The sequence below is a fragment of the Trichloromonas sp. genome (assembly GCF_034006665.1).
GTDB lineage: Bacteria > Desulfobacterota > Desulfuromonadia > Desulfuromonadales > Trichloromonadaceae > Trichloromonas.
Genome location: NZ_JAVESI010000013.1, coordinates 1 through 57,671, shown reverse-complemented (window position 1 = coordinate 57,671; position 57,671 = coordinate 1). Strand labels below are relative to the sequence as shown.

Genomic DNA, 57,671 nt, shown 5'->3' with positions numbered 1-57,671 from the left:
GGTCTTTTTCGGCCACGCTACCGACCTTGCCGCTCAAAGTGACCACGCCGTCCTTGGTCTCGACCTTGGTCTGAAATCCGCTGGTCGAGCGATGATAAAGCAGGGACGTCTTGACCAGCGCGGTGATCGATGCGTCATCGATCTTGTCGCCGGCCGTGCGGCCCTCTTTCTCGGGTTTGGCCACGGTCATCTCATTGTTAACGGTTTTGACCCCTTCGACATCCGCGGCGTATTTCGCGGTCAATTCCTTCTGCGCCTGATTGTTCGCTTCGCCGCGTAGGGTCACGATGCCGTCTTTGACGTCGACCTCGGTCTGAAGCCCACTCACGCTGCTATGGTACAGCAGGGAGGTTTTCACTTTCGTCAGGAGCCATGCATCCGACTTCTCGGTGGGAAGATCTCCTTGGACCTTCAGCTCGTTATCCACACTCTTGACCCCGGGCAGGCTCGCCAGGGTCTCGCCGGCCAAGGTTCGGTGAGAGTCCTCGGTGACCATGCCCGTCATCGTGACGGCGCCATCCTTCGCCTTGATCTTGATGTCATCGTCTTTCAGGTAGGTCTTGAAGACATAAGATTCCTTGGCGGAGGCTTCGATGCGCTCGTCCGTATCGGACGCCTGTACGGGAAGACCGAAGGCCAATAACGCCACGGCGGCCATCCATAGAGATATGCTGCTTTTTGCTTTCATTCGCGGTTCTCCTTGTTCGCTGTTTTCTTCATCATTTGCTCCGAAGGCCACATGCTTCCGGTGCCTGGTCAGGACGTATCGTTGCCACCGCAACCGGTTCGCGGTGAACGACACGCCGTCTTTATTACTCACCCAAAACCTTTTTCACCTCGCCGACTTTCCCCTGAACCTTGCCGGCGATTTTCTCGGCCGTGCCTTCGGCCTCCAGCTTGGGATTATCGGTGAGCTTCCCGGCCACTTCCTTGACCTTGCCTTTCATCTCGTGCAATGCACCTTCCGCCTTGTCCCTGTTGCCCGATTTCATGATGTCCTCCCATCGGTGATCGTGGTTGACTTCGCTCCAGCCAAAGGGTTTGAATCTGACTCTCCCTACCTCGTTGTATTCCATGAGTTCAAACCTTTACGCGCTCAATATTTTCGTTCCATGATGCGTCCATCCTCATCCGAAATGATGACCTCGACCCGCCGGTTACACTGCCGGCCTTCGGCCGTTTCGTTGCCGGCAACGGGGTACTCGACACCATAACCGCGGGTCATGAGCCGGCGGGGATCGATCCCTTGGGCCGCGAGGACATTCCGTACCGCTTCGGCGCGGCGCTCGGAGAGGCGCTGATTGTATTCCACGGACCCGGTACTGTCGGTAAAGCCTTCGATCAATACATTACGCGTCGGGTATTCAGCCAAAAACGCGGCGAGTTTGTCGATGGTGTAACGCGCGCCCGAGCGGAGTTCGCTTTTGTTGGTGTCGAAGAGAACGTCCCCCAGGGTTATCACCAGACCCCGTTCCGATTGGGTAGCCTGCAACTCGGCAATCTGGGCTTGCAGTTTCTTCATTTGGGCTTCGGCCGCCAGCGCCTCGGCTTTGGCCTTTTCCGCTTCGGCGGTCATCGCTCCGGCTTGCAGACGGGCGGCTTCAGCCCGCTCACCGGCAATCACGGCTTCCCTTTTTTGCGCTTCAGCCAATCGCACCGCCTGATCCGCCTCCAGGGTCCGGGCCTTCAGGAGAACCGTGCTCCGTTCCGCGCTGGCCGCATCCACCGCCTGCTCCGCCAATTTCACGTTGGCGGCTTCCCGGGCGATGGCGCTACGTTGCTTAGCCAGATAGGCGAAGTGTTCCACTTCCGGAGCCTCGGCTCCCTCTTTCAGCGATTTTTCCGCCTTTTCCAGATCGACTTTCGCTTTTTGCAGTTCGAGTGGGGCATTCTTTTGCACATCGGGGTCGGCCTGGGCCGCGGCAAAGGCCGATCGGGCTTGTTCAAGCATGGCATTTTCCCGGACAGCCGGGCTGCAACCAAACAACAGCCCGCCAACAACGGACACCCCAAGCAGAAGCATCAAGGGCAACGAAAATATCTTCATGGTGTTCTCCTTTACGAAAAATAACGGCAATGACTTAGGGATTGGTCTTGCGTTTCATCTCTTCCCGCAAGACGTTGATGCTTTCCTTCAATTCTTCCACAACCTTTTGCGCCTTGGCGGACCGCGCCTTGGCCTCCGCCAGATTGGCATCGACCATGGCCTCGTCGGCGAGTCGTTTGGCCTTGAGGTTTTCTTCCTTGTCCATGGCGACTTTGGCCTGGCTCAGTTTGTCCCGCGCCGCTTTAAGTTCCACCGGGGCGAACTCCACGGCCCCCGAACTTTCCGCTTGGGCAATCGATTGGGTAGCCAGGGTGACCTGCTTCGCCGGGGCAGGCGTCTGAACGGCACAGCCGGACAGAGCAACCATGAACAACGTGACCAGACACGCATTCAGCATCATCCAGATTTTCATACTCATTTCCTTTTCTCCGGTTTTAATTGCGTTTGGATTTTTCCACAGGATGTGTCTTCCGCGACATAAGCTACCGTTCGTGTAGCCTGTTCAATCGCAATGAACGTGCCGCCGGGAAGTTGCGGATTTCAGAAGTGCAACGTGCTGATTATAAAGGGGAAGGAGGAACGAGAGCGGAAGGGGTGCGGGGAAAGCCGTCAGCGACAGCCGCCATACTTGGCATAACCGTCGGATATGGCGGGAGGTGTTGCGAGGCGATGTTTTTTTGCGTCTTAGGTGAGCCTCTTGCAAAAGTGTTGGCCTGGCGACAACAAGCTTCCGCCAAGGGTTGATTCCACCTTATTTTTGTAAAAGCAACCAACAGAGAGCGTCCTGCGAAGCCATTTTCCCCGACTTCGAGCGGACTGCTCCCTTATTGACCCTTTTCTTGGTCTTTGGCAATCAGCAACCAGTGACTTTGAGTAACTGATCGGCAAACAGGGCAATGATGCCGAACATCAGATGCATCATCACCTTGTCGGCTCCGCGAACCTGAACACAGCGGCCACCGAATTCGTCCTTGAAACGGCCATTGCACCGCTCGGCTACCGTCCGTTCATTGTAACGAACCGCTTCATGCGGGGCCATCGGAACGATCTCGTGGCCGCGAGGGTTTCGATCGATAATCGGAACATGCCCAAGCTCTCTGCTCTGTTCCCAGATCTGAGCTGCGTCGTAGGCTGCATCCATCAAGTCGTAACAGGAGGTGACCTTGCTGCTGGTCAGTTTCATCAACGGAATCGCCACTTGGCTGTCATGCACCGAAGCGGACGTCAATACCGCACTTAAGGGGAGGCCACAGTCGCTTACATCCAAATGCAGCTTGAATCCGTTCCAGGTCTCCGTATACCCCTTGGCGTTTTTCTTGACGCCACGATCGCAGACCTTGGGCAGTTTGGCGATGGCCTCCTGCGCCGTTTGGGTGCGTTGAACATCAAGCCGCTTCGGCTCGGCAGGCGGCCGGTTCTCTCCTTTTGTCGGCCGTCCCTTTTTCTTGGCAACCTTGGGAGCCTTGATCTTCTTCGTGGGTTTCTCCCGTCCGGTGATGGCCGTCGAGTCCCGGCTGACGTGGCCAATCAGTTCCGTGCTGAGATGTTCCCTCACCAAAGCATCGTGAATCACGGTCCCCAAGCTGGCCTTAGCATATTCGGCAAAGGCCCGGGAAAAGGTCGCTTCCGAAGGAACATCCTGTCTCTTGCTGAACCCGCAGATCATCCGCAGATTCGGGGTGCTCAGCAGGGCGTGGCGCAAAGAACTGGTGTGCTGATAGCGCAGAGCGGACTTAGCAATAAACGCTCTGGCAAGAGCTTCCCGCTCTTTCAACCGCCGTCCTAGCCATTGTCGCTTGGCACTGACCGGCACATACTTTTCAATTTGGACCAGCTCAAGGATCTTGACCAAATGCTTCTCCGGTTCTGTCATTGGACCGGGCAAGCATTCATCAAGATAAGGGAACAAACTTTGCTGTACTGTTCCCATCAACCATGATATTTTTTCCTTGAGCTTCATGGGCATCTCCTGATTATTATTTGGCGTCGTAACCTAATAATATCAGACTGTTGCCCCTGAAGCTCAACTTTTTTGTCGTCTAGTTATCTGTATTCAAAAAACTGCATAAGCTTTTGCAAGAGGCTCAGGTGGTTGCCATGGATATGTAAAGGGGCTTTCTGTGTCTGATCGACTCCCACGCGCCTTCAACGGGCATCTGTGTCCTCCGCGGACGTCGAAGGCGTTAAGAGATTCTCCCCGGGGGTCCAAGACCCGCGCGCCTGTTCCTTGATTTCTCCGGCTTCGCTTTGCAGTCCGGCTTCCGCCTTGGTCGCGACGGTTTCGGGCTCGGCGGTCGGTTTCGTCAAGGGCGGTTCCACAGCCCCTTCGCTTTCTATCATGTATACCGGCACCCCCTGCGGGAAGATGAGTTCGCGGGCCTCGTCCGGCAGCGAAATTCCCGCATCCTGGAAGGCCCGCTTAACCAGCCGAATGACGGACGATTTCACTTTCACCCAACTGTGTCGTCCGCCATCGAGCCAGAAATAAACCCGTAAGTTTACCGTGGACGGCCCAAGGTTTTCCACGAGCACCAGGGGTTCGGGCTCCTGCAAAATGGCCGGATGTTCAGCGAGCACCTTCAAAGCGACTTCCTGGGCAAAAGGGATGGCATCGTCGTAGCCGATCCCCACGATGAAATCATCGCGGCGATTGGGATTGCTGGTGAAGTTGCGAATCGTGCTTTTGAAGATGGTCGAATTGGGGACTTGCACTTGATTGCCGTCGAGTGTCATCAGAACCGTCGTGCGCGAGGTCAGTCGCTGAACGTACCCCGTGACGTTTGCCACTTCGACCAGATCGCCCTCACGAAACGGTTGCTGCAGGCTCAGAAAGAGACTGGCGAGAAAATTCTCGGTGATGTCGCGGAAGGCGATGCCCAGCACCAAACCAATCAGTCCTGTGCCGCCCACCACCGTCAGCGCAAGTTGCGTGAGCCCGGCGATGCGGAGCACCAGGTAGAGGCCGGCAAGCATGACGAGCATTCCACCAGCCCGAGCCAGTACTTCGCGCAAAAGCTGGCTGAGGGCTTGAGCCTGAAGCCAGCGACGCAGCAGGCGCACCGTCAACTTGGCGAAGATCCATGAAAGGACGCTGACCACCACCGCGACAACCATCAGGGGCAGCAATCGAACGAAGTTGCGTGCTAGATCATTCAGTACCTGAAAGGTTGGATCGAAATCCCAAACCGTGGTGGGGGCCACCTCGATTTGATTGACGACGGCAACCACGCCCTCCGTATTCCTCGCCAAATCTCCGGCCCATTTCTTCGATTCATCATTTTCCGTCGTTCCTTTCAGGAAAACGATGCCTTCCTGGACACTGACCTCGGGCTCGCCAAACCAACTTGTCGTTTGAAGAATATCCGCGATTCGTTGCCTGATCTCGTCATCCTTGGCGACGGGTTGGACTTCGACCTTACCGGGGGACTCAGGTTTGCCGTCAGGTGCTTTCGCAGCCACCGGGGAATCGTCGATACCAGCCAGCGGTTGGGCCGCGACGAAGGTGAACGTAAAGACGGCGCAGCACAGCAACGTGGCGCAGAGGAGTCGGGTCGGGCGCGACCAGCCAAGGCCCCAGGTTCGAACCACATTACCCCGATGCCGAGGAGTTGCGCCGCAGTAGGTGTCGTCCATCAGTGCTCACTCCTTAAGAAGTAGACCATTCCGGTACCCCCTGCCCTGTTTACGATAAATCGCCTTCCCTGGTTTCCTCGCCGATCCGGAACTGCCCGGCATGAGAGGTCAGAACATCTTAGCCACGAAAGCGTGTTTATTTTTCAAATTTACCAGAGGTGTCGTAAAAACACATTCGACTTGAACCAGATTTCTTGGCTTTATCCATAGCCCGAGCCGCAGCTTCCAGCTGAAAGATCCCCCTTTGCGAGCAGCCTTAGCCCAAAACCACCTCGACCTGATGGTCCCGGCGGTCATCCACCAGCGGAATCGCCGCGCCCTCGATGACCACCTCATCCAGGGTGATACGCTGCCCTGTCGCCGCCGGTTCACCGACGTTCCTGATGGTGAGATGGTAAATCGTCTCACGATAACGGTAGCGGACTTTGTACGCCGGCCAATAGGCCGGGATACAGGGGGCGATACGCAACTGGTCCACCTCCAACTGCAGTCCGAGCAGGGTCTCCACGGTCAGCCGGTACATCCAGCCCGCCGCCCCGGTGTACCAGGTCCAGCCGCCCCGGCCGGTGTGAGGAGAAACCGCGTAAATGTCGGCGCACATGACGTAGGGCTCGACCTGGTAGCGCTCGATTCCCTGCGGCTCGCTGCCGTGATTGACGGGGTTGAGCATGGCGTACAATTCCCAGGCGCGTTCCCGCTCACCCAGCAGGGCAAAGGCCATCGTCGCCCAGATCGCGGCATGGGTGTATTGCCCGCCGTTTTCGCGCACGCCGGGCACATAGCCCTTGATATAGCCCGGTTCAAGATCGGACTGATCGAAGGGGGGCGTGAGCAGTTGAATGAGCTGCGCATCCCGTCGCACCAAGTGCTGGTCAAGGGCAGCCATCGCCTGACGGGTGTGGTCGGGGTCGCCGCCCTGGGAAATGACCGACCAGCTCTGGCTGATCGAATCGATCCGGCATTCGTCGTTGACGGCGGAACCGAGCGGGGTGCCGTCATCGAACCAGGCCCGCCGATACCAGGCGCCATCCCAGGCATGCGCCTCGATGTTGCTGCGCAGCCGCGCCGCCTGCTCGGTGCAGAGGCCGGCAAAAGCGGCGTCATCGTGTCCCCGCGCGAGATTGGCAAAGAGTTGCAGGTTTTCGTAGAGGAACCACGCCAACCAAACGCTCTCCCCCTTGCCCTCGCGGCCGACCAGATTCATACCGTCATTCCAGTCGCCGCAGCCCATCAGCGGTAATTGATGCTCGCCAAAGCGTAAGCCGTGGTTGATGGAGCGCACGCAATGTTCGTAGAGGCCGGCCGTTTCACTCGAACGTTGCGGCTGGTCGTAGTAGGCCTCCTCCTCCGGACCCAGCAGACGCCCTTCGAGAAACGGGACCGCTTCGTCGAGGACGCCGGTATCGCCGGTCGCCAGCACATAGCGGCAGGTGGCATAGGGGAGCCACAGATAGTCGTCCGAAAAATGGGTGCGCACCCCTTGTCCGCCCGGCGGATGCCACCAGTGCTGCACGTCACCCTGCGGGAACTGTCGCTAAGCGCAGCGGAGCAACTGCTCGCGGGCCAGCCAGGGGGTGGTATGGAGCAGCGCCATGGTGTCCTGCAACTGATCGCGAAACCCGTAGGCGCCGCCGGACTGGTAATAGCCGCTGCGCGCCCAGAGCCGACAAGAGATGGTCTGATAAACCAGCCAGCCGTTGGCAAGCACATCCAGCGCCGGGTCGGGCGTCTCGACCTGCACCGCGCCCAGAGTGTGGTTCCAGTGGTCCCACACCGCCTCCAGGGCCAGCCGGGCGCCAGCTGTGCCGCCGAATTGCTCGATCAGATGCTGCGCCTGTTCGTCCTGACCGGTCGCGCCAAAGATGAACACGATTTCGCGCTCTTGCCCTTCGGCCAGTTCGATCCGGGTTTGCACCGCGGCACAGGGATCAAGGCCCGCGCCGGTCCGGTTCGACAAGCGCTTGCGGCCCATCGCCGCCGGACTGGTCAGCGAACCGTTGCGGCCGATAAATTCGCAGCGGTTGCCGCTCACCCTGCGCTCCGGCTCGCTGACCTGCACAAAAACGACCCGGTTGGCGCACTCGCGGCCATAGGCGTTGCGGGCCAGCAGCGCCCCGCTGTGCGGATCCGTTTCGGTCACGATGTGCATCAGATTGGCGTGTCGCCATTCACCGAGCACCAGCTCCCAATATCCGGTCAACGACAGGCTTCGCGGGCGCCGCGACTGGTTGTGCAGTTTGATGACCACAAACTTCACCGGCGCATCCATGGCGACGTAGGTGAACAGTTCCGAGGCGATGCCGGCCTCGAAATGTTCGAAGGCGCTGTAGCCGAAGCCGTGCCGGCAGACATAGCCGCTTCGTCCACGGGCGGGGAGGGGCGTCGGCGACCAGAAGGCCCCCGTATCTTCGTCGCGAATATAGAGGGCTTCGCCGCTGCTGTCGCTTAAAGGGTCGTTGTGCCAGGTGCTCAGCCGGAACTCGTGGGCATTGTCCACCCAGGTGTAGGCGCTGCCGCTCTCGCTGACCACGGTGCCGATATGCGGGCTGGCGATGACATTGGCCCAAGGCGCCGGGGTGCTCTGACCCGGTTCGAGGGTGACGACGTATTCGCGCCCATCGGGGGTGAAGCCCCCGAGGCCGTTGCAGAAAATACGCTCTCGCGGCAACAGGGGCTGGACCTGCTCCGGCGCCGACTGCTGCACGGGCTCCAGACGGTCCGACAACCGCTCCGGCGCGATCCGGCGTTCCACCGGACCGACCAGGGTTGTGGCAATGTCTTTGTACACCACCCGGGCGACCGTCTGCAGCAACACCCGCTCATCCTCGGAAAGCTCTTCGGCGCGCCGCACGAAGACCCCGCCCGACTGGTTCAGCATCTGCGCTTCGGGACCCGCGTTGATCAACCCCATGATCTGGTCTTGCAACTCCGCCCGATAGCCTGAAAAATCTTCGTTGACGATCATCAGGTCGGCAGCCAGGCCCTTCATCCGCCAATAGGCGTGGGCTTGCAGCACCTGCTTGACCAAGTCGATCCGGCTCAGGTCGCCGATATTGAGCAGGACGATCGGCAGGTCGCCGGAGATGGCAAAACGCCACAACCCCGACTGGCCCAGCTGATTGCGGGCAATGACGCTCGGCGCGGCGCGGCGCAGGGCATTGCTGAAGACGACCGAAGTCGCCAGGCGTCCATAGAGTTGGGCCTCGGCTTCGGTGATCCCTAGGTGGCGCAGCACCTCCTGACTTTGGAACCAGGCCATTTCAAAGGCGCGCTCAACGAAGTGCCGATCACAATATTTCTCCAGCAACGCCAAGGCGCCATCACGGGTGTCCGCGACCCCGGAGATGATCTGCACGACCGCTGTTTCGTCCGGTGACAGGGTCAGGGTGCGACGGATCGCCACAATCGGATCGAGCACCGGACCCGCCGTATTCGATAGCCGCGAACGGCGATCACGGCGGTCGACGGCCAGCGGGTTGGCCACGGTTCGTCCGCGGCCGATGAATTTGGCACGATCCGTCTCGTAAGAGGGCTCGTCACTCACCGCACCCGGCGCGGCCAGCAGGTGAAACATCCATGGCACCTGCTCTCCCGGCGTGCGGACGCGGCGCGTACAGAGGATCGCCTGCCGTTCGGGCAAAATTTCGGTTTGCACGAACAGATTGCTGAAGCTGCGATGGGCCAAATCGGCATTGAGCGGGGCCAACACCACCTCGGCGTAACTGGTCAGCTCGATATCGCGGGGCCGGGACGACTGGTTGGTGAGGGTGACCCGGCGGATTTCCACATCGTCCTCGGGGGAGACGCTGATCTCGGTGTGGGCATCGATCCCCTGGTCGCGCCGCCGATATTCGGCCCGCCCCTGGACGAAGATCGCCTCATAGTGCTCGGCCTTGCGCCGGGTCGGTTGATAGGCGCTGGACCAATAGCGCCCCGAGGCGCAGTCACGCAGGTAAATAAAGGAGCCCCAGCCATCACAAGTGGCATCCTCACGCCAACGGGTGACGGCCAGGTCGCGCCAGCGACTGTAGCCACCGCCGGCATGGGTCGCCATGACGTGGTAGCTGCCGTTGGATAAAAGATGAATTTCCGGGGCCGGAGTATTCAGGTCGGTAAAGACGCGCATGATCCCGCCGGCCTCTTCGACCGGATGCGCGGCGGCGCTCACTTCGGCCGCGTGGGGATAGACCGTCGCCACCTTCTTCGGCACCCGTTCCTGCAGCAACAACTCGGTCGCCTTTAACATGGGATCGGACATGAAGCGGCGCTGCATCGGCTGACCCAGCAGGACATGGGCAAAGGCCAGCAGGCTCATCCCCTGATGATGGGCCATGAAGGCGCGCACAATGACGTGCTGTTTGCCACGCGGCACCCGCGACGGGGTGTAATCGATCGCCTCAAAAAACCCAAAGCTGCCCTGGAACCCCTGGCTGGCCAGCGTTTGCAGGTTGCGACAAGCGGCTTGCGGCAAGACCGTCAGCGCCAGGGCACTGGCATAAGGAGCAATGACCAAATCCTCGCCCAGCCCGCGCTTGAAACCGAGCCCGGGCACGCCAAAGGCCCGATATTGATAAATCTGGTGCATATCGGTGAGGTTATAGCACGATTCGGAAATGCCCCAGGGGACGGCCCGTTGCCGGCCGTATTCGATCTGGCGCGACACGGCGGCTTTGCAGGTCTGCTCCAGCAAGGTATTGGGGTAACTCGGCATGATCAGCTGGGGCATGAGGTACTCGAACATCGAACCGCTCCAGGAAATCAGACTGACGTCGCCACCATGACTGGTCAGCAGACGACCGAGGGAAAACCAATGTTTCTGGGGAACCTGCCCCTCGGCGATGAGGAGAAAACTGGCCAGGCGCGCTTCGGAGGCCAGCAGATCGTAACAGGCCGGATCGCGGCGGCGCTCCCCGACGTCGTAACCGATGCAGAGCAGGCCCCGGGAGGTGTTGTAAAGAAAGTCGAATTCCATCGCCGCCAGTTTCCCGCAACGCCGCACCAGATCGTCGATGGTTTTGAGCCTCTTGACTGCGGCCGGCGACCGCGTACCCGTGCCGGCCGGGCCGCCGGTCGCCAGTTCCGAGAGCTTCGGGATGGCGGCAAAGGTCCGCGACTCAGGCAGCAACGAACGCAGCTCGTCGCGCAGGGCGAGGGCTTGCCGGTCGAAGGCCCGCGCCCAGAAGGTGAGTTCGCCATCGATATCCACATCCGCCGGCAACCAAGTCGGCAGCTCCCTCCCCAGGCGGTGAATCTCATCCAGTAAACGCTCGGCGGCGGCCAGTGTCTGGAGCGGCCCGTTAAAGGTGCCGGTGGAAAGTTTGTTTTGGAGCACGCGGATCTTTTCCGCCAGGTCCGGGACGGGCACCGCGGGCAGATGCTCAGCAAGCACCTCCAGGGTGTCCCTCAAACCCGCAAAGGCCTGGCTGGAGAGGACCGGCTGGTCTTTTAATTCGGCCAGTCCCGCCTGCAGGGTGAGCAGGCTGCCGGCGAGATTGCCGCTGTCCACCGAAGAGATGTATTGCGGGCGCAACGGCTCGAGGGTGCGCGTGTCGTACCAGTTGTAAAAATGGCCGCGATAGCGCTCCAGCTTTTCCATGGTCGCCAGGGTGTTTTCCGTCAAGCGCAGGCATTCTCCAGCGGTGATGAAGCCAAAATCGCAAGCGGTCAGGTTGGCCAGCAGCGCCATACCGATGTTGGTGGGCGAAGTCCGCCGGGCGATGATCGGTGCCGGATATTCCTGGACATTGTCGGGGGGCAGCCAGTTGTCCTCGGGACCGACGAAGTCCGCGAAATAGCGCCATGTTCGCCGCGCCGAGGCGCGCAGGAAGGTCCGCTCCGCCGCCGTCAGATCGGGCGCCGGCGCCGGCAGCGGTCGGCTGATCCACCAGCCGACCAGGGGTGAGACCAGCCACAGCAACAACAGCGGCGCAGCGAAGAGCCCTTGCGCCGGGGGCAGCAGCCAGGCCAGCGCCGTCCCCAGCAGCACCGCCAGGAACGGACCGATCCACATTTCCAGAGCAAAATCGGCCGCCGTGCGGCGCCCGTTGCGGCGGGCATAGGACGGCAGTTGCCAGAGCAGCAAACCGCGACGGGTAAAGAGCATCCGCAGCGCCGAACGACGGATTGCATCCAGAGCGATCAGCGCATCGTAGGGGAGCAGGATCAAGGTCAGCAAAGCCAGCAGCAGCGGACGTCCTGCCGATCTGCCGGTCAGATTCAGATGCAGCAGCCAGGCACGGTCCTGGGGCTTGCGGAGCAGTTCGATGCCGGTGGAGAGCAGGGTCGGCAAGCAGACCACCGTCACCACCAGCAGGGACCAGAACCACGTCGGCCCCGGACCCAGTAGCCAGCCCGCGGCCAGCAACGCCAGCAGCGACGGCGGCACCAGGCTGCGGCGCAGGTTGTCGAACAACTTCCACACGGACAGGGCGCTTAAGGGGTTGGGTTGCCGCCGCCCCTTCCCGCCATTGGGTCCGCTCGGTCCGGGGACGCGCGGCAGCAGCCAGCCGGCCAGTTGCCAGTCGCCGCGGATCCAGCGGTGGCGCCGACTGGCCTCCATGGCGTAACTGGCGGGATGCTCTTCAATCAGGTCGACATCGGTCACCAGCGCCGACCGTGCATAGCCGCCTTCCAGCAGGTCGTGACTGAGAATGAGATTCTCCGGAAAACGCCCATCGACGGCCTGCCGAAAGGCGTCCACATCGTAGATGCCCTTGCCGATGAATGACCCCTCGCCGAAAATATCCTGATAGACATCCGACACCTCGCGGGTGTAGGGATCGATGCCCGCCTCGCCCACGAACAGCTTGGTGAACCGCGACTGGCCGGCACTGGTCAGGCTGATCGAAGCACGCGGCTGCAGAATCGCATAGCCTTCGACAATGCGTCCTTTACCGTCTTCATAAATCGGTCGATTGAGGGGATGGGCCAGGTTACCGACCAGGGTGCGGGCCGCATCGCGCGGCAGCTGGGTGTCGGTATCGAGGGTGATGACGTAGCGGATCGACGCGAGAATGGAGGGATCGCCGACGATCTCCGAGAAGGCATCAAGCGCCTCGCCCCGTAGCCGGGCATTGAACTGTTCCAGCTTGCCGCGCTTGCGTTCATAGCCCATCCACACCCGTTCCACCGCATTCCACCGTCGCGGCCGGTGGAACAGGTAGAAGATGCCCGGGCGATCTTCCTGGTAGGTCGCATTGAGCGCCTCAACCGCGCCCCGTGCGTAAGCGAGCAAAGCCTCGTCTTCCGGCAGCGTTTGCGCCGAGGCATCGTGAAAATCGGTCAACAGGGCAAAAAACAGATTGGCATCGCGATTACCGAGATAGCGGATCTCTAGGGCCTCGAGCAGATCGTCGACGTCCTGCAAACGGGCCAACAGGGTGGGCACGATTACCATGGTGCGATGGTTGTCCGGGATCCCTTCTGAAAAATCGAGACGTGGTAATGCGCGCGGCGGCAGGGCGAGGGTCACCAGCAGATTTACCAGCGCGCTGGCCAGGGCCGAAACCCCGATGAGAAGGGGCAGCGCCAGCAGCCAGATCCGCCAGTCCCCCGGATCGAATCCAACCACGGCGAACGCCCCTGCGGTCGACAGCAGACTGAGCATCAAAATGGGGCCGAGATAGAGGAGGAGACGCCGCTGCCGACTGGCTCGGCCGATCCGGCATTTCCACGACAACCGGCAGCCGATGGTGCGCTCCAGAAGCGGCCGTCCCAGATCGATGAGGTAGTAGCCGACATGGGCGGTGCGGTCGCTGCTGCCCGACTGCTGGGCGACCGTCCGCGCCAAGTCGATAGCGGCCCGGGTCACCTCCAGCTCACTACAGGTACTGCCTCGCGCCAGGTCTTCGATGGCATGCCGGTAGCGATCCCGGGTGGCGAAATCCTGGGCGGCGTACAACCCCGACGGATCGTCAGCCAATGCCTGTTCGACGACACTGAGCGACTCGACGAACTCCCGCCAATCCATGGCATCGATGAAACGCAGGCTGCTGATGCTGTTGGCGATCGAGATCTGGTTGGCGGCGGCGGTGCGGCTGGCGACCGCCGACAACTGGGTGGCCGTCACCCCCTGTTCGAGCAGTTTCTGCTCGACCCAGGTTTGAACGAAGGCCATCGCCGGCCCCTGGGCCTGGAGCCGGGAGTAAAATTCCTCAACGAAGGGCGCGGTCAGCGGCACGTCGGCATTGGCAAACTCGGCCAGCAACTGGATCAACTGCTTCGGGTTTCGCTCGGCCGCCGCGAGCATGCGATCGGCCCAGGCGACGGCAGCGTCGAGATCCTCCCGCCGATGGGCAATCCGCAGCCCGACACGGCTCAGATTTTCCAACAACGCCAGTTGCAGCATGATCGGAAAAGCCCACAATTCCCCGAGCTTTAACGGCATGGCCTGCTGGTAAGCAACAAGGAACTGGGTGGTGTTGTCGTTATCGATTCGGCCATCCGTGTGCGAGATCAACTGCAAGGCGATGTCGTAGATACGCGGGAACCCGGCGGACGGATCATCCGCCAAGCACGGCAACTTCCGGCTGTAACCCCGGGGCAGATGTCGACGCGCCAGCCCGATCTGTTGTTCGATAAGATAAAAGTTGTCGAGCAACCAGGCTTCCGCCGGCACGATTCGATGCCCCGGGGTGGCGGCGGTCACAATATCATACGCCGCCATCAGAACACGGGCATTGTCGGCCAGACGCGGCAGCAAACGGTCCGGTCCCGGGGACGGAGCGAGGTGATGCCGGCTCGCCAGCGTCAGGCCATGCCGTTTGAGTTGCTCAAGGCTGAACAGCTCCGTTCGCAGCAACTCCGTTTCCCGGTCAGGCCGTAGCACCTGGTGGGCGCGGATCGCAAATCTCGATATTTTCGTAGCGATAACATTCTCCTCGGTTTGATCCCGCGGTCGATAACGCACCCGACCGGCGGGGGCTTGCCACAGGCGACGTTTCCGAACGGTTCGATCTCCCCGTTCAGCACCTCCAGGTCGAACGACCCGGCTACTTTTCGAACAAGGCTTTTTGGGCCAGCAAATCCAGGTCAGCGTCAGTAATCGTCGGCAGAAAGCGTTTTCGATACAACTCGTCGTGAACGATATTCACAATGGCAACAAGAGGGGTCGCGACCAGCACCCCCAGCACACCGAAGGCGGCCACACACAACAGCATGGAAAAGATCACCGCCAGGGGATGCATTTTCATAGGGACTAAAGAAATTACTATTACGGTAGAAGGTAACAAAAATGGAAAAGATCACCGCCAGGGGATGCATTTTCATGCCGCGCGCCATGATGAACGGGGTGATCACGTTGTTCTCCAACGCCTGGACCGCGATATAGGCGAGCAAGACCCACAACGGGGTCATTCCCCCTTTTCCAAGAGCAAACAGGATCGCGGGGATGGCGCTGAGAATCGGCCCCAGAAATGGAACCGATTCCAGCAGCCCCGCGATCAGCCCGAGAACCAGCGCATCCATGAATCCAAAAATCGGCCACATGAGCAGGAAAACCAGCAGGCCGATCGTCAGCATCCCCAGCAGCGTCGTCCCGACCCACCTGGGCACAAATTTCCCAATGCGTTGCACGATGATCAGGGTCTGCTCGTGGTGGCGCTCGGGCACCAGAGAGAAAATGCCCCGAAATATCGGCCGCGGATTCATCAGGGTAAAGGTCGCGCCGAAGAAGACCGTCACCAAGACAATCAGTATCTGAGTCGTGTTGAACGCCACCGCCGTGAAGCGGCCGACCACGCCCCGGAACATTTCGCTCAAACCGGAACGAAGCGATCCCGTCTCTTTGGCTGGGGACGGAGCCGCTTCCGCGATTTGCCGGGAAATTTCGATCTGGCCTTGCTCCGTTGCGGTCCGGGAAATTTCAGTGGTGACTTCGGCCTGGAGTTTTTCCTCGGAAAGCACCGCCTGCTGTTCCATTTTAATCAGGGGTTTTTGGAAACGTTCCCAGTAAGCGGGCAACTGTTCCGAGAGCTTGACGACCGATGCCTGCATCGGCCCGAAGCAAGCCCAGCCGGTCAAGCCAATGACCACAACCAACGCTCCCACGATCAGTCCCGTCGCGCTTTTTCGCCCACCATGCAACGTCCGCATCCGCGATATGGCCGGATTCACGGCCAGAGAAATCAGCATAACCAGCAGAAACGACAACAGAATGGGAGACAGCAGCGGAAACGACTTGATGATGGCGAACAACGCCGCCCCCAGGATCACATAGAAAGTGATTGAGCGTGGTTTCACCTCTGGCTTAGGGTCATTCGGCATGATGTTTTTCCCGTTGTGATCTTGGCACCTGGAGTCCCGCTAAAAAAGGGAGGAGAAAGACGCTCGATGAAATTCAGCAGTCCATTTCTCCTCCCTGACGTCCTGGGTGCTACCGATTTCCTGCTCCGGCGGAGAAACAACCGGGTCGTCATGGCGAACCCCTGTGATCGCCCTGCTGCTTCGCCTTAACGGAAGAACGCCAACGCCACGTCGGAGAGCGCATTGACGACAGGTTCCGCAATGCGACTGGTACGCGAGCGATGATGAGAACTGGCGCCGAGGAGAAGGCCGAGGCCGACGCCGATGCCTAAGGCGATAAAAATAGTCTTGCCCTGATTTTCATGACTATAACTCTTGGCCTTCTCATAGCTTTCACTGACCTTCCGGGCCGTTTTGTCATAGGCGTCGCCGACCGCCCGCTCCGCTTGCTCGTAAGCCTCGGCGCCTTGTTCCAGGAGTTTTTCGGTGGCGGTGCCGTCTCGGTAATTATCGGTATCCATGGTATCTCCTCCTGAAGAATCTGGGGTTTGGGTGATGTTCTACATATTCGTTTCCGGGTCGCTATTGGCATCCCGAAAGGAAGCGGGTCGCGGACCGACGTCACCGCGGGCTACGCGGTCGAGGGGACATTCGTCCCTGATCCAGTCGGCGGCGGCCTTGGTGGCGATACCCAGCAGGGTCATCCGGATCAGGCCGGGCCCGGCGGCCGCGGAAGGCGGGCCCCCAAGTGAGCCGCGAACTTCCTCGGCAAGGGAACCCAGGATTCGCTCCATGGGCGTGGTGCGTATGGCGAAGACCTTCGAGGCCAAATAGCCCAGGCCGGCGGCAGCGCCCAGCGCCCAGTAGGGAGAGTCCTTCACCTGGGCACGCCAATCGAGTTTCTCTTTGATGCGCTCGCCGATTTGCTCGACGGTCTGGGAAAGGTTCTCCTCTTCCCTGGCGATATCCCGGCGAATATCTTCGCTGCAGCGCTCGCGTTCAGCCATTTGTTCCTCTCCTTTTTAAGTATTCCCCTCGGCTCTAGGCCTTACGAATCGATTTTTTCAATTGCCCGTAACCGATCAAGGCAATGACGACACCGACGAAACTAACCGCCACTCCCGTGACCAGCGCCGCGATGGCGGGGGGCATGTAAACCGTGAGCTGGATAATCGATGCGGCGCACAGCGACACTAATCCGGCAACCCCGAAAACCGCTCCGGTCGCGACGAGCAAGATTCCACCGAGAGCCGCCCTGCCCTTTTCGCGGATTTGCTGGAGAACCAGATCGATTTCGTTGTGCACCACCGCCGCCGAGCTTTTGGCCAGCCGACCCAATAATTCGGGGAGGGACTCGGGTGGCGTGGCCGGGTCTTGATTGGCACCTGTGTTGGTCATCGGGAAACCGCTCCTTACCGGCGTCGCCAAAGAGCGCCGATAATCAGGCCGACAGCCCCTGCGATCAAGAGGCTGCGCTCCGGGCTCTGCCTGACGTATTCCCGGACCTTGGCGTCCGCCTGCTTATAATCGAATTGCCGGACGTACTCGGCGGATTGATCCAGCCACTCGGAGGCCTCTTTTCCGTAGTGAGCCGCGCCCGATCGCGCATCCTGCTCCGCCGCTTTTTCGCCCAGCGCCTCGGCGACTTGATGAATCCTGTCGGCCACGGTCGATTTGACCTCGTCAAAGCCGCTGGCCTTCCCACGTTCTTGGCCATACGGCGCGGATTCTTCAGTCCTATCGCCTTCCCCGTCGTTTATTCCCATGATTTACCTCATACAGCGTTGCTTTAATCGGCGCTCGTCACACCCCGAACCCGAAACGTCCCTGGTTCGAGCCGGATCTAGCGATCATCGTCAACAGCCCGGGCCGGTGGCGATATGAGTTACCTCGGCGGTGATTTACCTGGACCACCCTTAGTCCGTCGGGTCATCTTTCCAGTATTTCTCGCGCTGGTAATGGGCATGAAGACTGGCCTCATAGTCCCGGGTCAGCAGCGCCCCCTCCAGGTATTCCGGCGCCTGTTTGATCGCCTCGCGGGCCAGATTGACGAAGACTTTCGACTCCAGCCAACTGATGCGCTCAATCCATTTGGGTGAGATCAAGGCCTTTTTCCCCGGCCACCAGTTTCGCGTATCGATAATGAGATAACGAATCACCCAGGTCTCGTCATCGATAAGAAAATCCGCGACATGGCCGAGTTCGCCGTCTGTCGCCTGAAGATGACTGCCGGTCACATCTTGGGAACTGCGCAAATAGGGATCCCAGGTCTTCTCTTCCGCCGTGGCTTGTTTGAGTTTTTCCGGGTCATGCACAATGAACGGGTAGGTCCCCCACACATCCGGGCCGCCCCAATACATCGGCCAGCCATAAAATCCGTAGTAGGCATCTTCAAATTGCCGCGAGACGGGCTTGTCGCTTTCCAGGGCCGGGCTGTCCTCGATCTGCCGTTTAGTCAGATTGATTTCGATGTTTTGCTTTTCCGTATTCACGGCCATCAGCGCATAAGGTGAAATCAGCACCTGCCGACCCATAAGCCAGGTTCCCGTGTCGGCGACCAAGTAGCGAATCGTCCAGTGCTGGTCGTCAAAGTAGAATTCCTTGACCTTGCCGATTTCTCCGTCGCGGCTGTTCAAGGTGTACCCCTTGAGGGTTTGGGCTTTATAAAGCATAATCGTCTCCTGTGTGGTGGTAGCGAAGCGGGCAAGCTAAATAACGGCTTTTTTCGCCCGGCGTTTGAGTAGCCAGAGGCCGATAATGCCGGTCGTGAGGAGCACAAGCGTAGCCGGCTCGGGGACCGGTACGCCAGCGAAGACATATTCATCGGCGGAACTGGCGGCCAAATTGTCCAGCTGAAGGATTTCGCTCGGGTCACCGTCAAGCGCTTTATCCGCTTTTGTCGGCTTGCCGGTAAAGATGATGCGGCTGTCTACGGCGTTATGCATCCTGCCGACGATGACATCCATGGCGGGAAGCTGCATATCGCCGGTGGTGATGCCATGGCTGTCGTACTGGGTCACCCGTGTCGAGCCGGTTGCTGTCGACGACAGACCGTCGCTGAAGAGACTCAGGAACTCATAGGTTGGGATATCGACAGCCTCGGGGTCATCGTTTTCCCGGGTTTTGTCGATCAACAGAAAATGGCTGTCGCGCAAGATCGTTTCGCGAGCGCTGCCGGCCCGCGCCGGTCCTCCCTGCGGGGCGGCAAAATGGTCGACGTACAGGGAGGCGAAGGCTCCGCAAGGGAGCAGGACCAACATCAGGCAGAGAGCGAAAATTTTTGGGACCCGGCGGACATTCATGGTCAGGGGACTCCTGTTGGTGGTTTTTTTCGCGGCACTTCGGCAGATGACAGGGGGCCTCTTTTTCCGTTCGCTTCACATCTTCATTTCGATCGGTAGTAACTGCTGCCGGCGAATACGGTGATTCAATGTTTTGTCGCGGCTGCATTTCTACAAATCGCCTTCAGGAAAATCCAACGCCGGTTTCACGAAACACACGATTAACCGTACGCTTATGGCTATAGGAACAGATATCGCAACGAACGTGCCACCAGTAGCTACAAGGGCAAGGCTTTGATTATAAAGGGGCAAACTCGGATGGGGGTGGGACGAGGAAAGGAAAAACCGTCAGCGGCGGCCGTCATACTTGGCATTACCGTCGGATATGGCGGGCCGGAGTGAAGGGGGATTTTGATGGTTTAACGGCGGATGCCGTATTTACGCATTCGGGCGCGCAGCGTGCTGGGGTTGAGTCCGAGCAGGAGCGCCGCACCTTTTGGCCCCTCAATGCGCCAGCCCGTCTTCTGGAGCATCTGGACAATGTGATCGCGTTCCAGATCGCCGAGGGGTTTGAGCTCCTGTTCCTCCTCGGGTTTCCGGAAAGCATCAAACCGGTCCAGAACCTGAAGGACCGATCCCTGGCTGGTGATGACCGCCCGCTCGATGACGTTTTCCAGTTCGCGCACGTTACCGGGCCAGTGGTACTCTTGGAGCGCGCCCATGGTTTCGTTTGATACGGTTTCGATCTTCCTGCCAATTTTCTTGTTGTATTTGGCGACGAAGTAACGGATGAGCAGCGGGATGTCGTCCTTACGCTGCCGCAGGGGCGGTATGGTGATGGGAAAGACGCTCAGCCGGTAGAAGAGGTCTTCCCGGAAGCGGCCGGCGCGGATTTCTTCCTCCAGATCGCGGTTGCTGGCGGCGATGATCCGGACATCGACCTTGACGGTACGGGGGCTGCCCAGACGTTCGAATTCGCCGTCCTGAATGACCCGCAGCAGCTTGCACTGCAACTCCAGCGGCATTTCGCCGATTTCGTCGAGGAAGATGGTGCCGCCGTCGGCCAGTTCAAAGCGCCCCATCTGCCGGGCATGGGCGCCGGTGAACGCCCCTTTTTCCCGCCCGAAGAGCTCGCTTTCGATGAGGTTCGCCGGCAGCGCCGTGCAGTTGACCGTAATCATCGGCCGGTCCTTGCGCGCGCTGCGGCGGTGGATGGCGCGGGCGACCAGGCCCTTGCCGGTGCCGGTCTCGCCCAGCAACAACACGGTCGCATCCTGCGGCGCCACCTGCTCAACCCGGAAAAAGACATAGGAGATGGCATTGCTTTGCCCGATGATCTCGGTGAAGTCGTATTCCCGCACAACCTCCTGCTGCAACTCGATGTTCTCTTCCAGGAGCCGGTCCGACAACTGCTTGATTTCCGCGAAGGCCCCCTGAAGGGACGCTTCCGTGCGCTTGTGTTCGTCGATCTCCTTGGTGAGCAGCACATTGGATCGGGTCAGTTCCGTCGTCCGTTCCTGGACTGTGGATTCCATCTCGTCGTGGGCATGGCGCAACGTCGTTTCCAATCGGGCCTGAACCGTGCCGTCAACGATCGAGGTTAAAATGTAAACGCCCTGGTCATCCGGCGTCGCCACCGCGACGCTCTGCAACTGCCCATGAATCAGCGTGCCGTCTTTTCCGGTGAAGCTGATTTCGCATTTCTGAATTCCCTGCCGTTGCAAAACTTTTTCGAGGTGCCGGGAAAAAAGCGCCCTTTCATCCGCATCGTCGATAAACGTACTGAAGGCTTGATCGACCAGACGCCGGCGCTCGACCCCCAGCAGTTGCGCGCCGGTCAGGTTGACCTCGCGGATCAGCCCGCCCGCGTCGAAAGTGAAGTAGCCGATGGGAGCGAAATCATAGAGTTCGGCGTACTTGGCGAGCGCAACCTCAAGTTCCTCGCGGGCGCGGCGCAGTTCGGCATTCTGCATCTCCAGTTCAAGCTGGTGAACCTCCAGCTCATGCAGCAGCCGGTGGGTTTCCGCCTCGGTCCGCGGCGCATGCCGTTCATCCAGCTTCGTCCGAACCTGCTCTTCCGCCTGCCGGCGCACCTCATTTCCCGGCGTCAACCGATTGTTGTCCATATCGATGCCCATGCTCACCTCTCTTATGCCCCGGATCGAGGAGAAAAACCGGGATCGTCGTCGGCCCGATTAACCGTCGGGTTGAAGCAGTTTCTTCAGTCGTGCATTCTCCCCGCGCAATTCCGCCTCCAGGGTCTTGGCCGCGGTAATGTCGGCAAAGGTAATCACCACCCCGCCGATCACGTCCTCCATGGTGCGATAGGGCATGATCCGCACCGAGAACCAACGCCCGTTGGTGGCGGCGATCTGCTTTTCCGAAAAGACCAGGGTTCGCAGCACCTCGCGGGTCTCTTCGATCATTTCCGGATAGAGCAGGTCGCTGGCGATGTCGGAAAGCGGCCGCCCCACATCGCCCGGAAGCAGCTTGAAGAGTTTGTTGGCGCCGGGGGTGAAGCGCCGCACATGGAGGTCGTTGTCCAAAAAGATGGTGACGATCTCCGTGCTGTTGAGCAGGTTGCGCATATCGTTGTTGATGCGCGCCAGCTCGTCCATTTTGGACTGCTGCTCGGCGTTCACCGTTTGCAGTTCTTCGTTCAGCGACTGCATCTCTTCCCGGGAGGTGGTCAACTCTTCGTTGGTAGACTGTAGCTCTTCGTTGGTCGACTGCAACTCCTCGTTGGTCGATTTGAGTTCTTCCTGCGAGGATTGCATCTCCTCACGCAGCGTCTCCATTTCCTCGCGGGCCTGCCGCAGCTCCTGCTCCAGTTCGAGCACTTTGGCACTGCCCGAAGCCGCGCTTCGGGAGCGGCCGGGCGCTTTCTTTTCGTCGGGGGTCGGCGCCTCGCTGAAGACGATCATCGCCATACCCCGCAGCGCCTCCGGCTCTTCGATCGCCTGGACGGTGAGATCAACGGTCTGCGTCACACCGCCCTCGCCGACCTTGAGCCCTTTGACGGTGATCGCCTCTTTCTGCCGAAGCGCCTTCTGGAAGGCGATCCCCAAATCGAAGCGGAGCCCCTCGCGGGCCATGGCGAAAATATTCCAGTTGGCCTTGCCGGCCGCCGGCTCCAGGTATTTGCCGGTTCGCCCGCTGATGTAGAGGATGTCCCCCTGGTGGTTGACCAGTATGGCGGGCGGGGCAAAGTGCTGCAACAGCACCTGATCCGCGAGGGACTGGAGATTGGCTGTGGATTTCAAAATCGTCGACTCCTTGGGCATTTCCGGCGGGACGGGAACAAACGAAGCGGGAAACGCGACCGGTTCGGCCGCAAGCACCGACTCGCGCCGCCGGAAGAGCCGCGACTTGAGGCCCAGCGCCGCGAACAGATCGGCATGGGCGCTGACCGTCTCCGCGCTCCCCAGAAAGAGAATTCCGCCGGGATTCAGGCTGTAGTGAAAAAGCGGCAGCAGCTTCTTCTGCAGTTCAGGGGTCAGATAGATCAACAGGTTGCGGCAGATGAGGATATCCAGCTTGGTGAAGGGCGGGTCCATGATGACGTTCTGGGTGGCGAAAGTCACCATCTCCCGAATCTCCTTGCCGATCCGGTAGCCGTTATCCTCATGGATAAAAAACCGCTCCAGCCTTTCGGCGGAGACATCGGCGGCGATGTTGGCCGGATAAAAGCCCTGGCGGGCTTTGTCGATGGCGTCCCGGTCAAGGTCGGTGGCGAAGATTTGCAAGGTAAAACCGGCCTTGGGCTGGACCCGGGCCAAGGCCTCCTTGAAGACCATGGCCAGCGAATAGGCCTCCTCCCCGCTCGAACAGCCGGTCGACCAGGCCCGAAGTACCCGGCCGGTGGGGTGGCCCGCCAAAAGGGCCGGTATCGCTTCTTCCCGAAGCTGCTCCCAGGCCGCCGGGTCGCGGAAAAAGCTGGTCACACCGATCAGCAGTTCCTTGAAGAGGAGTTCCACCTCCTGCGGATTTTCCTGCAGGTAGCGGACATAGGCGGCGATCCGGTCGAGCTGGTGGATACCCATGCGCCGCTCGATACGGCGATAGAGGGTGTTCTTCTTGTACATCGAGAAGTCGTGGCCGGTCTTGGCGCGCAACAGGATGACGACCTTCTCCAGGGCGCTCCGGTCCTTCTCCTTCAGGGGATGCTCGGACTTGACGATGGTCCGGGCATGGCGCAGGTAGCCGATGATCTTCCCGGGCAACTCCTCCGCCGGGGCGACCAGATCGGCCAGGCCGGCGTCGATGGCGCTGCGCGGCATACTGTCGAATCGGGCCGAGGACGGCTCCTGAACCAGCGCCACGCCCGCCTTTTCCTTGATCGCCCGCAGCCCCATGGTGCCGTCCGAACCCATGCCGGAAAGGATGACCCCGATGCTCTGCTCCCGCCGGTCCTCGGCCAGGGAGCGGAGAAAGAAATCGATGGGCAGCCGCAGGCCGCGGGGCGCCGTCGGCTCGAACAGATGCAGCGCGCCGTGGAGAATGGACATATCTTTGTTGGGGGGGATCACATAGACGCAGTTCGGCTTCACCTTCATCCGGTCCCGCACCTGGAAAACTTCCATGCCGGTGGCACGCTGAAGGAGTTCGGCCATGATCCCCTTGTGGGTCGGATCAAGATGCTGGACGACGACAAAGGCCATGCCGCTGTCTTCCGGCACATGCCGCAGAAACTGCTCCAGCGCCTCCAGCCCGCCGGCGGAGGCGCCAAGACCGGCGATGGGAAAGAGCGCGCTTTCCGATCGCTCCGGCGGCACGGCGGCAGCTTCCTGATCGTCGACGCTGGGTGCCGGTGGCGGTGTTTTTTTCATAGATTCGATAACCCATGTCTCAAAGGGACGATCGCGGCCTGCGATTCACGACGCAAGCATCACCCTTACACTATATCAGCTGTGTGCGATTAGGAAGTTGCATACGCGAGGTGGTTAAATTAATGAATCCAGAGACGCCACTCGACTGTGGCGTCCGGCGAGACGGGCGGCGGTTTGGTACCAAAATAACTCATCGAAAATTGACACCCCATCCTCGCACAGCCCCCGATACAGGCTTAGTCGGTGTAGCCGCGATCAAATACCACATAGATGACCTTGGGAGCGCGAGGGTTCTGGCCAGATTGATTCCGCGCTCCCGGTCCGCGGTCAAATCGACAAAGGCGGGCAAATTGCCGTCGGCGTCGAGTCCGACATGAAGCTTCGCCGCGCCCTTGGTTTTCTGGTACTTGGCCCAGGGAAACAGAGATAGGGTCAGGTCGAGCAGGGCGGCATCCAGCAGATAGATCTTCACTTTCAGCTTGAATTTCTTGTTCCGTGGCGCCAGGGATTGGCAGCGCCCCAGCAAGCGTTGAAACAGCTCCCCATAGGGCGTATGGGACTGATTCTCGTTGAAACGCACCAGAGTTGCCCGGCTGAACGCTTTGATGCCCAGGCGGTAGAGCTTTTGACCTTGAACGGCGAGGCTGTCCACCTCATCCCGCAGACTGCAACGGCCGGACAGCTGCGCTGTCAGCATGGCGACGAACTGAGTCCAGCGGGTAAACGAACGAAACTTCTGGGCGGTCACCCCGATCACATAAGCAAGAGATCCTGAGTAACAAATCCAGGTTGAAGTCATTTGTCGAGTAGGAGAATCACCGGGGCATGGGCAGCAAAGGCACTGTCAAGGCACAATTTCGGCACAGTGGACAGCTGGCCGGTTTTAAAGCGGAGGGAACGAGTTGAGAGCACAGGGAGGAACAAAGGAAGAGATTGTTATAAACTAGCGAAAATAAATAAAAAAAGGCCCAGTCAAACGACAGGGCCTTCGTTGTTTTTTTGGAGCGGGAAACGAGATTCGAACTCGCGACTTCAACCTTGGCAAGGTTGCACTCTACCACTGAGTTATTCCCGCTCATGCCGCTCGCCTTGTTCCTGCAGCGAGCGGCTGTATTAATAGCAAAAGGGTTTTTTCAAGTCAACAGGTAATTATCAAAAAAATCTCCGGCGACATCACGGGGCTACAGGGACGCACTGCGGCTCTGGCGGAAATATTCAAAATATTTTTTGACCTTTTGGACATAGTTGCGGGTTTCCTCGTAGGGCGGAATCCCCTGGTAACGTAATACGGCGTTCGGGCCGGCATTATAGGCGGCCAGGGCGAGATCGGTATTCCCGTTGAACTGATCGAGCATCAGGCGCAGGTAGCGACTCCCGCCGCGGATATTTTCCTCGGGATTAAAGGGATTGAGCACATTCATGTCGCTGGCGGTTTCGGGTATCAACTGCATGAGTCCTTGGGCACCTTTACTGGAAAGGGCGTTGGAATTGTAGTTGCTCTCCACCTTGATGACTGCGTGAACCAGCGCCTCATCGAGGTTATAGGCCGAGGCGTATTGCTTGACCAACCCATCATAGTGTTTGGTGAGATTGGTGAGATTAACGGACGCCCCGGGGGATTTAGGAGGGTGGGAGCGTTTCGATTTCATGAACAACCGATAACGGCCATGGGTCGGGCAATCGGTAAAATGGGTAACGCCGTTGGCGTCGATATAACGATAAATGTCGCCATACCCCGGGGGCGGAACCACCAGGAAGACGACGAACAGAACCCAAACGGCAAATGCGCTGACGGCAAAATGTTTCATAGCTTCCTCGATTTTTCGCGGCGAGTTCGCAATATATCGAATATTTTTCCGTATTTCAACCTACTTGGCGCACCGGCAAAGAACTTGACAAGGGCAAGGCGCAAGCCGATAATAACGCATTTTTAATGGGCGTCAGGCACCGCCCTCCCTTTTCAGACGGCGGTTCGGTCATAAACCAGCCTCCCCTCCCTTGCCGACTTGCAATTGTCGGTCCATTCTTCGCCCAACGAGGCCTATCATGAAAATTATTTCCGATTTTCTGGTCATCGGCAGCGGCATCGCCGGTCTTTCCTACGCTCTTAAAGTCGCCACCCAGGGCAAGGTCGCCATCGTCACCAAGCGAGAAATCTCCGAAACCGCCACCAGCCTGGCCCAAGGAGGGATCGCGTCGGTCTTTTCGCAGGAAGATTCCTTCGAAAATCATGTGCGCGACACCTTGGTCGCCGGCGCCTTCCTGCCCAAGGAAGAGATCGTGCGCATGGTCGTCGAAAATGGGCCCCAGGCCATCCACGACCTGATCGACTGGGGCGTGCAGTTTACCCGCAAGGCCGACGACAGCTACGACCTGCACCGCGAAGGAGGACACAGCCACCGTCGTATCCTCCACGCCCAGGACATCACCGGCCGAGAAGTCGAACGGGCACTGGTCGAAGCGGTGCGCAAGCATCCCAACATCAGCATCTACGAAAACCACATCGCCGTCGACCTGATCACCGCGGCCAAGGTCGCCCATCGCCGCATCCGCCCGGACAAATGCCTAGGCGCCTACGTACTTAATATCGCCAGCAAGGAAATCCTGACATTCGGCGCGAAAATCACCATTCTTGCCACCGGCGGTGCCGGCAAGGTCTATCTTTACACCTGCAATCCCGACGTCTCCACCGGCGACGGCGTGGCCATGGCCTACCGCGCCGGCGCGACCATCGCCAACATGGAATTCATGCAGTTCCACCCGACCACCCTCTTCCACCCCCACGCCAAATCCTTCCTCATTTCCGAAGCGGTACGGGGCGAAGGGGCGATTCTCAAGCGGCGGGACGGCACGGCCTTCATGGAAAAGTACCACGAACTCAGGGATCTCGCCCCCCGTGACATCGTCGCCCGCGCCATCGACCATGAAATGAAAACCTACGGTGATGACTGCGTCTTTCTGGATATCACCCACAAGGGGGCGGAGTTCATCAAGGGACATTTCCCGAATATCTACGAAACCTGCCTTTCCTTCGGCATCGACATGACCAAGGAACCGATTCCGGTGGTGCCGGCGGCCCACTACCTGTGCGGCGGGGTGCGGGTCGACGAATGGGGGGAATCGGACATTGAAAATCTTTTCGTTATCGGCGAATCGTCCTGCACCGGCCTCCACGGTGCCAACCGCCTGGCCAGCAACAGCCTGCTCGAAGGAGTGGTCTACGGCAAGCGTGCCGCGCAACGCTCCCTGGAACGTCTGGCGAGCCTGCCCAACACCTACCCGGCCATCGATCCCTGGGATTACGGCACCGCCACCAACAGCGACGAAGAGGTGGTGGTCGCCCACAACTGGCACGAAATCCGCCTCTGCATGTGGAACTACGTCGGCATCGTGCGCTCCAACAAACGCCTGACACGGGCGCTGCGTCGCGTCCAGATGATTCAGGAGGAAATCGCCGACTACTACTGGGATTTCCTCATCACCTCGGATCTCATCGAGCTGCGCAACATCGCCACGGTGGCCGAGCTCATCGTCCGCTGCGCCCTGGAGCGGCAGGAGAGCCGCGGGCTGCACTATACCATTGATTATCCCGAAACGGATGATATCCACTGGAAGCGCGATACCCTGATTCAGAAACAGTTCTGATCACCCCACCAGGAGCCGACCCTTGACCATTGATGAAATTCGCGTTCGCATCGACGAACTGGATCGCCTGCTGCTGAAGATCTTCAACGAGCGGGCGGAGCTGGCCCTCCGGATCGGTGAAATCAAAAAAGAACGGGGGCTTCCCGTTTACGACCCGGCCCGGGAGAAGCGCATTTTCGAGGCCATGCAGGCGGCCAATCCCGGCCCTCTGGATAACGGCGCCATCGTCCGTATGTTCGAGCGGGTCATCGACGAATCCCGGCGGTTGGAACGTCTCCGCACGAAAGGTCTGTAAAGATGTTTATTGTCATGAAAAAAAATGTCACCGAAAACGAGCTGCAGCAGGTCAAGGAGTATCTTATCGAGCGGGATTTCGATTTCCATCAGTCGACCGGCGCCAACCGGGTCATCCTCGGCGTTATCGGCGATACCAGCCGCGTGCCCATTGATGAACTGCGAACTCAGCCCGGTGTCCAGCAGGTCTTCAAGATTTCCGAGGAAGAATGACTCTTCCCCAGCGGGAGCGGCGACGCTCCCGTTTTTTTTCAGGGATGTTCCGGTCCGCGCAGTTCCTCTTCCAGCTGTTTCCGCAACGCCTCGATCCGCTTGCGGTTGACGCCGAAATCACTGTAACCGAGGCGGGCGGCGGAACGCAGATGCACCGCCTTTTCCGCCTCGTCAAAGCGCAATTCAAGATCATCGACAAAGTGAAAGATCCGCGAACGGAAGGTGGCCCAGAGATAATTGTCCGCCACCCGCTCCACCCGTCCCCCCAGGTTCTCCACCGCCCGCCGAGCTACTTTCTGAATCCGGGGCCAGTTTTCCGTCGTTACCGCAACCGGCTGAACCAGGTGGGCTGGGTCCGTCATTTCGCTGCACACACAATTGGGCTTTGGCGAGCAGGGACGCAAGCGGCCCTCCCTGAGACCCGGTCCATCGGCGGAACCGGAAGCGCAGGCGGTAAGACCCAGAAATCCACCCAGGGTCAGCAATCGTTTCAACCCGTCCAGAGCTCTTTTGCCCATATCCTTCCCACCCCTTTCCCGTTCGTGAAGAACGAAAGAATTCCTTTATTTATCCAAGGGTTTCCATAAAGCCTTTGCCATTTTACCGACTAAATGGCATATTGCGTGATTTGAAATAAAAATTTCTGGATATCTAGCCGCCGGAACCGGACAAGGAAGCAGAGATTTTCGGCGCGGCGACCACTTCGTCCGGCACGAGGAGTTTTGCTTGAATCAGACGAAACCAGGCTCGAAACCAGCACTGGGCCTCTTCCATCCCGCCCCGCGGCAGTTCGCGACCCCCGTGGCCGCCCTGCTGCAAACCAATATACCTCTCTTTATCGATGACCAGGGTTGCCTGCAAGCGGGGGCCGTCGACACGGCCGACCTTTCGTCCGGCCTCCCTTTTGTCGGCATGACTCCCTCCTGCCCTCCCGAAACTCTCGGGGACGCGGATTTTTGCCGCGACCACGGACTGCGTTACGCCTACGTCGGCGGCTCGATGGCCAAGGGCATCAGTTCCGTCACCATGGCCCAGGCCTTTGGCGAAGCAGGGATGCTCGGTTTTTTCGGTGCCGCCGGTCTGCCTCTCGACGAGGTGGAAAAGGCCATCGCTCAACTTCAGGGCGGTGCGAAAACTTATCCCTTCGGGATGAATCTGATTCATAGCCCCAACGAACCCGATCTGGAAGCGGCGCTGGTGGAACTGTACCTTGGGCGTGGTGTACGCCTGATCGAGGCCTCGGCCTTTCTCGATCTGACCCTGCCGGCGGTGCATTTCCGCGTCCACGGCATCCACCGCGATTCCAACGGCCGGATCGTCACTCCCAACCGGATCATCGCCAAGCTTTCCCGGGAAGAACTCGCCGCCAAGTTCCTCGCCCCGCCGCCGGAGCGTTTACTGCGGGAACTGGTCGCTGGCGACCGGATCACTGCCGAGCAGGCGGAACTGGCGAGCCAAATTCCCATGGCCCAGGATATCACCGTCGAAGCCGATTCGGGCGGGCATACGGATAACCGCCCGGCGATCTCCCTCTTCCCCTCCATCGTCGCGTTGCGGGACAAGCTTCAGGCCCGCTACCGCTACGATCACCCCCCGCGTCTCGGCCTCGGCGGCGGTATCGCCACCCCGTCCTCGGCCTTGGCCGCCTTCGCCATGGGTGCCGCCTATCTGGTCACCGGCACCGTCAATCAGGCCTGCGTCGAATCGGGCACCTGCGACGAAGTTCGCAAAATGCTCGCCGAGACGCGTCAGGCCGATATCACCATGGCGCCCTCGGCGGATATGTTCGAGATGGGCGTACATGTGCAGGTGCTCAAGCGCGGCACCATGTTTTCCATGCGCGCCACCCGTCTCCTTGAGCTTTACCGGCAGTGCGACAGTATCGACGCGATTCCCGCCGCCGAAAGGCAAAAGCTCGAAACCACGCTCTTTCGCGCTCCCCTGGAAACAATCTGGGAAGAGACCCGGACCTATTTTGCCAAACGTGATCCCCGCCAGGTGGAACGGGCGCGACAAGAGCCCAAACACAAGATGGCCCTGATCTTCCGCTGGTATCTAGGACAGTCGCCGGTCTGGGCGAACCGGGGAGAAAGCTCACGGAAGATCGATTACCAGATCTGGTGCGGCCCGGCCATGGGCGCCTTCAACGAATGGACCGCCGGCACCTTTCTTGAAGACCCCACCCAGCGCCGGGTGGTGCCCGTCGCTCTCAACCTGCTGCTCGGCGCTGCCTATCTCTGGCGCGCCAGGCAACTGACCCTCCAGGGTTACCCCCTCGCCGCCGCCGATTGCGCCTATGCACCCCTGGAAGCCGAGAACCTCAAGGAGTATCTCCGTTGAAAACCGATTGCGCCGAACAGAATATCCATACCGCCCCCTTCCCCCCCCTGGCCATTGTCGGACTCAGTTGCCTCTTCCCCAAGGCCGATAGCGTCGAAGCCTACTGGTCCAACATCAAGAACGGGGTGGATGCCATCCGCGAGGTACCGGAAAGCCATTGGCGGGCGGCGGATTACTTCGACCCGAACCCCAAAGCGCCGGACAAGGTCTACGCCAAACTCGGCGGTTTTCTCGATCCTGTTCCCTTCAATCCCATGGAATACGGCATTCTGCCCAACGCCCTGGAAGCCATCGACACCTCGCAACTGCTCGGCTTAGTGGCCGTCGGCCAGGCCCTGAAGGATGCCGGTTACGGGCCGGAGCGGGAATTCGATCGGGAAAAGGTCAGCGTCATCCTCGGCGTCACCGGTGCCCTGGAGCTGGTCATTCCCCTGGGTGCCCGTCTCGGCTATCCCATCTGGCGCTCGGCCATGAAGGAAGCGGGAATCGACGATGCCGCCATCGAGGATGCGGTACAGCGCATCGGCGACGCCTACGTCCCTTGGCAAGAGAACTCCTTCCCCGGTCTGCTCGGCAACGTCGTCGCCGGCCGCATCAGCAAACATTATAACCTTGGCGGCACCAACTGCGTCTGCGACGCCGCCTGCGGCAGCTCCCTTTCCGCCCTCAACCTGGCGGCCCTGGAACTGGCCACCGGCCAGTCGGACATGGTCGTTACCGGCGGCATCGACACCTTCACCGACATCTTCATGTACACCTGTTTCAGCAAAACCCCGGCCCTCTCCCCCAGCGGCCACGCCCGCCCCTTCGATGCCGAAAGCGACGGCACCACCCTCGGCGAGGGGCTCGGCATCCTGGTTCTGAAGCGCCTGACCGATGCCGAGCGGGACGGCGACAAGATCTACGCGGTGGTCAAGGGAATCGGCACCTCCAGCGACGGCAAAGGAAGCGCCATTTATGAACCGAGCCCCGGAGGCCAGCAGAAAGCCCTGCGCCGAGCCTATGAAAATGCTGACGTCGAACCGGCCAGCATCGGCCTGATTGAGGCCCACGGCACCGGCACCAGAGTTGGCGACGCCATCGAAATCAAGGCCCTGCGCGAGGTTTTCGGCGAAGCGGAAGAGCCGACCTGCGCCCTCGGCTCGGTGAAGTCGCAGATCGGCCACACCAAGGCCGCCGCCGGTTCGGCGGGGCTGATCAAGGCGGCGCTGGCCCTGCATCACAAGGTGCTGCCGCCGACGATCAAGGTCAACAAGCCGCAGGAGGCCTTGACCGCGGGGAAAACCCCCTTCTATATCAACAGCGAAACCCGCCCTTGGCTCCCCGCCGCCGGCCATCCCCGGCGTGCAGCGGTGAGCGCTCTCGGCTTCGGCGGCAGCAACTTCCACTGCGTTCTCGAAGAGTACCGTCCCGAAAAAGCAGGCATCGACTGGTCCGACGATATCCAGATTGCCGCCTTTTACGCCGCCGACATCCAGGGACTGGAGCAGGCGATGAAAGCATTCCCCACCAACGCTTCCTGGTCCGCTCTGGCCCGCGCCGCCCGAAAGAGCCGCCGAGCTTTCGATCCCCGGCAAAAGTGTCGATTGGCCCTGATCTTCGTCCGTGCGGGAACCGACCCGGCCGAGCAGATGGACAAAGCATTGGCACAACTGGAAAAGAACCGCGCCAGGACGAGTTGGACGACACCAGACGGCACCTGTTTTGCCTCCGGGGATGGTGAGGCGCCGCCGGCGATTCTCTTCCCCGGCCAAGGGGCCCAGTATCCGGGGATGCTCAAAGATCTGGCCCTGCGTTTTCCCGCCTTTTTCCAACAGCTCGAAGAAGCCGATCAGCTTTTCCCTGCCGAAACGGGACGGCTTTCCGACCTGATCTACCCCCGTCCGGCATTTTCTGACGGCGAACGCCAAGACCAGAATGAGCGCCTGCGCGCCACCGAGGTCGCACAACCGGCTCTGGGCACAGTCAGCCTCGGCGCCTGGAGTGTCCTCGCCGACTTTGGCCTGACGGCCGGAGCTTTTGCCGGGCACAGCTACGGCGAACTTGCCGCTCTTTGCGCTGCCGGGGTCTTTGCCCCCGTCGACCTGCACCGCCTGTCGCGCCTGCGCGGCGAACTGATGGCCGGCGGCGGTGGCGATAAAGGCTCCATGCTGGCGGTCTCGGCGCCCTTGGCGGAAATTGAGAAAGCACTTGAAGAAGAGAAGCTAACCCTGGTTCTGGCCAACAGAAATACTCCCGGGCAAGGGGTTCTTTCCGGCCCCGCCGACGAGATCAGCCGCGCCGCCGAATGCCTCGGGCGGCGGGGCTTGCGCTGCACGGCTCTGAATGTCGCCGCCGCCTTTCACAGCGAACTGGTCGCCGAGGCCGCCGGTCCCTTCGGTGAGAAATTGAAAGAGGTAGTCTTCCGCTCCCCCCAGGCGCCGGTCTATGCCAACACCAGCGGCACCCCCTATCCCGCCGATGCCGACGCCGCCCGCTCCCTGCTTGCGAACCAGCTGGCGAAACCGGTGGAATTCGTGCAAGAAATCGAAGCCATGTACGCCGCCGGCATCCGCGTCTTTCTCGAAGTCGGTCCCGGCGCCCGTCTGACCGGCATGGTCAAAACCATTCTCGGCGAACGCCCTCATCAGGCCCTAGCCATTGATGCCGCCAACGGCAAGCGCTCGGCCCTGCTCGATCTTGCCCGCGCTCTGGCGCAACTGGCGGTACTCGGCCAGGAACTGCGTCTCGGCCTTTGGGACGACCGCGCCGACGAACCGGAAACCGAAACCGGCAAAAAGCCCGGATTGACCGTCGCCATCAGCGGCGCCAACCATTTCAAACGGCCGCCGAAGCGTCCCGCCGTCAAACGCCCCGCGCCTGTCGCGCCGCCCGCATCCGCACCATCCATCGCGCCTGCGACCGCTACCGTGCCGACCCCGGTCACCCCCGCCGCACCGGTATCCGGGCAACCCTCGAACGAGGCTCTGCGCGAAGCCCTGAACCTCACCCAACAAAGTTTGCAAGCACTGCAGAATCTGCAGGAGCAGACCGCCCGCCTGCACCAGCAGTTTCTCACTGGCCAGGAGCAGGCCGTGCAGTCTTTTCTGAGCCTGGTCGATCAGCAGCGGCGCATCTTCAGCACCAGCCCGACGCCTGCGGTCACTCCCACGCCGACGCCGATACCCCCGGCACCGGCACCGACGGCGCAAGCCTCGGTGTCCCCGGTTCCGGCACCGTCCCCCTGTCCGCTATCGGTCACCACGGCGAGCACCGCGCCGGCGCCCAGCACTGCCGTCGTCACCGCGCCGCCCGCCGTCGGTCTCGATGTGAACCGAGTCGCCGAGGTGCTGCTTGCGGTAATCGCCGAGAAGACCGGCTATCCCCGGGAAATGCTGGAGCTGGACATGGCCCTCGACGCCGATCTCGGCATCGATTCCATCAAACGCGTCGAAATCCTCTCCGCTCTGCAAGAACAGCTCCCCGAAGCACCGCCGGTGCGCCCCGACGAGCTTGGCGCCTTGCAGACCCTGGGACAGATTGTCGCCCGTCTCGCTGTCACCGCGCCTGTCGTGGCGGCCACGGCCGTCGTCACCGCGCCGCCCTCCGTCAGTCTCGATGCGAACCGGGTCGCTGAGGTCCTGCTTGCGGTGATCGCCGAGAAGACCGGCTATCCCCGGGAAATGCTGGAGCTGGACATGGCCCTCGACGCCGATCTCGGCATCGATTCCATCAAACGCGTCGAAATCCTCTCCGCTCTGCAAGAACAGCTCCCCGAAGCACCGCCGGTGCGCCCCGACGAGCTTGGCGCCTTGCAGACCCTGGGACAGATTGTCGCCCGTCTCGCCGTTGCCGCGCCTGTCGTGGCGGCCACGGTCGCCGTCGCCGCGCCGCCCGCTGTCGGTCTCGATGCGAACCGGGTCGCTGAAATCCTGCTTGCGGTGATCGCCGAGAAGACCGGCTATCCCCGGGAGATGCTGGAACTGGACATGGCCCTCGACGCCGATCTCGGCATCGATTCCATCAAACGCGTCGAAATCCTCTCCGCTCTCCAGGAACAGCTCCCCGAAGCACCGCCGGTGCGCCCCGACGAGCTTGGCTTCTTGCAGACCCTGGGACAGATTGTTACCCGTCTCGCCGTTGCCGCGCCTGTTGTGGCGGCCACTGCCACCGTCGCCGCGCCGCCCGCCGTCGGGCTCGATGCGAACCGGGTCGCCGAGGTGTTGCTCGCCGTCATCGCCGAGAAGACCGGCTATCCCCGGGAAATGCTGGAGCTGGACATGGCCCTCGACGCCGATCTCGGCATCGATTCCATCAAACGCGTCGAAATCCTCTCCGCTCTGCAAGAACAGCTCCCCGAAGCACCGCCGGTGCGCCCCGACGAGCTTGGCGCCTTGCAAACCCTGGGACAGATTGTCGCCCGTCTCGCTGTCACCGCGCCTGTCGTGGCAGCCACGGCCGCCGTCGCCGCGCCGCCCGCTGTCGGTCTCGATGCGAACCGGGTCGCTGAGGTGCTTCTCGCCGTCATCGCCGAGAAGACCGGCTATCCCCGGGAAATGCTGGAGCTGGACATGGCCCTCGACGCCGATCTCGGCATCGATTCCATCAAACGCGTCGAAATCCTCTCCGCTCTGCAGGAGCAGCTCCCCGAAGCACCGCCGATCAAACCGGAGCACCTCGGTACGCTGCAAACAGTGGCGCAGATCGTCGACTTCCTCGCCAGCGTCTCCGGCGCCCCGGCCGGAGCCCCCGTTGGCATGGAAGCCCCGGCGGCGGGTGGGTCCGTCGAACGGAAGCTGCTCAAGGTCGTGCCCCTCAATCCCAAGGCAGAGCGTCCGCGCCTCAAGCTCGCCGACGGCGAACTGGAACTGTGGATCGGCGACGACGGTTCTCCCCTGGCCCGAAATCTCGCGGATTACTTTGCCGGGCAGGGACAACGTACCCGACTCATTTCCCCCGAGGAACTCGATTTTCTTCCGGCGCCGTCGGAGCTGGCGGGGCTGATCCTGCTCGCACCCGCCGCCGGTTGTAAAGACCGCGACTTGGCGTGCGCCTTCCGCCTCATGCAGATTGCCGGAACCGGGCTGAACCGTGTCGCCGAACGCGGGGACGCGATTCTGGTAACGGTTTCCCGGCTGAACGGCAGCTTCGGGCTCCTGCCCGGCGCCATGCCCACCGACCCCCTTTCCGGCGGTCTGGCCGGCTTGAGCAAAACCGCCGCCCACGAATGGCCGAAGGTCCATTGCAAGGCCATCGACCTGGCCGATGACTGGAACTCGCCGGAGGAACTGGCCGCCGCCCTGAGTGAGGAAATCCTCCGCGACGGGCCGCTGGAAGTCGGTCTCGCCGCAACCGGCCTGCATACCCTGAAACTGACCACCACGCCTCTTTCCGGAGAAACCGGCGAATTGCCCCTCTCCCCCGGCGACCTGGTGGTCGTCAGCGGCGGTGCCCGAGGAGTGACCGCCGAGGTGGCCATCGCCCTGGCCCGCGCCGCCCGGCCTACCCTGCTTCTTCTCGGCCGCACACCGGCGCCGGAAGCGGAACCGGAATGGCTGCGGGAACTGCGGGAAGAGACGGAAATCAAGCAGGCCCTGCTCAAGCATGCGAAGTCCCCCATGAAACCGATGGATCTGGAAACGCGCTACCAGAGTCTGCTTCACAGCCGGGAAATCCGCACCAACCTGCGCCGTATTGAAGAAGCGGGAGGCCGGGTTCTCTACCGCGCCGTCGATCTGCGTGACGAGCGGGCGCTGGCCGAGGTCGTGGGCAAGGTGCGGGCCGAGCACGGAGCGGTACGGGGGCTGATTCATGGCGCCGGGGTTCTCGCCGACCGGCGCATCGCCGACAAGACCCTGGAGCAGTTCGAACAGGTCTACGCCACCAAGGTCGCCGGACTCCGCGCTCTTCTTGCCGCCGTCGGCGACGACGAACCGCGCTTTCTGGTGTTCTTCTCCTCGTCCACTGGACGCTTCGGCCGTACCGGCCAGGTCGACTACGCCGTCGCCAACGAGGTGCTCAACAAGATCGCCCAGCAGCAGGCGCAGCTGCACCCCCACTGCCGGGTACTTTCCCTCAATTGGGGACCCTGGGACGGCGGCATGGTGACGCCGGGGCTGAAAAAACTCTTCGCCCAGGAAGGGGTCGAAGTCATCGGCCTGCAAGCGGGCGCCGACTACCTGCTCAGGGAACTGGCGACGCCGCCGGGCGGCCCGGTGGAACTGGTCATCCTCGGTTCCCGGGAAGCCGCCGTGCCCGAGGCGCCGCCGGCCCCGCCGGAAAATATCCACATCTCCAAAGCCTTTGATCTCGATTTGAGCGTGGCCCAGTATCCTTTCCTCCTGTCTCACGTCATGGATAAAAAGGCGGTACTGCCCATGGCAATGATGGTCGAATGGCTGGCCCAGGGAGCGATTCACAACAACCCCGGCCTGCGCTTTCACGGTTTCAACGACCTGCGGGTCATGAAGGGGGTGACCCTCGGCCCCGAGGATCTGCGCTCCCTGCAGGTACTCACCGGCAAAGCCTTCAAGAGCGACGGGTTCCACGTGGTGCCGGTGGAGCTTTCCGGACGCGTCGATTCCGGACGACCCCAAGTCCATGCCCGCGCCAGGGTGGTGCTGGCCAACCGCCTGCCCGATGCCCGACCGGCGTCCGCACCACCGGAACTGGAATCCTACTCCCGACCGATCGGGGAAATCTACCGGCCGGAGCGCCTCTTCCACGGCGCCGACTTCCAGGGGCTAAGCGCTATTCTCGGCTGCTCGGAAGCGGGCATCAGCGCCCGAGCCAAAAGCGCCCCCGCCCCCAGCAGCTGGATCGCCCAGCCCCTGCGCAGCTCTTGGCTCACCGATCCTTTGGTTCTCGACTGCGCCTTCCAGCTGATGATCCTCTGGAGTTTCGAGCGCTACGCCGCCGGTTCCCTGCCGGTCTTCGCCGGCCGTTACCGCCAGTACGTTGAGCGCTTCCCCGAGGCGGGCTGTGAAATCCGCATACAGGTCAGCCGCCAGAGCCCGAGCGGGGCGGCGGCCGACATGGAATTCGTCGACCCCGCCGACGGCCGGCTCATCGCCCGCATCGAGGATTATGAGTGCGTCATCGACGCCTCGCTGAACCAGAGCTTCCAGCGGAACAAACTGCAGGGAGCCGCCTGAGCATGAAACACGGAAAATCGGTGGCGATCGTCGGCCTCGGCGGGATCTTTCCCGACGCCCCGACCCTCGAAGCCTTCTGGAACAATATCGCCCAGGGAGTCAACAGCTCTCGCCGCCCGCCGAAAGGGCGCTGGCTACTGGAACCGGAGGAGGTTCACGACCCCCGTATCGGCACCCCGGACAAGGTCGCCTCGGTCAAGGGCTGCTACATCGCCGACGAGCTCGGCGAGCTTCCCCCCGAGCTCGCCATCGATCCCGCCTTCGCCGCCGGACTCGACCCCCTCTTTCACCTGCTGTTGCGCGCCGGGCATCGCGCCTTCACCGGCGCCGCGACCGCCAACCTCGACCGCTCCCGGGTCGGGGTTATTATCGGCAACCTCGCCCTGCCCAGCGAATCGGCCTCGGCCCTGGCCCGCGACTGGCTCGGCCGCACCTTTGAGGAGCGGCTGCTCGGGGAGAGTCGCGTCGGCCCGCCCGCCGTCGCCGCCGTCAATCACCGGGTCGCCGGGCTTCCGGCCGGACTGCTGGCCCGCGCTCTTGGTCTCGGCGGCCCCAGCTTCACCCTCGACGCCGCCTGCGCTTCCTCTCTCTACGCCATTTACCTGGCAATGGAAGAACTTCTCTCCGGCCGCGCCGACGCCATGCTCGGCGGCGGGCTCTCCCGTCCCGATTCTCTCTACACCCAGATGGGCTTTTCCCAGTTGCGCGCCGTCTCCCCCACCGGCACCTGCTCCCCCTTCGATGCCCGGGGGGACGGTCTCGTCGTCGGCGAAGGCTGCGGTATCTTTCTGCTCAAGCGCACTGAGGATGCCCTGCGCGACGGCGACCGCATCCTCGGGGTGATCCGGGGCATCGGCCTTTCCAACGATCTCGGCGGCAGCCTCCTCGCCCCCGCCTCGGAAGGTCAGCTGCGGGCAATGCGGGCCGCTTACCAGCAGGCGGGCTGGAATCCGAGCGATGTCGATCTGATCGAGTGCCACGCCACCGGTACTCCGGTCGGGGATGCGGTGGAGTTCACAAGCCTGCGCACCCTCTGGGGGGAGAGCGGCTGGCAGCGCGGGCAGTGCGTGCTCGGCTCGGTAAAATCCAACATCGGCCATCTGCTCACCGCCGCCGGCGCCGCCGCCCTGAGCAAGATCCTCCTTGCCTTGCAGGCGGAAACTCTTCCGCCGACGGCCAATTTCCGCTCCCCAGCCAAGGGAATCGATCTCGACCGGAGCCCCTTCCGCATTCTCGCCGAAGGCCAACCTTGGCGCCCACGCAAACCGGGCACCCCACGCCGGGCGGCGGTGAGCGCTTTCGGCTTCGGGGGCATCAACGCCCATCTGCTGATCGAGGAATGGCTGCCGCCCCAGCCGAGCAAGAGCCGGGTGGCCTTCCCTCCTTCCTTTCAGCGCGCCTCCCAGCCCATCGCCATTGTCGGGATGGGGACTCATTTCGGTCCCTGGGAGGATCTCGTGGCCTTCCAGCGCCGCGCCTTCGGTGCCGACGATACCCTGGCAACCCCACCGAGCCGCTGGTGGGGGACGGAAGAGAGCCGCTGGCTGGAGAAAAGCGGGATCGACGCCGCGGCCCTGCGCGGCCATTTTGTGCCGAGCGTGGCGGCGGCACCCGGGGAGTTTCGCATCCCCCCCCGGGAACTGGAGGAGATGCTGCCCCGTCAGCTGCTCATGCTGCAAGTGGCCGACCAAGCCCTGCGCGACGCCCAACTCAAGGGGGAAGATCTGCTCTTCACCGGGGTCTTCATCGGCGCCGGCCTCGATCTCAATGCCAGCGGTTTCAGTTTTCGCTGGGAGATCCCCCGTCTTGCCCGCCGCTGGGCCGAAAAACTCGGACGAACGCTCGACGATTCCGCGCTCTCCGACTGGATCGCCGAATTGCGCGAGGCCGCCGGTCCGCCCCTGACCGCCAACCGGGTGATGGGGGGGCTGGGGAACATCGTCGCCAGCCGCATCGCCAAGGAGTTCCGCGTCGGTGGGCCGAGCTTCACCCTCTCCGGCGAGGAGAACTCCGGATTGCGTGCCCTGGAGGTAGCGGTCCACGCCCTGCGCCGGGGCATCATCAACCGCGCCTTGGTTGGCGCCGTCGACCTCCACGGCGATCCGCGCGCGGTCCTCGGCCGTCATGGCGAACAGCCCTACTCCCCCTCGGGCCGCTGCCGCCCCTTTCAGCTTGAAGCCGACGGCACCCTTATCGGCGAGGGGGCGGCGGCCCTGGTCCTCAAGCGCCTGGAGGACGCTCAGCGCGACGGCGACCGCATCTACGCCGTCATCCAGGGAATCGGTACCGCCACCGGCGGCGCCGCCGAAAGTTTCCACCCCGACCGCCACGCCCTCGATCTTGCCCTGCGCCGGACCTTCCAGGAGAGCCGTCTCAAGCCCGCCGCCGTCGATTATCTGGAAACTCACGGCAGCGGTGATCCCCATGAAGATGCCCTAGAAGGCGCGGCCCTGGCCGAGTTCCTTGATTCCGGCGGCGACGATCATCCCTGCTGGATCGGCGCGGTCAAGGCCGAAATCGGCCATGCCGGGCATGCCGCCGGGCTCGCTTCGCTGGTGCGCGCCGCTCTCGCCCTCCATCACCAGATTCTGCCGCCGCTGCGCTTCTCCCGAATCGAGGGAACTCCCTGGGCACAGAGGAATCGCCCCTACCGCCTGGCCAGCGCCGCCCACTACTGGCTGCGCGACCGCGCCGAAGGTCCGCGCCGCGCCTTGGTCAGCGGTCTGGGCGCTGACGGCACCTTCTCGGCGGTCCTGCTCGAAGGCTGCGAGGGGAAAGGCAAAACGCGCACTCCCGCGCTCCCCAACCCCTTGGGACCGCTACGCGAAGGGCTCTTCGCCCTCACCGGCGACAGCGCCGCGACGGTGCTCGGCAAACTGGAAGAACTGCGAAAGCTGGTTACGAACAAAGCCGATGCCACGATGGCGGATTTGGCCCGCACCTGGCACAAGCAATTTCCCGTCGAACGCAGCCGAGGGCGCTGTCTGTCCCTGGTCACCGGGAACCGGGACGAACTGACGGCCCTGCTCGACCAGGCCCGGTCTTGGCTGACCGAATTCCCGGAAAAACGACTGGACGGCAACGACCGCACGCCCCGGGGGCTGCGCGACCGGATCTTCTACAATCCCGCGCCGCTTGCCGCCGACGGCAAAATCGCCTTCATCTTTCCCGGTTCCGGCAATCACTTCGCCGGCATGGGCCGGGATCTCTCCGCCCGCTGGCCCGAGGTCTACCGCCGCCAGGACACCTCCAGCCAGTATCTGCGCCGCCAGTATCTGCCCCAGCACTTCTGGGGGGAAAGTCTCGACGAAACGATTCATGAAAACCACAACGCCCTGGTCATCGCCCAAGTCGCCCTCGGCACCGCGGTCAGCGACCTGGTGCGCGGCTTCGGCGTCGAACCGCAGCTGGTGAGCGGCTACAGCCTCGGCGAATCGGCCGGATTCTTCTCCTTCAGCGTCTGGAAGGATCGCGACAGCATGGCCCGACGGCTGCGGGAATCGACCCTCTTTACTGAGGATCTGGCCGGATCCTGCCAAGCCGCCCGCCGAACCTGGAAACTGCCGCCGGAAGAGGAGGTGGACTGGACCCTGGGGCTGGTCGCCGCCCCGGCGGAAGAGGTACGGCAGGCTCTAGCCGGCGAGGAGCGGGTCTATCTGTTGATCGTCAACACCTACGAGGAGTGTGTCATCGGCGGTCGTCGCATTGATCTCGAACGGGTGGTCAAACGCCTTGGCGCGACCTTCATTCCTCTGCGCGGCGTGACCACGGTCCATTGCCCCGTCGCCGACCAGGTCGCCCACCGCTACCGGGAGCTGCACCGCTTTCCGACCACGCCCCCCGAAGGCCTACGCTTCTACAGCTGCGCCCTGGGGCGTTCCTATCCTTTGGATGAAAACAGCGTGGCCGACGCCATTCTCGGCCAGGCCCTCGCTACCGTCGATTACCCGCGGGTAGTCGAGCAGCTCTACGCCGACGGCGCCCGCATCTTCCTGGAGATGGGCCCCGGCAACTCCTGCACGCGCATGATCGGCCGCATCCTCAAGAATCGCCCCCATTTCGTCCGGGCGGCCTGCTATCCCGGCGCCGACGCCGTCGCTCTGATCCTGCGCCTGCTCGCTCAGTGCCTCGCCGAAGGACTGCCGGTCGACATTGCCGCCCTCTATCCGGAAACCCTCGCAGCCAAGGTCGCGAAAGCGGAGACTTCGCTGATCGCCACGCAGATCGGCGGCGCTCCTTTCACCCCGCCTCAGCCGCCGAACGCCGCGCCGCAAAGGCCGAAAAGGGCACCCACCCCGACCCCGGCTCCACCAGCCGCGAAGCAGCCTGTGGCGACCATGTCGGCAAAGCCACCGACCCCCAAACCGCCGCTGATTGAAGCAGCAAATCCGTCTTCGGCGGCAACTGTGAAAACCGCACCGTCAGCGACGGCCGCGGCCGTCGAGCATCCCCTCATCACCCCTCTGGAACGGCTGACCGCCGCCGGGGCCGAGGGGCACGCCGCCTACCTCAGCTTCGCCAACGGCCTGCGCCGGGCCTTGACGGAAAATCTTAACTGGCAGATGGAACTGCTGGCCCGGGGCGGCCATGGGGGAGAGTTCCCCGCCGCCGACCTCTTCGCCGCCGTTTCGGTGCCGCCACCCGCGGCCCCTGCCCGCCCGGCCCGTTTCAATCGGGAAATGTGCATGGAAGCGGCCATCGGCTCCATCGCCAAAATGCTCGGCCCCGACTTCGCCGAGGCCGACGACTTCCCGACCCGGGTACGGTTGCCCAACGAGCCGTTGATGCTGGTCGACCGCATCGTCGAGGTCGAGGGGGTGCCGCGCTCCATGAGCCATGGCCGGGTCGTCACCGAGCACGATGTCACGGCCGATCGCTGGTATCTGGACGGCGGCCGCATTCCCACCTGCATCGCGGTGGAGGCAGGGCAGGCCGACCTCTGGCTTTCGGGCTACCTAGGGATCGATTTCATCACCCGGGGGCTGGCGGTCTACCGTCTGCTCGACGCCGTCGTCACTTTCCATCGCAGCCTGCCGGTACCGGGAGAGATCATCCGCTACGACATCCACATCGAGCGTTTCTTCCGCCAGGACCAGACCTATCTCTTCCGTTTCAACTTCGAGGCGACGGTCGACGGCGAACCCCTTCTCACCATGAAGAACGGTTGCGCCGGCTTCTTCACCGTTGACGAACTGGAGGCCGGCAAAGGCATTGTCCACACCAAACTCGATCTGCGGCCGCAAGCGGGCAAGCTCCCCGCCGACTGGCGGGAACTGGTGCCGATGGCAAAGGAAGCCTACAACGAAACCCAGGTCGATGCCATCTACGCCGGCGATCTCGCCGGCGCCTTCGGACCATGTTTCGCCGATCTCGACCTGGGCCGTCCCCACACCCTGCCCGGCGGCCTGCTCAAACTGGTGGATCGGGTCATCGAACTCGACCCCAAAGGGGGCCGTTACGGCTTGGGTCAGATCCGCGCCGAAATGGACATCCGCCCCGATGCCTGGTTTCTCACCTGCCACTTCGTCGACGACAGGGTCATGCCCGGCACCCTGATGTACGAATGCTGCATGCATACCCTGCGCATCTACCTGTTGCGGATGGGCTGGATCGGCGCGGCGGGCACGACTTGGTGCGAACCGGTGCCCGGCATCGCCAGCGGTCTCAAGTGTCGGGGACAGGTGATCGAGACGACGAAAGTCGTCACCTATCAGGTGAGCATCAAGGAACTCGGCTACGGCCCCGAACCCTTCGCCATCGTCGATGCCCTGATGTTTGCCGACGGCAAGGCCATCGTCGAAATCCCCAACATGTCGGTTCGCCTGGCGGGCCTGACCCGGGAGCAGGTGGAAGGGTTGTGGCGGAAGCGGAACACCGCCGTCGGTGTGCTTCAGAAATCGGTCTTGAAGGATTCGCCCCGACAGGTCGCGGGCAAGCGTCCGGCTCTCTACGATTACGAGAAGATTCTCGCCTTTTCCACCGGCAATCCCTCGGAAGCCTTCGGCGAGCCTTACCGGATCTTCGACCGCGAGCGCAGAATCGCCCGTCTCCCCCGCCCGCCTTTCCAGTTTCTCGACCGCATTGTCGCCATCGACGGCGAACCCTGGAAACTGGTCCCCGGGGTGACCATTGAGGCCGAGTACGACGTTCCCCCCGACGCCTGGTATTTCGCCGCCGGCCGCCAACCGGAGATGCCCTTCGCGATCCTCCTGGAAACCGGCCTGCAACCCTGTGGCTGGCTCGCCGCCTACCTCGGCAGCGCCCTGACCAGCAACAGCGACCTGCGCTTCCGCAACCTCGACGGTAACGCCGTGCAGCACCGGCCGGTAACACCCCAATCGGGCACGTTGACCACCCATGTCAAGATCACCCGCATCTCCAGCAGCGGTGGGATGATCATCCAGAGCTATGACTTCGAGATCCGTGATGCTCAGGGGCCGGTTTACACCGGCGATACGGTCTTCGGCTTCTTCTCCGCCGCATCCCTCGCCCAGCAGGTCGGCGTGCGCGATGCCCGGCCCTATCAGCCGAGCGTCGAGGAAACGGCGCGAGGTGAGGCCTTCCCCTACCCCACCGGCGCTCCCTTTCCGGATACGCAGCTGCGCATGGTCGATGACATCGAGATCTTCGTCGCCGACGGCGGTCCCCAAGGCCTCGGCTTCATCCGCGGAACGAAGCGGGTCGACCCCGGGGAGTGGTTCTTCCAGGCCCACTTCTATCAGGATCCGGTCTGCCCCGGCTCCTTGGGTCTCGAATCCTTTCTGCAACTGTTGAAAGTCGTCGCGGTCAAACGCTGGGGCGGCTCCGTCGCAACCCGTCTGGAGACCGTCGTCACGGGAATGCGTCACCAGTGGAACTACCGGGGGCAGATCATCCCCGACAATCACCAGGTTACCATCGAAGCATCCGTCACCGCTGTTGACGATGACCGGCACCTGCTCACCGCCGACGGCTATCTGACCGTCGACGGCAAGGTGATCTACCGGATGAAGGATTTCAGCCTACGCTGGTCCTGACATCTATCCCGCCCAACAAAAATCGGCCGGAAGCGATGCTTATACCGCTTCCGGCCGATGGCCGTTCCCGACGAAAAATAGGCTTGTTCTCCTAAACTTCCTCCAGATCCGTATCCCCCATCCACCGCGCCGTCAAGCGATATAACACCGGCACTACCACCAGGGTCAGAAGGGTCGCGAAGGTCAGGCCGAAAATGACCGCCACCGCCATCGGCCCCCACCATTCCGCCGACTCGCCGCCGATCTCCCAGCTCAGAGAGCGAAAGTCGAAACTCACCCCCACGGCCATGGGCAACAAACCGAGAATGGTGGTGACGGCGGTGAGCATGACCGGGCGGAAACGGACCGTGCCGGCACGGACCAGGGCCTCGCGCAGAGGCATCCCCTGGGCGCGCAGCTGGTTGATGTAGTCGATGAGAACGATGGCGTTGTTGACCACCACCCCAGCCAGGGAAATGACGCCGATGCCGGTCATGATGACGCCGAAGGGGGTGATGGTGACCAGCAGGCCGATCTGCACCCCCGTCAAAGAGAGGATGACCGAGGTCATGACGATCAGGGTCTGGGAGAGGGAGTTGAACTGGGTGACAAGCACCAAGGCGATGAGAAAGAGGGCGGCGAGAAAGGCCTTGCCGAGAAAAGCGATGGCCTTCTGCTGTTCTTCCTGCTCGCCGGAAAAGGTCAGCTGATAGCCGCCGGGGATTTTCAGCTCAACCAGCCGTTGCTGTACCTCCTTGAGCACCACGTTGCTGTTGCGTCCCAAGGTGTTGGCGGAGATCGTCACGACCCGTTTCTGGTCGAGATGGCGGATGGAACCGAAGCCGGCGGCAAGGCGCAGCGTGGCGACCGTGGAGAGCGGAACCGGGTCGCCGCCGGGGGTGGGGATGAGCAGATTCTCGATGTCCGCCAGGCGCTCGCGGCGCTCTTCGGGCAGACGCACGACAATATCGTACTCATCTTGGCCGTAGCGGTAGGTACCGAGCTTGCTGCCGCTGATGGCGGCCTTGACCATGTTGGAAATATCGGAGGTCGAAAGGTTGAGGAGGGTCGCCTTCTCGCGATCGACCAGCACCTGGATTTCCGGCTTGGCCCGGGCAAAGTCATCCTTGAGGTCAACCAGCCCGGGGACGTCGGCGATCAGCTGGCGCGCCTGCGCCACCAGCGCCTCCAGGGTCTCGATATTCTCGCCGCTGATCTCGATGTTGACGGGCGGGCCGGTGGGGGGACCGTGCTGCTCCTTCTCAACCTTGAGTTCGGCCCCGACGAAACCGGCCAGGGACCGACGCAGACGCTCCAGCACTGCGTCGGAACGCTCATGGCGCTCGACCCGTTCGACGAATTCCATGGAAACCTTGCCCATGTGCGATTGTCCACCGATCTCGGCACCCGCCTCGCCGCTCGGCGCTACCCCGGTCTCGGCGGTCACGAAGCGGATATCCTGCTCCGCCAGGGCCAACTTCTCGACCTTTTGCACTAGGGCATCGGTACTATCGAGGCGATGGCCCTCCGGCGCCTTGATCTCCACATAAGCCCGGTTCGGCTCGGTGTCGGGGAGAAACTCCAGGCCATGGCCGAACCTGCCGTAAAGGGCGGAAACCCCGATCAGCAGGCCGAAGCTCGCCAAGGCAACGAGCAGGCTGTGATCGAGAGCGATTTCCAGGGTTCGGCGGTAGAGGCGTACGATGAGGGTGCGGTCTTCCCGGGGATGGAGTTCCGTCGGGCGCAGGCGCATGAAACCGGCGCAGAGCACGGGATTGATGACCAAAGCGACGAAGAGGGAAGCGCTCAGAGTGATGATCAGGGTGATGGGCAGAAATTTCATGAATTCACCCATGATCCCCGGCCAGAAGATCATGGGGAAAAAGGCGCAGAGGGTGGTCAGAGTCGAGCTGATCACCGGCCAGCCGACCTCGGCGGCGGCGAGCCGCGCCGCTTTGACGCGGCCGTTGCCTTCCTGCATGTGGCGATAGGCGTTCTCGACGATGACGATGGCGTTGTCGACCAGCATCCCTAGGGCGAGGATCAGACTGAAGAGGACGACCATGTTGAGGGTCATACCCAGGGCCTGGATCGCCATGAAGGAGAGGAGCATGGAGAAAGGGATGGCGAGAGCGACGAAAAGGGAGTTGCGCAGGCCGAGAAAGAGAAAGAGGACCGCGACGACGAGGATCAGGCCGGTGAGGATGTTGTTCTCCAGTTCGCCGACCATGCGCCGGATATCCTTGGACTGGTTCAGGGTCACTTCCAGGGAGATCCCCTCGGGCACCAGGTCGCGGGCCGTTTGCAGCAGGGCAAAGACCTGGTCGGCGACGGCGATGATGTTCTCGCCGGTGCGCTTCTTCACCGCCAGACTGATGCTCTCCTGGCCGCCGAGACGGGCATGGCTGAGCCGATCCTCGAAGGTGAAGTCGACCGTCGCCACATCCTTGTAGTAGATGGGCCGGCCGTCGCGGGTGACCATGACCAGGTTGTCGATCTGATTGGGATCGGTGAATTCGCCGGGAATACGCAGCAGGTACTTGCCCTCGCCGAGATCGATGCTGCCGCCGGGGATGTTGACGTTCTCCCGCTGGATGGCGGCGAGAATCTCGGCGAAGGAGAGGCGGTAGGCGGCAAGACGGTCGGGGTCGAATTCCACCCGCACCTGCCGCTCGCGGGCGCCGGTCAGAACCACATCGAGCACCCCGGGGATCTCTTCGATGCGCTCCTCCAGTTCCTCGGAAACGCCCTTGAGGACGGTCTCCCCGACATCCCCGGAAATGGCGACCATGAGGATGGGAAACTCGGAAAGGTTGATTTCGAGAATCGACGGATCTTCTTCCAGATCGTTAGGAAGATCCCCCTTGGCCTGATCGACCTTGTCCCGCACCCACTGCAGGGCGTCGTCGATATCCACGTCGGGATGGAATTCGATGGTGATCATCGACGAGCCCTCAGCGCTCACCGAGCGGATCTCCTCCACCTCCTTGAGCCCCTTGAGCTTGCGTTCGATGGGGAGGGTGATGAGGGACTCGACATCTTCCGAAGCCACCCCCTCGTAATTGGTCACCACCAGCACGTAGGGAATGGTGATATCCGGGTTGGACTCCCGAGGCAGGGTCAGATAGCTGTAGATACCGACGACGACGGCGATGAACATCAGCACATAGACGGTGCCCCGGCGCTGGATGGCGGCGTTGGTGATGAGCATCTCAGGGCTCCGTGATAACAACGGGAGAACCGTCATTGACCAGATGCTGCCCCTTGACCAGCAGCGCCTCGCCCGGATTCAGCCCGGCCTCAACCACCACCCGGCCGTCGATCACCGGCCCGAGGCGCACATCCCGCTGTCGGGCCGCCCCGTCCTCGGCGACATAGACCAGCTTGCGCCCTTCTTGGTCGACGACGGCGTGCAACGGGATGGCGATCGCCCCAGGCAGCTCCCGGCGCAGGGCGGAGACGCGCACGATCATCCCCGGGCGCAGCCGTCCGGTGTTGTTGGCCACCTCGACCTTGGCCATGTAGGTCCGGGTCACGGGGTCGGCCTTGTAGGCGAGATGAATGATTTCGCCGGAAAATTCCTCCCCCCCCGTCTGGTTGACCTGAGCCGGGGTAAGATGCACCTTCTCCCCCAGCGCCAAAAAGCGGATATCCTTTTCCGGCACTTCCAGCAGTACCTTGAGCCGGTCGACCTGGACCAACTCAGCCACCGCCATGCCGGCACTGACATATTCCCCCCGATCGACCAGCCACCTGTCGAGCACCCCGGAAATCGGCGCGTAGAGGGTGCTCTTCTCCAGGGCCACCTGGGCCTGGCGCAGTTCGGCGGCGGCGGCATCCTGGGCGGCGACGGCATTGTCGTATTCCTGCGGGCTGATGAGTTTTTCGTCGAGCAGGCGCCGCAGACGGTCGCGGGAAACGGTGCGCAGTTCCGCCTCGGAACGCGCCCGATCCAGGGCGGCCTGATGGCTGTCGGAGTCGATGCGCAGCAAAGGCTCACCAGCGCGCACCCGTTCTCCCTCTTCCGGTCCGCGCCAGCGGACCGGCCCGTCGATCTCGGCGGCCAGCAGAAGATCCTCCCAGGCTTCCAGCGATCCGGGCAGGGTCAGCGGTTCGCGCAAATCGAAGGGGGTCACCGCCTCCACCGCGACGGGTATCCCTTTGTCCTCAACGGCAACCGGCGCTTCGGGAACGGACTCACCGGGGCCATTCTGGGTACAGCCGACCAGAAACAGCAGCATCAGCAAAAACAAAGGCATAAAAATCCCTCGATGATGGATAAAAGATGGGCTCGGAAAACCGGGACATTAATGCTCGGCGGCCAGGGTGCGCTCCTGGAGCTGTTGCAACAGCTCACGCTCTGCACGGGAAGGTTCCGCTTCCGCACCGATGCCGGCCAGCGCTTGACGCAGCAGAACGCGAAGCATGGCGGTCACCTCCGCCTCGTTCTGGAGATACCCCGAATACCAACTGGAGAGCATGAGCAGATGCAGGGCATAAAGATGGCCGATGGCCGTCAGCGGGTCAAAGCAACCGGACAGTTCTCCCCGCCCACGAGCACGCTCCAGAATCTCGCCGACGCCGCGCACATACCGACCGTTGAGTTCCCGAGACTGGGCCCGACCGGTGCTCCGGGGCAAAGCCATTTCCCGCATGAGCAGCCGACCGAATTCCTGGTTGCGGGTGACAAAACGGAACTGACTGATGAAAAGGGTCAGCAATTGTTCGAGAACCGGCGCCTCGGGATCGTTCTTTTCCGCCAGGGCGGCAAAGGCATAGTCGATCTCGTCCTCGCAGAAGGCCAGGAAGATCTCTTCCTTGGCGCGAAAATAACCGTAGATCGTCCCCTTGCCGATCCCCGCCGCCCGGGCGATCTGCTCGATACTCGTCTTCTCGAAACCCTTCTCGGCGAAGAGCCGTACCGCCGCCTCGATGATCGCCTGGCGGGTGGCCTGTTTTTTCGCCTCGCGAATACCTCTCATCACGTGCTCCATAAAAAGTCGAACGTGGTCGAATTTTATCGCCCCCCGATCTTCTCCGCAACCTTTTTTCCGACCCCGGTCGACTTCATCATTCATCATTCCTTGCCTTGACAGTCGAGAAGCGTCAATGGCACCTTTAACACAGGAGGACTGACCATGAACCCCATTGCATTGCTCGAAAAATACTACCCCCCCGGCTCTCTCGCTCACCGCATCCTCTTGCGCCACAGCGGCCGGGTCGCGGCCAAGGCGGTCAAGGCCGCCCGCCATGCCGCTAAGCGGGACCCGGTGGATGTGGAATTCGTCCGCGAGGCGGCGCTGCTTCACGATATCGGCATCTTCTACACCGATGCGCCGGACCTCGGCTGTCACGGCGCCTTGCCTTATCTGGCCCACGGCTACAAGGGGCGGGAATTGCTTGAAAAAGAAGGCCTTCCCCGGCATGCCCTAGTCTGCGAGCGACACATCGGCGTCGGCCTGAGTGCTGAGGAAATAAGGGGAAAAGGCCTGCCCCTGCCGCTCCGCGACATGCTTCCGTTGAGCATTGAAGAAGAGATCGTCACCTATGCCGATCTCTTCTTTTCCAAAAATCCCCGGGAAAACGACCGGGAACGGACGCCGGAGGAAGTGCGCGAGACCCTGCGCCGGTTCGGCGAAGACAAGCCGGCGATCTTCGACGCCTGGCACAAGCGCTTCGGCGGCTGAGCGAATTGCCATGGAAGCCTGGATTCAGGATTTTTTTCATTGGCTCCCGACCGGAGCGTTTTACTACGCTCTGGTTTTCCTGATTTCCTTTTGCGAATCCCTGGCCTTCGCCGGAATCGTCGTGCCCGGCAGTACCCTCATCGTCTTCACCGGTTTTCTCGCCGCCAACGGTAAAGGAGCCTATCTGCCGTTAATGACCGCCTCCATCCTCGGCGCCATCCTCGGCGACCTGCTCAGCTACTGGCTGGGGGCGCGAATGGGCACAGCGCTTCTGGCCCGCCCCCTGTTCAGGCGCTATCAGGGACTTTTCCGCAAAGCCCAGCTCTTCTTCCTCGAACACGGCGGCAAAAGCGTCTTTCTCGGCCGCTTCATCGGCTTGATCCGTCCCTTCATCCCCTTCGTCGCCGGCTATGCCCGCATGCGCCCCGGCCTGTTCTCCTTTTACGCCGTCGTCAGCGGCATCCTCTGGGGATTGGCCTATCCCGGCCTCGGCTATTTCTTCGGCGCCAGCTGGCAGCGGGTCGAGCTCTGGGCCGGGCGCTTCAGCTACCTGCTCGCGGCCCTGGTGGTTCTGCTCGTCGCCAATCACCTCTTCTGGAGAAAACTCGCTCCCCGACTGTGGGCTCTGGGGCAACGGCATCGCCTCCAAACAACGGAATATTGGCGAAATTTTCTGCAAAGACCGGCGGCACGCCGCCTCAAAGAGCGCCACCCGGGGTTGTGGAATTTTCTCGCCGATCGTTTCGATCCCCGGCACGGCGCCGGACTCTTTCTCACCGCCGGGTTCACCGGGGTGGTCCTCTTTTCCATCCTCTTCATCCTCCTGGTCGGCCCCTTTCCTCGGCTCGATCAGAGCATCCACCAAGGCCTCGCCGCATTGCGCCATCCCCTCGCCGACCCCATCGCTTTGCTCGTCACCTATCTCGGCAACGGTCCGGTCATTGCCGGGCTCGGGCTTTGGGCCAACCTCTGGCTACTTTTGCGCCGTCGCTATTTCAGCGCCCTGCTCCTGACCGGGGGGACGCTCGCCGGGGAACTTCTCGTCTATCTCCTCAAGCTTCTCTTCGCGCGGCCCCGGCCCGAATCCCCCTTTATCCATCTGGTCATGGATCTGCACGGCTTTCCCAGCGCCCATGCCTTCGTTGCCCTGGTCTTTTACGGCCTGCTCGTCTACATGCTCCTCGATACCCTGAAGAATCTGGAAAAACGCTTCTACCTCGTCGTTGGCGGCAGCCTGCTGACCCTGCTCATCGGCTTCAGCCGCCTTTATCTGGGAGTGCACTGGTTCAGCGACGTCCTCGGCGGCTATGCCTTGGCCGCCGCCTGGCTGAGTCTGCTGATCACCGCCGGGGAACTGCGTCGCCGCCTGGCCGGGGAGTACCTCTGGGGACGGACACCGGCCCTGCCCGACCTCACCGCGCGACGACGGAGAGTTGTTCTCGTGTTGGCCGCCATCCCCCTGTTCTGGATTCTCTGGGTCTACGTCGAACACCGTCTGGACAGAGATCTCGGCCCCGGCAGAGGTTTACAACCACCGGCGAATCGGCTAGGATGCTCGCCGGAAACGCGCATTCATTCCCTGGATCAAAAGGATAATAATTTCCATGTACAGACGTTTGCCCGCCGAATGGGAAGAGCAGGACGGCGTTCTCCTCGCCTGGCCTCATGCCGATAGCGACTGGCGCGAAGACCTGCCCTTGGTAGAACCGGTCTTCCTCGCCATCGCCCAGGTTGTCGCCCGCTTCCAGCGAGTGCTGATCGTCGCCCCGCAGACGGCCCCCCTCGCCGAGCGACTGCGCCGGACCGGCGTCGACCTGGGGCGGGTTTCGCTCTACCCTCTGCCGACCAACGACACCTGGGCGCGGGACTTCGGCCCGATCACCGTCTTCGAGGACGGCAAACCCCTCCTCTACGATTTCGGCTTCAACGGCTGGGGTCTCAAGTTCGCCGCCCATTTCGACAACCGCATCACCGCCGAACTGGACCGCCTCGGAGTCTTCGGCCAGTGCCGGGTGTCGGTGCCGGGACTGATCCTCGAAGGGGGAAGCATTGAAAGCGACGGCGCGGGCACGCTGCTGACTACCGCCCAGTGCCTGCTCGAAGCCAACCGCAATCCGCACCTTTCCCGGGCGCAGCTCGAAGAAAAACTGGTCGAGCTCTTCGGCGTCGACCATGTCCTCTGGCTGGAGCACGGCTATCTCGCCGGGGACGACACCGATTCCCACATCGACACCCTGGCGCGGTTCGCCCCGGACAACACCATTCTCTACGTCAGATGCGACGATGATCGGGATGAGCATTATGGCGCCCTGGCCCTCATGGAGGCGGAACTGCGCGCCCTGCGCACCCGCGGCGGCGGTCGTTTCCGCCTGCTGCCCCTGCCCTGGCCAAAAGCCTGTTTGGGTGACGTGGGGGAGCGCCTGCCGGCGACCTACGCCAACTTCCTGGTCATCAACGGCGCGGTGCTGGTGCCAACCTACGACGACCCGGCCGACGTCGAAGCCTGCGCCGTCATCGCTCGGGCCTTTCCCGGGCGGGAGATCGTTCCCGTCGATTGCCGGGCGCTGATCCGGCAACACGGCTCGTTGCATTGCGTCACCATGCAACTCCCGAAAGGAGTCTTGGCATGAATACCCTCAGCGTCGCCCTGGTACAGCACGGCTGCACCGCCGACCGAAATGAAAATGTTCGCCGCAGCAGCGAAGGCATCCGTCGCGCCGCCGCGCAGGGGGCGCAACTGGTGGTTCTGCCGGAATTGCACTGCGGCCTTTACTTCTGCGTAACGGAGGAAACCGCCTGCTTCGACCAGGCGGAAACCATCCCCGGACCGAGCACCGAGGTCTTCGGCGCCCTCGCCCGTGAACTGGGGATCGTCATCGTCACTTCTCTCTTCGAGAAACGGGCGCCGGGCCTCTACCACAACACCGCCGTGGTTCTGGAAAAGGACGGCTCCATCGCCGGAAAATATCGCAAGATGCACATCCCCGACGATCCCGGCTATTACGAAAAATTCTATTTCACCCCCGGCGATCTCGGCTTCACCCCCATCGACACCTCCGTCGGCCGCCTCGGCGTGCTCGTCTGCTGGGACCAGTGGTATCCGGAAGCGGCGCGGTTGATGGCCATGGCCGGGGCCGAGCTGCTCATCTACCCCACCGCCATCGGCTACGATCCCAACGACACGGCCGAGGAGCAGGGCCGCCAGCGCGATGCCTGGATCACTATCCAGCGCAGCCACGCCGTGGCCAACGGCATCCCCGTCATCAGCGTCAACCGCATCGGCTTCGAAGATGATCCCTCCGGACAGACCGCCGGCGCCCGCTTCTGGGGGAGCAGCTTCGCCACCGGTTTCCAGGGGGAACTGCTGGTCAGCGCCGCACAGGATCAGGAAGACGTGCTGCTGGTGGCGATCGACAAGGCGCGCAGCGAAACGGTGCGGCGCATCTGGCCTTACCTGCGGGACCGGCGCATCGACGCCTACGACGATCTGCTACGCCGCTATCGGGATTGAATCATGACACGATACGGATTTTTCATCGGCGGCCTGCTGGCCGCGCTTCTCTGCACTCCCCTGTCGGCAACGGCGAACCTTCCCGATTTTGCAATCTGGCTTGCCGAGGTCCGCGCCGAGGCCCTGGCCCGGGGGATTTCACCGCAAACCGTCAGCGCCGGCCTGGACGAACTGACCCCGCTGGGCTACATCATCGAGCAGGACCGCAAGCAGATGCCGCGGACGGATGGACGCAAACGTACCGGAATCTACAGCCGCTACCTGAAACGGGTCATGCCTCCACAGAAAATCCAACGAGCCGAGAGTCGTTATCTGCAGCGCCGTAACCTGCTGCGCCGCATCGATGCCCATTTCGGCGTTCCCGGTCATTATCTGGTGGCGTTGTGGGGAATCGAAAGTCATTTCGGCGAGCATCAGGGCAAAACCCCGGTCATTCAGGCCCTGGCGACCCTCGCCTACGACGGTCGGCGCGGGGAATTTTTCCGGGGGGAACTCTTTCGCGCCCTGGAAATTCTTGACCAAGGACACATCGATACCGAAGGGATGCTTGGCTCTTGGGCCGGCGCCATGGGCCAGGTGCAGTTCATGCCGTCGAGTTTCATGAATTTCGCCGTCGATTTTGACGGCGACGGCCGCAAGGATATCTGGACCAATGAAGCCGATGCCCTGGCTTCCGCCGCCAACTATCTGATCGCCAACGGCTGGCGTTCGGGAGAAGGCTGGGGAGAACGGGTGACCTTGCCGAAAGGATTCAACCACCGTCTGGCCGGGTTGGAAACCCGCAAAACCCTTGCCGAATGGCGGCGCCTGGGCGTCAGGAAGATCGACGGTCCCGGCCAGTGCAAGGCCTCCCTGCTGTTGCCCGACGGAACTGACAGCCCGGCCTTTCTGGTTTATGACAATTTCCGCGTGCTGCTCCACTGGAACCGTTCCCAAGCCTTCGCCCTTACCGTCGGACACCTGGCCCACCGGCTTTACGCCTTGGAGCGGAAAACCTTTCCCTGAGCAAGGAAACGTAAATTTTTTCTTTTCTTTAGAAAATGGTTAGTGTATTGATAGCCATTGGCTAGGCCGCTCAGCCTGCCCCGTCCCCTTTGCGGTGGGACGGGGTTTTTTCGTGGGCAGCACAGATCACGCCTCGTTCCGGAAGATACCGACCATGTCCGCCTATTTCCAAAAATTCCGCCTTTTGTTTCTGAATCGCTATCTCCTTTTCATCCTGGCACTGATCCTGGCCACGGAAATCTTTCAGCAATTCGGCGGGCTGCCTGCCCTGCGCCATGCCTGGCGCCTGGAAATCCCGCTGCTGCTCTATCTCTACTGGCTCAGCAACCGCATGTTGCGCCCCTCCCGCCGACAACCCTGGCTGGCGGCGATTCCCGGGGCCTTGCTCTACGTCATCTTCGATCTCTACCACATGCAGTTCGGGCGCCTGCTGCGCATCTCCGAAGTCGCACAGATCCCCGAACTCATTCAGATTCTCACTCCAAGCATCCGCCTCGCGGCATTTCTGGCGGTGGGCCTCCCGCTGACGCTCTTCATGCGTGCCGTCGCCTGGCGGCGCTGGAAATCGACTCTGGCGGCAGCTCTCCCCCTGCTCGCGCTCTGCCTCTCCATAGGGTTCTATCCCGCCGGGTTTATGGCGGTTTTTGCCCAAGCCCAGACGGACATGGTCTTCTATTCGGATACCAAGAGCGCCCGGGCCAACGGTCGCCTGGCCATGATGCTCTACAACGAGGCCAAACGTCGCGGCTATCTGCAAGAAACCGCCCGCTACCTAGGGGATACGCCCTACCTGAAAAAATACGCAAAACTTGCCAATCAGATCCGCCGCCAGCCGGACAAACGCAACGTGCATCTGGTGGTGCTGGAGAGCTTTCTCGATCCGTCCCTGCTCGGCGCCGCCCATTTTTCCCAGGATCCGGCCCATCCGGAATTCGCCGAGCTTTTCGGCGGGAAAGGCAGCCTGAGCATTTCCCCGGTCTTCGGTGGCGGTACCGCCCAGGCCGAATTCGAGGTACTCTGCGGCGTCCCGGCGATGCGGGAACTGTCGGGAATCGAGTTCGACGTCTTCACCGGCTCTCCCACCCCCTGCCTCCCCTATCTGCTCGCGGAGGGGGGCTATCAGACCCTGGCCAGCAACGCCTACAAACCCGATTTCTTCAACTCCACCAACGCCTACGCCGGCATGGGCTTCAACGGTATTTTCTACCCCCAGGAGTTCGCCCCGGCCTCGGAGAGCTATTTCGGTACCGGCGATGTCGGCAAAGAAATCTATATGTTCGACGGCAAACTGCTGGATAGCAATCTTGCCTTCATCGCCGAAAAGATCCGCGCGAGCAAGGGGCGACCGATCTTCAATTACATTATCGGCATGTACGGCCACCTTCCGCATATTCTCGACGAAACGAAACGTCCTAAAGTCGTCCGGGTGGAGGGCGCGTCCCAGGTCGGGCAACTGGAACGGGCGGTCAACCAGTACTACTACCGCACCGAGGCTATTGCCGAATTCGTTCAGGGCTTGATGCGCATCGACCCGGAAAGCCTGGTGATTCTGGTCAGCGACCATCTGCCTACCCTCGACCAGGGGCCGACCACCTACCGTTCCCTGAACTACCTCGCTGGGGTGGAGGGGGATATTCATCTCAACCGCATTTACTTCATCGAAAACGGTCAAGTGACGCGCCGTCGTACCATCAACCATTACGACGTGCCGCAAATCATCCTCGATTATGTGACGCGGGGGGAATATTGTCGGGACGGGGATTGCGATTTCACCCCGGAAGAGACTCCCGAGGAGAAGACGGTGTACCGGGAGGAATATTTGACGATCATGGCGAGAGCCATGCTCTGAAGGGAAATGAAAACGCCCGCCTGTTCAGGCGGGCGTTTTTCGTTACGGCAAAGCGGAGGGATTGTCCGCATCGGCCTCGCAGCTTTCGACCACGCTGCGCAACCAGGCAATTTCGTCGGGCAGAAACTGCTTGGGATAGTCGCCGCCGACATTGAGCGCCCAGTGCAGAGGGGGGGCGGAAATACGCGCCAGGGCGTAGCCCGCCACCAACACGTAACTGACTTCGGACCCGGCCCAGGCATAAAGGCGGTCCTCCCGATCAAAAAGCATCAGGTAGTCCTCCCCTTCTCCGTCGATAATCAACGGCACCGCGCTTTCGGCGTCGGCGGCGGTGATTTCACCGAACTTGCCCTCTTCCGCCTGGGTCGGAACGTAAAAATTGCTGTTAAGAAAAAGATCGTAAAAACTCGTCTGTTTATCGTGATTTTCAGGCTCCTGATGGCAAAGGCTCAGAGCCATATCGAGATCGGTCATGGGAGGGTTCCTTTCGTTGGGGAGAAAAAGCCGCTCACCGACCCTCACGCTCCGCGCGGCGCAGGTCGCGCCAGACTCGGCCGTGCTTGATCAGCTTCACCAGACAGATGACCCCAACCATCAGCACCAGGGCGTTGGACAGGGTCAGGGTATACTGGGGGCCAAAATAGAAAAAGCCGTGTTCCTGAAGAAGAACCAGGGCACCGAGCACCCCACCGGTCATGGTAATGATGCGCACAATCGTAATCTGTTTGATGGTCAGCCCTTCGGACATACGCCCTCCGCGTTCGTGAATGGCCGTCAGCATACACGTTTCCGTGAAAAAAGGAAAACGGAACCGCCGCTGCCCTTACAGGGCCATCGCCAAAATCGGGTAGGAGGCGGGGTTGCCCCCGCCGTCCTCCCACACCACCGTGCGTACGGTTCCGTACACGGCGGTTCCTGATTTGCTTCTGCATTATCAACCAACAATGCCTGTCGTCCTATAAGCGCC

General features: G+C 61.7%; 34 protein-coding genes, 1 tRNA gene and 2 pseudogenes (1 of these 37 running past the window's edge). 12 read left to right on the top strand and 25 right to left on the bottom strand.

What is annotated here, in order from left to right; translation table 11 throughout:
* The 19 genes and pseudogenes from RBR25_RS07270 to RBR25_RS07180 form a co-directional block, all read right to left on the bottom strand.
* Nucleotides 1-820 carry the 5' portion of a BON domain-containing protein gene (locus RBR25_RS07270; RefSeq protein WP_432818881.1) on the bottom strand. It extends 68 nt beyond the left edge of the window, so only the first 820 of its 888 coding nucleotides appear in the window; its start codon is at nucleotides 818-820; its stop codon lies beyond the left edge, outside the window.
* The gene (locus RBR25_RS07265; protein ID WP_432818880.1) at nucleotides 813-992 is read right to left on the bottom strand and encodes a CsbD family protein; all 180 of its coding nucleotides are present in this window, start codon (nucleotides 990-992) and stop codon (nucleotides 813-815) included. Before RBR25_RS07265 ends, RBR25_RS07270 begins: the two co-directional genes overlap by 8 nt.
* Nucleotides 993-1,096: 104 nt before the next feature.
* Nucleotides 1,097-2,047, bottom strand: a complete 951-nt coding sequence (locus tag RBR25_RS07260) for an OmpA family protein (RefSeq protein ID WP_432818879.1) — start codon at nucleotides 2,045-2,047, stop codon at nucleotides 1,097-1,099.
* 34 nt (nucleotides 2,048-2,081) lie between these two features.
* Complete coding sequence (locus RBR25_RS07255) at nucleotides 2,082-2,459, bottom strand: DUF4398 domain-containing protein (protein WP_432818878.1); 378 nt, start codon at nucleotides 2,457-2,459, stop codon at nucleotides 2,082-2,084.
* A gap of 441 nt (nucleotides 2,460-2,900) precedes the next feature.
* Nucleotides 2,901-4,007, bottom strand: a complete 1,107-nt coding sequence (locus tag RBR25_RS07250; protein ID WP_432818877.1) for a transposase — start codon at nucleotides 4,005-4,007, stop codon at nucleotides 2,901-2,903.
* Between the two features lie 185 nt (nucleotides 4,008-4,192).
* Nucleotides 4,193-5,680 carry a mechanosensitive ion channel domain-containing protein gene (locus tag RBR25_RS07245; protein ID WP_432818876.1) on the bottom strand — a complete coding sequence of 496 codons (1,488 nt, stop codon included), beginning with the start codon at nucleotides 5,678-5,680 and terminating at the stop codon, nucleotides 4,193-4,195.
* A gap of 256 nt (nucleotides 5,681-5,936) precedes the next feature.
* Nucleotides 5,937-14,480 (bottom strand): annotated as a pseudogene (locus RBR25_RS07240) (GH36-type glycosyl hydrolase domain-containing protein).
* 236 nt (nucleotides 14,481-14,716) lie between these two features.
* Nucleotides 14,717-15,943 (bottom strand): AI-2E family transporter, encoded by a 1,227-nt coding sequence (locus RBR25_RS07235; protein WP_432818875.1) that lies wholly within the window; start codon nucleotides 15,941-15,943, stop codon nucleotides 14,717-14,719.
* 185 nt (nucleotides 15,944-16,128) lie between these two features.
* Nucleotides 16,129-16,443 carry a hypothetical protein gene (locus RBR25_RS07230; RefSeq protein ID WP_432818874.1) on the bottom strand — a complete coding sequence of 105 codons (315 nt, stop codon included), beginning with the start codon at nucleotides 16,441-16,443 and terminating at the stop codon, nucleotides 16,129-16,131.
* Nucleotides 16,444-16,482: 39 nt separating this feature from the next.
* Nucleotides 16,483-16,929, bottom strand: coding sequence for a hypothetical protein (locus RBR25_RS07225; protein ID WP_432818873.1), 447 nt, complete (start codon nucleotides 16,927-16,929; stop codon nucleotides 16,483-16,485).
* Nucleotides 16,930-16,963: 34 nt separating this feature from the next.
* Complete coding sequence (locus RBR25_RS07220; protein WP_432818872.1) at nucleotides 16,964-17,320, bottom strand: phage holin family protein; 357 nt, start codon at nucleotides 17,318-17,320, stop codon at nucleotides 16,964-16,966.
* A 14-nt stretch (nucleotides 17,321-17,334) separates the two neighbouring features.
* Nucleotides 17,335-17,688 carry a hypothetical protein gene (locus RBR25_RS07215; RefSeq protein ID WP_432818871.1) on the bottom strand — a complete coding sequence of 118 codons (354 nt, stop codon included), beginning with the start codon at nucleotides 17,686-17,688 and terminating at the stop codon, nucleotides 17,335-17,337.
* 150 nt (nucleotides 17,689-17,838) lie between these two features.
* Nucleotides 17,839-18,594: a PRC-barrel domain-containing protein gene (locus RBR25_RS07210; RefSeq protein ID WP_432818870.1), complete on the bottom strand. Its 756-nt coding sequence runs from the start codon at nucleotides 18,592-18,594 to the stop codon at nucleotides 17,839-17,841.
* Nucleotides 18,595-18,630: 36 nt separating this feature from the next.
* On the bottom strand, nucleotides 18,631-19,224 hold the full coding sequence (locus RBR25_RS07205; RefSeq protein ID WP_432818869.1) for a PEP-CTERM sorting domain-containing protein: 594 nt from the start codon (nucleotides 19,222-19,224) through the stop codon (nucleotides 18,631-18,633).
* Nucleotides 19,225-19,622: 398 nt separating this feature from the next.
* The gene (locus RBR25_RS07200; protein WP_432818868.1) at nucleotides 19,623-21,341 is read right to left on the bottom strand and encodes a sigma 54-interacting transcriptional regulator; all 1,719 of its coding nucleotides are present in this window, start codon (nucleotides 21,339-21,341) and stop codon (nucleotides 19,623-19,625) included.
* Between the two features lie 57 nt (nucleotides 21,342-21,398).
* Nucleotides 21,399-24,032: a chemotaxis protein CheB gene (locus RBR25_RS07195; protein WP_432818867.1), complete on the bottom strand. Its 2,634-nt coding sequence runs from the start codon at nucleotides 24,030-24,032 to the stop codon at nucleotides 21,399-21,401.
* A gap of 186 nt (nucleotides 24,033-24,218) precedes the next feature.
* Nucleotides 24,219-24,771: pseudogene (locus tag RBR25_RS07190) on the bottom strand (DUF4372 domain-containing protein); the annotation flags it as partial.
* 261 nt (nucleotides 24,772-25,032) lie between these two features.
* Nucleotides 25,033-25,107, bottom strand: a tRNA-Gly gene (locus tag RBR25_RS07185).
* A 106-nt stretch (nucleotides 25,108-25,213) separates the two neighbouring features.
* Complete coding sequence (locus RBR25_RS07180) at nucleotides 25,214-25,840, bottom strand: transglycosylase SLT domain-containing protein (protein ID WP_432818866.1); 627 nt, start codon at nucleotides 25,838-25,840, stop codon at nucleotides 25,214-25,216.
* 238 nt (nucleotides 25,841-26,078) lie between these two features.
* On the opposite strand from RBR25_RS07180, the gene nadB reads away from it, so the two are divergent.
* From nadB to RBR25_RS07165, 3 genes are read left to right on the top strand one after another with little or no spacing between them, the layout of a single operon-like run.
* Complete coding sequence (nadB, locus tag RBR25_RS07175) at nucleotides 26,079-27,677, top strand: L-aspartate oxidase (RefSeq protein WP_432818865.1); 1,599 nt, start codon at nucleotides 26,079-26,081, stop codon at nucleotides 27,675-27,677.
* A gap of 22 nt (nucleotides 27,678-27,699) precedes the next feature.
* Nucleotides 27,700-27,972 (top strand): chorismate mutase, encoded by a 273-nt coding sequence (locus RBR25_RS07170; RefSeq protein WP_432818864.1) that lies wholly within the window; start codon nucleotides 27,700-27,702, stop codon nucleotides 27,970-27,972.
* Nucleotides 27,973-27,974: 2 nt separating this feature from the next.
* A complete protein-coding gene (locus tag RBR25_RS07165; RefSeq protein ID WP_432818863.1) occupies nucleotides 27,975-28,184 on the top strand; it encodes a hypothetical protein in 210 nt (69 codons plus the stop codon).
* Nucleotides 28,185-28,222: 38 nt separating this feature from the next.
* Here RBR25_RS07165 and RBR25_RS07160 read toward each other — a convergent pair whose 3' ends face one another.
* Nucleotides 28,223-28,702 carry a DUF1499 domain-containing protein gene (locus RBR25_RS07160; protein ID WP_432818862.1) on the bottom strand — a complete coding sequence of 160 codons (480 nt, stop codon included), beginning with the start codon at nucleotides 28,700-28,702 and terminating at the stop codon, nucleotides 28,223-28,225.
* A 208-nt stretch (nucleotides 28,703-28,910) separates the two neighbouring features.
* On the opposite strand from RBR25_RS07160, the gene RBR25_RS07155 reads away from it, so the two are divergent.
* The 3 genes from RBR25_RS07155 to RBR25_RS07145 are packed head-to-tail and all read left to right on the top strand — an operon-like array spanning nucleotide 28,911 to nucleotide 44,673.
* Nucleotides 28,911-30,524 (top strand): PfaD family polyunsaturated fatty acid/polyketide biosynthesis protein, encoded by a 1,614-nt coding sequence (locus tag RBR25_RS07155; protein WP_432818861.1) that lies wholly within the window; start codon nucleotides 28,911-28,913, stop codon nucleotides 30,522-30,524.
* Nucleotides 30,521-37,657, top strand: a complete 7,137-nt coding sequence (locus tag RBR25_RS07150) for an SDR family NAD(P)-dependent oxidoreductase (RefSeq protein ID WP_432818860.1) — start codon at nucleotides 30,521-30,523, stop codon at nucleotides 37,655-37,657. Before RBR25_RS07155 ends, RBR25_RS07150 begins: the two co-directional genes overlap by 4 nt.
* 2 nt (nucleotides 37,658-37,659) lie before the next feature.
* Entirely contained in the window at nucleotides 37,660-44,673 is a 7,014-nt protein-coding gene (locus RBR25_RS07145) for a beta-ketoacyl synthase N-terminal-like domain-containing protein (protein WP_432818859.1), read from the top strand.
* Between the two features lie 91 nt (nucleotides 44,674-44,764).
* Here the strand turns inward: RBR25_RS07145 and RBR25_RS07140 are convergent, their stop codons facing one another.
* From RBR25_RS07140 to RBR25_RS07130, 3 genes are read right to left on the bottom strand one after another with little or no spacing between them, the layout of a single operon-like run.
* Nucleotides 44,765-47,863, bottom strand: coding sequence for an efflux RND transporter permease subunit (locus tag RBR25_RS07140; protein WP_432818858.1), 3,099 nt, complete (start codon nucleotides 47,861-47,863; stop codon nucleotides 44,765-44,767).
* Nucleotide 47,864: 1 nt separating this feature from the next.
* The gene (locus tag RBR25_RS07135) at nucleotides 47,865-48,911 is read right to left on the bottom strand and encodes an efflux RND transporter periplasmic adaptor subunit (protein ID WP_432818857.1); all 1,047 of its coding nucleotides are present in this window, start codon (nucleotides 48,909-48,911) and stop codon (nucleotides 47,865-47,867) included.
* A 48-nt stretch (nucleotides 48,912-48,959) separates the two neighbouring features.
* The gene (locus tag RBR25_RS07130; protein ID WP_432818856.1) at nucleotides 48,960-49,634 is read right to left on the bottom strand and encodes a TetR/AcrR family transcriptional regulator; all 675 of its coding nucleotides are present in this window, start codon (nucleotides 49,632-49,634) and stop codon (nucleotides 48,960-48,962) included.
* Between the two features lie 156 nt (nucleotides 49,635-49,790).
* On the opposite strand from RBR25_RS07130, the gene RBR25_RS07125 reads away from it, so the two are divergent.
* From RBR25_RS07125 to RBR25_RS07100, 6 genes are all read left to right on the top strand, one after another.
* Nucleotides 49,791-50,339, top strand: coding sequence for an HD domain-containing protein (locus RBR25_RS07125; RefSeq protein ID WP_432818855.1), 549 nt, complete (start codon nucleotides 49,791-49,793; stop codon nucleotides 50,337-50,339).
* 10 nt (nucleotides 50,340-50,349) lie between these two features.
* A complete protein-coding gene (locus RBR25_RS07120) occupies nucleotides 50,350-52,014 on the top strand; it encodes a bifunctional DedA family/phosphatase PAP2 family protein (protein ID WP_432818854.1) in 1,665 nt (554 codons plus the stop codon).
* Nucleotides 51,944-52,969, top strand: a complete 1,026-nt coding sequence (locus tag RBR25_RS07115; RefSeq protein ID WP_432818853.1) for an agmatine deiminase family protein — start codon at nucleotides 51,944-51,946, stop codon at nucleotides 52,967-52,969. The genes RBR25_RS07120 and RBR25_RS07115 overlap by 71 nt, the downstream gene beginning before the upstream one ends.
* Complete coding sequence (locus RBR25_RS07110; RefSeq protein WP_432818852.1) at nucleotides 52,966-53,850, top strand: carbon-nitrogen hydrolase; 885 nt, start codon at nucleotides 52,966-52,968, stop codon at nucleotides 53,848-53,850. Before RBR25_RS07115 ends, RBR25_RS07110 begins: the two co-directional genes overlap by 4 nt.
* 3 nt (nucleotides 53,851-53,853) lie before the next feature.
* Nucleotides 53,854-54,855, top strand: coding sequence for a lytic murein transglycosylase (locus RBR25_RS07105; protein ID WP_432818851.1), 1,002 nt, complete (start codon nucleotides 53,854-53,856; stop codon nucleotides 54,853-54,855).
* 154 nt (nucleotides 54,856-55,009) lie between these two features.
* Entirely contained in the window at nucleotides 55,010-56,704 is a 1,695-nt protein-coding gene (locus RBR25_RS07100) for a sulfatase-like hydrolase/transferase (protein WP_432818850.1), read from the top strand.
* Nucleotides 56,705-56,746: 42 nt separating this feature from the next.
* Here RBR25_RS07100 and RBR25_RS07095 read toward each other — a convergent pair whose 3' ends face one another.
* Both RBR25_RS07095 and RBR25_RS07090 read right to left on the bottom strand, forming a co-directional pair.
* A complete protein-coding gene (locus tag RBR25_RS07095; RefSeq protein ID WP_432818849.1) occupies nucleotides 56,747-57,178 on the bottom strand; it encodes an SseB family protein in 432 nt (143 codons plus the stop codon).
* Between the two features lie 34 nt (nucleotides 57,179-57,212).
* Nucleotides 57,213-57,485: a hypothetical protein gene (locus RBR25_RS07090; RefSeq protein WP_432818848.1), complete on the bottom strand. Its 273-nt coding sequence runs from the start codon at nucleotides 57,483-57,485 to the stop codon at nucleotides 57,213-57,215.
* Nucleotides 57,486-57,671 lie beyond the last annotated feature (186 nt).

What these genes read in the sequence shown, in the direction of transcription:
- RBR25_RS07265 (WP_432818880.1), bottom strand. Translation starts at nt 992, where the DNA reads ATGAAATCGGGCAACAGGGACAAGGCGGAAGGTGCATTGCACGAGATG.
- RBR25_RS07260 (WP_432818879.1), bottom strand. Translation starts at nt 2,047, where the DNA reads ATGAAGATATTTTCGTTGCCCTTGATGCTTCTGCTTGGGGTGTCCGTT.
- RBR25_RS07255 (WP_432818878.1), bottom strand. Translation starts at nt 2,459, where the DNA reads ATGAAAATCTGGATGATGCTGAATGCGTGTCTGGTCACGTTGTTCATG.
- RBR25_RS07250 (WP_432818877.1), bottom strand. Translation starts at nt 4,007, where the DNA reads ATGAAGCTCAAGGAAAAAATATCATGGTTGATGGGAACAGTACAGCAA.
- RBR25_RS07245 (WP_432818876.1), bottom strand. Translation starts at nt 5,680, where the DNA reads ATGGACGACACCTACTGCGGCGCAACTCCTCGGCATCGGGGTAATGTG.
- RBR25_RS07235 (WP_432818875.1), bottom strand. Translation starts at nt 15,943, where the DNA reads ATGCCGAATGACCCTAAGCCAGAGGTGAAACCACGCTCAATCACTTTC.
- RBR25_RS07230 (WP_432818874.1), bottom strand. Translation starts at nt 16,443, where the DNA reads ATGGATACCGATAATTACCGAGACGGCACCGCCACCGAAAAACTCCTG.
- RBR25_RS07225 (WP_432818873.1), bottom strand. Translation starts at nt 16,929, where the DNA reads ATGGCTGAACGCGAGCGCTGCAGCGAAGATATTCGCCGGGATATCGCC.
- RBR25_RS07220 (WP_432818872.1), bottom strand. Translation starts at nt 17,320, where the DNA reads ATGACCAACACAGGTGCCAATCAAGACCCGGCCACGCCACCCGAGTCC.
- RBR25_RS07215 (WP_432818871.1), bottom strand. Translation starts at nt 17,688, where the DNA reads ATGGGAATAAACGACGGGGAAGGCGATAGGACTGAAGAATCCGCGCCG.
- RBR25_RS07210 (WP_432818870.1), bottom strand. Translation starts at nt 18,594, where the DNA reads ATGCTTTATAAAGCCCAAACCCTCAAGGGGTACACCTTGAACAGCCGC.
- RBR25_RS07205 (WP_432818869.1), bottom strand. Translation starts at nt 19,224, where the DNA reads ATGAATGTCCGCCGGGTCCCAAAAATTTTCGCTCTCTGCCTGATGTTG.
- RBR25_RS07200 (WP_432818868.1), bottom strand. Translation starts at nt 21,341, where the DNA reads ATGGGCATCGATATGGACAACAATCGGTTGACGCCGGGAAATGAGGTG.
- RBR25_RS07195 (WP_432818867.1), bottom strand. Translation starts at nt 24,032, where the DNA reads ATGAAAAAAACACCGCCACCGGCACCCAGCGTCGACGATCAGGAAGCT.
- RBR25_RS07180 (WP_432818866.1), bottom strand. Translation starts at nt 25,840, where the DNA reads ATGAAACATTTTGCCGTCAGCGCATTTGCCGTTTGGGTTCTGTTCGTC.
- nadB (WP_432818865.1), top strand. Translation starts at nt 26,079, where the DNA reads ATGAAAATTATTTCCGATTTTCTGGTCATCGGCAGCGGCATCGCCGGT.
- RBR25_RS07165 (WP_432818863.1), top strand. Translation starts at nt 27,975, where the DNA reads ATGTTTATTGTCATGAAAAAAAATGTCACCGAAAACGAGCTGCAGCAG.
- RBR25_RS07160 (WP_432818862.1), bottom strand. Translation starts at nt 28,702, where the DNA reads ATGGGCAAAAGAGCTCTGGACGGGTTGAAACGATTGCTGACCCTGGGT.
- RBR25_RS07145 (WP_432818859.1), top strand. Translation starts at nt 37,660, where the DNA reads ATGAAACACGGAAAATCGGTGGCGATCGTCGGCCTCGGCGGGATCTTT.
- RBR25_RS07140 (WP_432818858.1), bottom strand. Translation starts at nt 47,863, where the DNA reads ATGCTCATCACCAACGCCGCCATCCAGCGCCGGGGCACCGTCTATGTG.
- RBR25_RS07135 (WP_432818857.1), bottom strand. Translation starts at nt 48,911, where the DNA reads ATGCCTTTGTTTTTGCTGATGCTGCTGTTTCTGGTCGGCTGTACCCAG.
- RBR25_RS07130 (WP_432818856.1), bottom strand. Translation starts at nt 49,634, where the DNA reads ATGAGAGGTATTCGCGAGGCGAAAAAACAGGCCACCCGCCAGGCGATC.
- RBR25_RS07125 (WP_432818855.1), top strand. Translation starts at nt 49,791, where the DNA reads ATGAACCCCATTGCATTGCTCGAAAAATACTACCCCCCCGGCTCTCTC.
- RBR25_RS07120 (WP_432818854.1), top strand. Translation starts at nt 50,350, where the DNA reads ATGGAAGCCTGGATTCAGGATTTTTTTCATTGGCTCCCGACCGGAGCG.
- RBR25_RS07115 (WP_432818853.1), top strand. Translation starts at nt 51,944, where the DNA reads ATGTACAGACGTTTGCCCGCCGAATGGGAAGAGCAGGACGGCGTTCTC.
- RBR25_RS07110 (WP_432818852.1), top strand. Translation starts at nt 52,966, where the DNA reads ATGAATACCCTCAGCGTCGCCCTGGTACAGCACGGCTGCACCGCCGAC.
- RBR25_RS07105 (WP_432818851.1), top strand. Translation starts at nt 53,854, where the DNA reads ATGACACGATACGGATTTTTCATCGGCGGCCTGCTGGCCGCGCTTCTC.
- RBR25_RS07100 (WP_432818850.1), top strand. Translation starts at nt 55,010, where the DNA reads ATGTCCGCCTATTTCCAAAAATTCCGCCTTTTGTTTCTGAATCGCTAT.
- RBR25_RS07095 (WP_432818849.1), bottom strand. Translation starts at nt 57,178, where the DNA reads ATGACCGATCTCGATATGGCTCTGAGCCTTTGCCATCAGGAGCCTGAA.
- RBR25_RS07090 (WP_432818848.1), bottom strand. Translation starts at nt 57,485, where the DNA reads ATGCTGACGGCCATTCACGAACGCGGAGGGCGTATGTCCGAAGGGCTG.